At 32.2% G+C, this 48,132-nt stretch carries 41 protein-coding genes; 6 read left to right on the top strand and 35 right to left on the bottom strand.

The features are described from left to right. Positions 1 to 2,364 (bottom strand): Rib/alpha-like domain-containing protein (locus FC55_RS07160; RefSeq protein ID WP_162256095.1); only part of this gene is annotated, 2,364 nt, incomplete at its 3' end. 646 nt (positions 2,365 to 3,010) lie between these two features. Between FC55_RS07160 and FC55_RS07155 the strand changes: the two genes are divergently transcribed. The 4 genes from FC55_RS07155 (at position 3,011) to FC55_RS07140 (ending at position 6,682) form a co-directional block, all read left to right on the top strand. Next, on the top strand, positions 3,011 to 4,237 hold the full coding sequence (locus FC55_RS07155) for a ParM/StbA family protein (RefSeq protein ID WP_003699494.1): 1,227 nt from the start codon (positions 3,011 to 3,013) through the stop codon (positions 4,235 to 4,237). 20 nt (positions 4,238 to 4,257) lie between these two features. After that, the gene (locus FC55_RS07150; protein ID WP_003699492.1) at positions 4,258 to 4,647 is read left to right on the top strand and encodes a hypothetical protein; all 390 of its coding nucleotides are present in this window, start codon (positions 4,258 to 4,260) and stop codon (positions 4,645 to 4,647) included. A 596-nt stretch (positions 4,648 to 5,243) separates the two neighbouring features. After that, positions 5,244 to 5,546, top strand: coding sequence for a hypothetical protein (locus FC55_RS07145; RefSeq protein ID WP_003699490.1), 303 nt, complete (start codon positions 5,244 to 5,246; stop codon positions 5,544 to 5,546). A gap of 257 nt (positions 5,547 to 5,803) precedes the next feature. Beyond that, entirely contained in the window at positions 5,804 to 6,682 is an 879-nt protein-coding gene (locus FC55_RS07140; protein WP_003699488.1) for a patatin-like phospholipase family protein, read from the top strand. A gap of 85 nt (positions 6,683 to 6,767) precedes the next feature. On the opposite strand, the gene pflA is transcribed toward FC55_RS07140, so the two are convergent. The 14 genes from pflA to FC55_RS07070 all read right to left on the bottom strand — a co-directional run bounded on the left by pflA (position 6,768) and on the right by FC55_RS07070 (position 25,530). Further along, positions 6,768 to 7,604 (bottom strand): pyruvate formate-lyase-activating protein, encoded by an 837-nt coding sequence (gene pflA / locus FC55_RS07135; RefSeq protein ID WP_003699487.1) that lies wholly within the window; start codon positions 7,602 to 7,604, stop codon positions 6,768 to 6,770. Positions 7,605 to 7,630: 26 nt separating this feature from the next. Next, positions 7,631 to 9,898, bottom strand: coding sequence for a formate C-acetyltransferase (pflB, locus tag FC55_RS07130; protein ID WP_003699486.1), 2,268 nt, complete (start codon positions 9,896 to 9,898; stop codon positions 7,631 to 7,633). A gap of 318 nt (positions 9,899 to 10,216) precedes the next feature. Next, on the bottom strand, positions 10,217 to 10,801 hold the full coding sequence (locus FC55_RS07125) for a VIT1/CCC1 transporter family protein (protein WP_081036621.1): 585 nt from the start codon (positions 10,799 to 10,801) through the stop codon (positions 10,217 to 10,219). Between the two features lie 192 nt (positions 10,802 to 10,993). After that, on the bottom strand, positions 10,994 to 12,397 hold the full coding sequence (gene sufB, locus FC55_RS07120; RefSeq protein WP_003699483.1) for a Fe-S cluster assembly protein SufB: 1,404 nt from the start codon (positions 12,395 to 12,397) through the stop codon (positions 10,994 to 10,996). Next, the gene (gene sufU, locus FC55_RS07115) at positions 12,390 to 12,839 is read right to left on the bottom strand and encodes a Fe-S cluster assembly sulfur transfer protein SufU (RefSeq protein ID WP_003699481.1); all 450 of its coding nucleotides are present in this window, start codon (positions 12,837 to 12,839) and stop codon (positions 12,390 to 12,392) included. Before sufU ends, sufB begins: the two co-directional genes overlap by 8 nt. Next, positions 12,836 to 14,062, bottom strand: a complete 1,227-nt coding sequence (locus tag FC55_RS07110) for an aminotransferase class V-fold PLP-dependent enzyme (protein WP_035149388.1) — start codon at positions 14,060 to 14,062, stop codon at positions 12,836 to 12,838. Before FC55_RS07110 ends, sufU begins: the two co-directional genes overlap by 4 nt. After that, complete coding sequence (gene sufD / locus FC55_RS07105) at positions 14,049 to 15,299, bottom strand: Fe-S cluster assembly protein SufD (RefSeq protein ID WP_003699479.1); 1,251 nt, start codon at positions 15,297 to 15,299, stop codon at positions 14,049 to 14,051. The genes FC55_RS07110 and sufD overlap by 14 nt, the downstream gene beginning before the upstream one ends. Before the next feature lie 12 nt (positions 15,300 to 15,311). Beyond that, a complete protein-coding gene (gene sufC, locus FC55_RS07100; protein WP_003699477.1) occupies positions 15,312 to 16,091 on the bottom strand; it encodes a Fe-S cluster assembly ATPase SufC in 780 nt (259 codons plus the stop codon). A 262-nt stretch (positions 16,092 to 16,353) separates the two neighbouring features. Next, positions 16,354 to 17,988, bottom strand: a complete 1,635-nt coding sequence (locus FC55_RS07095; protein ID WP_003699475.1) for a peptide ABC transporter substrate-binding protein — start codon at positions 17,986 to 17,988, stop codon at positions 16,354 to 16,356. Positions 17,989 to 18,445: 457 nt separating this feature from the next. After that, complete coding sequence (locus FC55_RS07090; RefSeq protein ID WP_003699473.1) at positions 18,446 to 19,603, bottom strand: chloride channel protein; 1,158 nt, start codon at positions 19,601 to 19,603, stop codon at positions 18,446 to 18,448. Positions 19,604 to 19,796: 193 nt separating this feature from the next. Then, entirely contained in the window at positions 19,797 to 20,069 is a 273-nt protein-coding gene (locus tag FC55_RS07085; protein WP_003699471.1) for a helix-turn-helix domain-containing protein, read from the bottom strand. Between the two features lie 707 nt (positions 20,070 to 20,776). After that, positions 20,777 to 23,902 carry a type I restriction endonuclease subunit R gene (locus FC55_RS07080; RefSeq protein ID WP_003699468.1) on the bottom strand — a complete coding sequence of 1,042 codons (3,126 nt, stop codon included), beginning with the start codon at positions 23,900 to 23,902 and terminating at the stop codon, positions 20,777 to 20,779. Positions 23,903 to 23,982: 80 nt separating this feature from the next. Further along, on the bottom strand, positions 23,983 to 24,564 hold the full coding sequence (locus tag FC55_RS07075; RefSeq protein ID WP_003699465.1) for a hypothetical protein: 582 nt from the start codon (positions 24,562 to 24,564) through the stop codon (positions 23,983 to 23,985). Between the two features lie 3 nt (positions 24,565 to 24,567). Beyond that, positions 24,568 to 25,530, bottom strand: coding sequence for a hypothetical protein (locus FC55_RS07070; protein ID WP_003699462.1), 963 nt, complete (start codon positions 25,528 to 25,530; stop codon positions 24,568 to 24,570). Positions 25,531 to 25,675: 145 nt separating this feature from the next. On the opposite strand from FC55_RS07070, the gene FC55_RS07065 reads away from it, so the two are divergent. Further along, entirely contained in the window at positions 25,676 to 26,173 is a 498-nt protein-coding gene (locus FC55_RS07065; RefSeq protein WP_099452484.1) for a restriction endonuclease subunit S domain-containing protein, read from the top strand. Here FC55_RS07065 and FC55_RS07060 read toward each other — a convergent pair. The 7 genes from FC55_RS07060 to FC55_RS07030 all read right to left on the bottom strand — a co-directional run bounded on the left by FC55_RS07060 (position 26,157) and on the right by FC55_RS07030 (position 33,702). Beyond that, a complete protein-coding gene (locus FC55_RS07060) occupies positions 26,157 to 26,615 on the bottom strand; it encodes a restriction endonuclease subunit S (RefSeq protein ID WP_003699459.1) in 459 nt (152 codons plus the stop codon). The two genes, FC55_RS07065 and FC55_RS07060, sit on opposite strands and share 17 nt — an antisense overlap. Further along, positions 26,612 to 27,580: a site-specific tyrosine recombinase/integron integrase gene (gene xerA, locus FC55_RS07055; protein ID WP_003699457.1), complete on the bottom strand. Its 969-nt coding sequence runs from the start codon at positions 27,578 to 27,580 to the stop codon at positions 26,612 to 26,614. The genes FC55_RS07060 and xerA overlap by 4 nt, the downstream gene beginning before the upstream one ends. A 72-nt stretch (positions 27,581 to 27,652) precedes the next feature. Continuing rightward, positions 27,653 to 28,795, bottom strand: a complete 1,143-nt coding sequence (locus FC55_RS07050; protein WP_003699456.1) for a restriction endonuclease subunit S — start codon at positions 28,793 to 28,795, stop codon at positions 27,653 to 27,655. Next, positions 28,785 to 30,305: a type I restriction-modification system subunit M gene (locus tag FC55_RS07045; RefSeq protein ID WP_003699454.1), complete on the bottom strand. Its 1,521-nt coding sequence runs from the start codon at positions 30,303 to 30,305 to the stop codon at positions 28,785 to 28,787. The genes FC55_RS07050 and FC55_RS07045 overlap by 11 nt, the downstream gene beginning before the upstream one ends. Before the next feature lie 180 nt (positions 30,306 to 30,485). Beyond that, the gene (locus FC55_RS07040; RefSeq protein ID WP_003699452.1) at positions 30,486 to 31,901 is read right to left on the bottom strand and encodes an N-6 DNA methylase; all 1,416 of its coding nucleotides are present in this window, start codon (positions 31,899 to 31,901) and stop codon (positions 30,486 to 30,488) included. Next, positions 31,894 to 32,460: a restriction endonuclease subunit S gene (locus FC55_RS07035; RefSeq protein WP_003699450.1), complete on the bottom strand. Its 567-nt coding sequence runs from the start codon at positions 32,458 to 32,460 to the stop codon at positions 31,894 to 31,896. Before FC55_RS07035 ends, FC55_RS07040 begins: the two co-directional genes overlap by 8 nt. A 192-nt stretch (positions 32,461 to 32,652) precedes the next feature. Further along, complete coding sequence (locus FC55_RS07030; RefSeq protein ID WP_014573619.1) at positions 32,653 to 33,702, bottom strand: PTS sugar transporter subunit IIC; 1,050 nt, start codon at positions 33,700 to 33,702, stop codon at positions 32,653 to 32,655. A 206-nt stretch (positions 33,703 to 33,908) separates the two neighbouring features. Between FC55_RS07030 and FC55_RS07025 the strand changes: the two genes are divergently transcribed. After that, positions 33,909 to 34,904 (top strand): D-2-hydroxyacid dehydrogenase, encoded by a 996-nt coding sequence (locus FC55_RS07025; RefSeq protein WP_003699447.1) that lies wholly within the window; start codon positions 33,909 to 33,911, stop codon positions 34,902 to 34,904. Between the two features lie 61 nt (positions 34,905 to 34,965). Here the strand turns inward: FC55_RS07025 and FC55_RS07020 are convergent, their stop codons facing one another. The 13 genes from FC55_RS07020 to adhE form a co-directional block, all read right to left on the bottom strand. Continuing rightward, a complete protein-coding gene (locus FC55_RS07020) occupies positions 34,966 to 35,646 on the bottom strand; it encodes a fructose-6-phosphate aldolase (RefSeq protein ID WP_003699446.1) in 681 nt (226 codons plus the stop codon). 66 nt (positions 35,647 to 35,712) lie between these two features. Continuing rightward, on the bottom strand, positions 35,713 to 36,093 hold the full coding sequence (locus FC55_RS07015) for a PTS glucitol/sorbitol transporter subunit IIA (RefSeq protein ID WP_003699445.1): 381 nt from the start codon (positions 36,091 to 36,093) through the stop codon (positions 35,713 to 35,715). A 36-nt stretch (positions 36,094 to 36,129) separates the two neighbouring features. Further along, a complete protein-coding gene (gene srlE / locus FC55_RS07010; RefSeq protein WP_003699444.1) occupies positions 36,130 to 37,155 on the bottom strand; it encodes a PTS glucitol/sorbitol transporter subunit IIB in 1,026 nt (341 codons plus the stop codon). A 16-nt stretch (positions 37,156 to 37,171) separates the two neighbouring features. Further along, the gene (gene srlA, locus FC55_RS07005; RefSeq protein WP_003699442.1) at positions 37,172 to 37,714 is read right to left on the bottom strand and encodes a PTS glucitol/sorbitol transporter subunit IIC; all 543 of its coding nucleotides are present in this window, start codon (positions 37,712 to 37,714) and stop codon (positions 37,172 to 37,174) included. An 11-nt stretch (positions 37,715 to 37,725) separates the two neighbouring features. Next, complete coding sequence (locus FC55_RS07000) at positions 37,726 to 38,223, bottom strand: transcriptional regulator GutM (protein ID WP_003699440.1); 498 nt, start codon at positions 38,221 to 38,223, stop codon at positions 37,726 to 37,728. After that, positions 38,224 to 40,083: a BglG family transcription antiterminator gene (locus tag FC55_RS06995; RefSeq protein ID WP_003699439.1), complete on the bottom strand. Its 1,860-nt coding sequence runs from the start codon at positions 40,081 to 40,083 to the stop codon at positions 38,224 to 38,226. Positions 40,084 to 40,098: 15 nt separating this feature from the next. Further along, complete coding sequence (locus FC55_RS06990) at positions 40,099 to 40,902, bottom strand: SDR family oxidoreductase (RefSeq protein ID WP_003699437.1); 804 nt, start codon at positions 40,900 to 40,902, stop codon at positions 40,099 to 40,101. A gap of 301 nt (positions 40,903 to 41,203) precedes the next feature. Beyond that, a complete protein-coding gene (locus FC55_RS10120) occupies positions 41,204 to 42,148 on the bottom strand; it encodes a hypothetical protein (protein WP_003699434.1) in 945 nt (314 codons plus the stop codon). Positions 42,149 to 42,463: 315 nt separating this feature from the next. Next, positions 42,464 to 42,856: a phage scaffolding protein gene (locus FC55_RS06980; protein WP_003699433.1), complete on the bottom strand. Its 393-nt coding sequence runs from the start codon at positions 42,854 to 42,856 to the stop codon at positions 42,464 to 42,466. 101 nt (positions 42,857 to 42,957) lie between these two features. Then, a complete protein-coding gene (locus FC55_RS06975; RefSeq protein ID WP_003699431.1) occupies positions 42,958 to 43,146 on the bottom strand; it encodes a hypothetical protein in 189 nt (62 codons plus the stop codon). A gap of 3 nt (positions 43,147 to 43,149) precedes the next feature. After that, the gene (locus tag FC55_RS06970; protein ID WP_003699429.1) at positions 43,150 to 43,998 is read right to left on the bottom strand and encodes a phage minor capsid protein; all 849 of its coding nucleotides are present in this window, start codon (positions 43,996 to 43,998) and stop codon (positions 43,150 to 43,152) included. A 100-nt stretch (positions 43,999 to 44,098) separates the two neighbouring features. Beyond that, on the bottom strand, positions 44,099 to 44,995 hold the full coding sequence (locus FC55_RS06965; protein ID WP_003699428.1) for an NAD(P)H-dependent flavin oxidoreductase: 897 nt from the start codon (positions 44,993 to 44,995) through the stop codon (positions 44,099 to 44,101). 104 nt (positions 44,996 to 45,099) lie between these two features. Further along, complete coding sequence (gene adhE / locus FC55_RS06960; protein ID WP_003699427.1) at positions 45,100 to 47,757, bottom strand: bifunctional acetaldehyde-CoA/alcohol dehydrogenase; 2,658 nt, start codon at positions 47,755 to 47,757, stop codon at positions 45,100 to 45,102. Between the last annotated feature and the right edge of the window lie 375 nt (positions 47,758 to 48,132).

The raw sequence follows: 48,132 nt of genomic DNA, 5'->3' as shown, positions 1-48,132 counted from the left end.
ATCTTGACCTTTAGGGTCATTCTTGTCGGCATCTGTACGTGGATCTGTTACGTGAACCTTCACCGGTACTTCATCTTTTGTCCCATCTGGGTACGTTACTTCTACTGTACCTTCGGTTTCTCCTGGGGTTGATGTGTCTACCGGTGTTTTCCATTCATATGTTGTTCCTTTAGGTAAATCCTTTTCATTAGCAATTCCTTGTTTTGCTTCTGGCGTCTTACCTTTTTCTACTGTTACATCTTTTCCTTGTGGAGCTAATCGAACCAAATCACTTCCTGGAATAGTTTGTGTCGATTTATCAGGATATGTGATTGTAGCTGTTCCATCATTTTCAACCGTAACAGCTGTATTATCAGGATCTGGGAATACATCCTTATTCGCTTCTTTTACCTTGTTTTCAACTTCTCGCTTTTCTTTATCTGTTAATTCAGATACATTTGCAACTGGAGTCTTTTCAGGAATGACTACAACTGGAACATCAGCTGTAAATTCTCCTGTCTTAACCCCGTCTACATTAGTAATCATCGAAGGATCAGATACTGTAACTTTAATAGGACCCTTTGCTCCTTTAGTTGAAACATAGACTTCACCAGTCTTTTCATCCTTTTCAACCGGAACATCATTTCCATTAGCATCAGTAGCTGTAATAGTTGTTTTGTCTGTTGCATATTCAACTTTGATTCCAGTGTCTTGTTTATCACCTGTTGGTAAAACAGGTTTTACATTTGCATCAACATTTGTTGGTAACTCTTGTGCTAAAAGTCCACCCGTTGTATAAGTAGTTGGGAACATCCCACCATTATTGTCACTAAAGTAAAGTTCAACTGGTAAAATTGCTGAGTCTTTTGGAATTAAAAAGACTGGTTCACCGCTAGCATCTGTTGTCATTAAATCATATGCCGATTGTTTTAATTTCAAAACAGTTCTAACAATAATCGGGTTTTGTGCCCCATTAACATTCAAATATTCTTTTTTAGACGTTGTATTCCCTAATGAAGCAGTTGCATCTGGAATATCAAAGTACGCTTGTCCCTGATCATTAAATGATGTAGTGGCACGATAGTCTTCTTCAAAATAAGTTGGAATAAATCCAGGTCCACCAAAATCATAACGACCAATATAGTACTCTGGATTTTCAAATTTATCTACAAGTTCTGGGTCAATATTAATATGATATTGTGTATCATCTAAGTTATATTGCATAACTAGGGCTAAAGTACCATTTTTCAAAATAGTTTCATCTACAATAAATGCCCCATATTCACCCACTGTTGGGTCAAAGCGAACTTGACTTGATGCACTCAATTTTTTAAATTTGTTTAATCGAGTTGTATCATTTGAAATTTGAGGTTCAGGAAGTGTATTAAAATAGCCTTCTGTTATTGATGAACTAATTGGTGCTTGATTATGCTGATCATAGACATATGCACGATATGGAATATTATTATTATCGTTAGCAATGACATTTCCAACTGTATCCTTTAATTCAATTACACCATCTACTGTATATGCCCCTAAATCGGCACCACCAAAGATACCACCATTAGCACGAATGTATGGAGCTGCCCAAATATTTGTTCCCGCTTGTCTTTCAAAGTATACCCATTTATCAGGTCTATTAACTGGATGTGCCTTAATACTAGATACTTGCTCGGCAATTGTTGAATCAAGTTGTAAACGAATTTGCCAATTTGATCCTGAATTTGCACCCTTTTGATAAATGGAAATTCTAAAATTAATATCATTGCCAGCTTTTACACTTGCATCCGATAAATTATCAAAGTTAAAAGCTAAATTATCAAAAGTATAGTTTTTAACTGCACCTGTATCTGTTGTCCCCATTGAACGATTACCTGTAGCAACTAATGTTGGTGTAGTTGCTAATAAACTTGCACTCAATTGGTTTGTTGCAACTTCATCAGTAGCCGAAGTATCTACAGAAGTTGATAATTGTTTAGTGTTCAATTGAGTAAATGTAGATTCTTCGCTTGCATTTTGACTTGAAACTTCCTTGGTTGTAACCGAAGTTTCAGTATCTTGTGATACACTGTCAACAGATGTTTCCTCTTGAGTACTATTAACACTAGGTGTTTCTTTGGTTACTGTCGATGTTTCAGTCGAGGTTGCTTCTGGATTACCGGTTTCCGAACCACTATTTATCTGGTTATTGTCTTGAGTAACCACTGAAGATGCTTCGCCAGATTTTAGCGATGAAACTTGGTCAGCCGAAGCAGACCCATACATCATAAAAGCGGTTCCGATCAAAACAGACGCTACCCCTACACTAAAACGTTTGATTGTAAAGCGTTGCTTACGGTCACTATATTTTTGTAACCGTAACCCCCTATTATTTTTAGATAGCATAAAAATCATACCTTTCTACGAACTTATTCCTATAAAGAATATTTTCCTTTATGTATAGATGTAACTCCCTAGTTACAACTTTATAATACCCGTTTCAATAGTTTATTTCAACAACAAAGATTTCAAAAGTTTTTGTTATCCCCCCTAATATCCTCACTAAATTTTATGAATACCTCTCTATATTTTATATCCACAAAAGTTGTATGTACAAATAAAATTATGTTAGCAAAGTATAATAAAAGCCACTGGAAAATTTCACGACATGTTTTCTAGTGGTTATTAGGTCTTATACAATAATATCTTCCGATTTTCGGTTCTGTACCAACATTTCTTTTATAGAATATTAAAAAAAGTGCTGAACAATTATCCAGCACTCAAAAGTAATTTCTATGTCTACTTGATTATAACAAAACCAATATATTTTTTCTACTCTCCTATTTTTTTCTTTATAATTCCAAAACCACATAGATACGTTTGAAAACATTAAATAATATTATAACACGCTTTATAACATCAAATTGTTAATTACAAAATCAATTAATAACATTTAAAAACAGTTATATACATTTAACAAACATTTATTATTGATTTTAAATTTATTTTATGTATAATTAAAGGTGGATTGATATAGAAAGAGGTAATTTCTATGTCAAAAAATAATGTTGTAAAGATGAATGTCGCAAATGATTTAGGTTACGGTAGTGTAAAAGCTAAGGTTAATGATACTAAAATCCATTTTCCTTCAGTGCTAGCACTACAACGTGAACAAGATATAGCAAAGCCTGTTGAGTTTGATTCAGAGAAGGAAAAATTAAGTTATCTATCTGATATGATTAATCACATGGATATAACTGTTTCTAGTTCAGCTGTTAAAACTCAAGGCCGTTTCTTACTGGGAACTGCTGCTGTCAAAAGCTCATTACCTATGAGAGCTTTTGACGTTAATGATTTTACAGGCAAATCAGATAATGATTTATCTATTATTCTAACTTTAGGTATGATTGCAGCTCAACGTGTTGCTTTAGCTGTTGAAAATGGTGAAGATTTATCTGAACAACTTAATGCTGAAGTTAATATGACTACTGCTCTACCTGTATCTGAGGGTAAAAAGAATGGTATTGTTGATAGTTATATTAACAAATACGTTAATAGCAAGCATACTGTAGTCTTCCATAATCTAAAAGATCCTATCACTGTATCTCTAACCTTTAATAAAGTTTATGTTGCTCTAGAAGGCGAAGTAGCACAACTTTATATTCAAAACAGTGATATCAAACTAAAGGGATTAATTAAGAAAGATTTTGCTAAAAATTATCCCGAATTAGCTACAGAGATTGAAGTAACTGATTTAGTCAAAATCAAAAACTTATTAGGTATAGATATTGGCGAAGGAACAACAGACCTAGTTGTTATTAAAGATGGTAAAGCTAATGCTGTCTCATCAACTAGCTTACCTACTGGTTATGGAAATGCTCTACAAGATGCAATTGACGTCTTACAAACGCAAAATATGAATTTTGAGGCCCGTTCACAGTTACAGGATTACTTATCCCAAGACGTATCCCCTTTAGCTAAGAGAATGCAAAATAAGGTACGTCAGACTGTGTTTGAACAATTAGCACCCTTTGCAGATAAGATTGTTGAAGCCGCAAGTAAAACTATGAGAAAAGCTGGAGCAAATGTTGAAGTTCTATATGTTTATGGCGGAGGATCAATTCCTATGTTAGAACAGACTGAACTTCGTCAAAAATTGGCTCAGAAAATGAAAGACTTCTCTGGAGGTATTGACGTACCTGTAATTTGGATTGATAAGTCTTATGCACAAATTTTAAATGAAAAAGGACTAGAATTAGTCTTAAATGTACTTAAATAAAGATTAGGAAGTGATAATTTATGGCTAGACCAACAAAGGATCCTTCAACCAAATCATACACTATCACTGTTGATGGTATATATCGTGAATGGATGGATGCGCAAGATAATAAAAGTGTTTCAATTAGAAATTTGATTAAGCTAGCGCTTGAATTAGTTGGTGATGGTGATTTTACAGAAGCTTTGATTAAGAAAGCTGCTAGCACCTCTGCATATTCAGAGAAAGCCTCACAAGTAATATCCAACTTCAATGAAGAGAAAGTTGCTGATACTGCACATCAACAAAAGCTTGATGATGTGAATCAAAAATTAGCTGATCTACAAGCTGAACGTGAAGCGTTATTGAATGAAAAAGCAGATAATACTACTGGTATAGATTTATCTATGCTATCTACAAAATTTGATAAATAAGTAAGTCCTAGAGCCGTCTAGGGCTTTTTTATTGCAAAAAAATAACCTAGCTACTGCTAGGCTTTACCGAATTGAAAGGTTCCTATGTTTTTTTATCTAATTAATTGTTGTTTTTTTGTTAAATTCTGAGAATTTTGAGTTCTGATTAAGTTCTGAGTCAATAGTTATTAATTACTATTTTTTGAATTTACTATATACTGTTAAATCCTATCTTTTCCTTATTTGACAGTATTTGATCATTTTTGAGTTTAAATAATTAAAATCATATTTTTCCAGAAAGTTAAAATAACTTTTTATTTTATTGGGAATTAATTTCCTAATTTTGATTTTAATAATCTGTCTACGATCTGTTGTTTTTAAAGACAAATTTGTATACCATTAATTTATATAACTGATTCCATTCAATAATCCTTTATCAAAACAATTATATTAACATACCAATCCTTATATTATATGGATATTCAACTTTTTAAATAAGTAAAAACAATTATTTACTTATATTTTCAATTTTACCCTTGCTTTTATTCGTAAATAAGAGTAAAGTTATACTTGTAAGTTAGGGAAAGCATTTACATTTATTAAGGTGGTAATTATATATGAATAAAATTATTATTAGCAAGTTAAACAATGACGAAAATAAGATTGAATGGCGTATTTCTAACAGTGAAACTGGACATTACTTAAATATTTCAATTTCCCGTGCATTAGAAGATGCTATGAAGAAAAAGCGTAATTTATCCTTTAACCGCTTTGAATCTGAACAAATTAACAATTTGTCTCACTTAGTTACAAATATTCAAGAAGACTATGTTCTTAATATTGATGAATCCAATATTAGCTCTAGTTATTTACCATTAAGGGGTATCGACGCATTATCATATATGAAAACCGTCGAATAAGTGATTATAAGCATTAAATTAAGTTGTTATTTTAATACTTATCTTGGATATATTTAAGTATTCTTAATTGATTAAAGATTTGTCTGTCAACAACCTCTATCATTAAAATAGAGGTTGTTTTTTTGTTAAATATTTTACAGTTGCATTGTTTTTGACTAATTAAATATTTAAATTCTCTTATTATTCCTTTGTATTCTTGCTATCTCTACTTTTTAGGTTTATATTAATTCTAGTTATTTTTCGAAAGGAATGGTTACATGTATTACAATGCAGCTCTAGTTTTAGAAGGTGGTGCAATGCGTGGCCTCTATACTTCTGGCGTTCTAGATACCTTTTTGGAACATGATATTCAATTTGATTGTGTTATTGGAGTTTCTGCAGGGTCCCTAAATGGTGCTAATTTCGTTTCAAAACAATATCAAAGAACTTATAATGTAAATGTTAAATACCGTAAAGATCATGACTATATCTCTTTAGCACGCCCTTTTAAGCATGAAAGTATTATTAACTTAGATTTCTTATTTGATGATCATGGATTAGATTGGCATAATTTCGATAATAAAGCTTATTTAAAGTCTGAAACTGATTTTATTGTTGTAGCTACTTCTCTAGAAAGCGGAAAAGCTGTGACGCTACGTAATCCCCAACCTGGCCAAGACTTAATTGATGCTTTAGAAGCTTCTTCATCTATGCCTTTCATCTCAAAGCCACATAATACTTCTAAAGGACTTTGTCTAGATGGTGGTATTGCTAACTCTATCCCTTTTGATATCGCTCAAAAAATGGGTTTTCAAAAAATTGTAGTTGTTCGTACTCGCCCACGTGATTATCGCAAAAAGCCTACTAGTTTTGCTTTAAAACGCCTCTACAGTAATAGCTTCAAGGAATACCCAGAATTCGTTAAAACGGCTATCAGACGTCCTGAAATGTATAACCATTCTGTTGAAGTTTTAAATAAACTTGAACACAACGACGAAATTTTTTGTTTATCACCCAAGGATCCAGTTAAAGTTGGTAGGCTTGAACACAATACTAAAAAGATGACTGAACTCTATAATATAGGTAGAAATGATGCTGAAAGTAATCTTGAAGCAATGCTTAACTATCTTCAAAAAAGTGAACCCCTATATGACTAAAAATACATTTTAAAACCAAAAAACATGGTATCTACTTAGCAAAACTAAGCGATACCATGTTTTTATTTTATATTTGCCAATTTAGCTAGCTTGGTTGTTGATCCAAAGTATTAATGCCTGGATACCAATCTTTATATCCTTGATATCTATCTACTTCTAGCAGTTTTTCAGCATTTTTTACTCTTTCTGGCGTAGGAGGCTCAACACCTTCAAGACGATATCTGATACCCATTTCCTGATACTTATGAACGCCCATTGTATGATAAGGTAATACTTCAAATTTTTCGACATTATGAAGATTTTCCTTAACATACTCGCCCAATTGTTTCAAGTATTCATCATTATCCGTGATGCCTGGGATAAGGACATGACGAATCCAAACAGGTTTCCCTATGCTAGAAAGATATTCGCACATATCCAAAATATTATCATTTGGGAATCCGGTTAATCTCTTATGTTCGTCCGAATTAATATGCTTGATATCAACTAATAGAATATCGGTATAGTCCATTAACTCATTGAACTTACTAAACCAAGGTTCTCTTCTTGTAAATGGCTGTCCACAAGTGTCCAAACAAGTGCTAATACCTTCTTCCTTGCACATCTTGAATAACTCTAGTGCAAAATCTATTTGCAATAGAATTTCACCACCTGATAAAGTTATTCCACCTTTGTCGCCCCAAAAGCTACGATAAGGAAGTGCCTTATTTAGAACTTCTTCAGTCGTCATTTGTGAACCTACCCTTGTTTTCCAAGTGTCCGGATTGTGACAGAACTTACACCTCATATGGCAACCTTGCATAAAAACGACAAAACGTATACCTGGTCCATCGACAGCCCCAAAAGTTTCCAAAGAATGTACATAGCCTACGACATGACCGTCTTTAGTTGGAACTGGATTCAATAAAGGATTAGCACTCATTCTCTCCACCTACTCTCTTCTAAATATTACATTGAAGTATGGAAGGTTCTTGCAATAACGTCATCTTGTTGTTCTTTAGTTAGATCAGCAAAGTATACACAGTAACCTGAAACACGAATTGTTAATGTTGGATACTTCTCTGGATGTGCTTGAGCATCTAATAAAGTATCTCTATTGAATACATTAATATTCAAATGATGACCATCTTTTCTCATATAGCCTCCGATCATGTTTACTAATGTATCTTCTTGCATCTTTTCATCATGACCCAATGTTGTTGGTGTTACAGCAAATGTATTAGAAATACCATCTGTAGCATACTTGTATGGTAATTTAGCAACAGATAATAATGATGCTAAAGCACCTGTTGTATCTGCTCCGTATGCTGGGTTAGCACCTGGTGCAAATGGTTCACCCTTTTGACGACCATTTGGAGTAGTACCTGTGTTCTTACCATAAACAACATTTGAAGTAATTGTAAGAACGGATGTTGTTAACTTAGCTCCACGATATAGATGATGCTTGCTCATCTTAGTAAATAGTTCCTTAACAAGCCATGCAGCAATATCGTCAGCACGATCATCATCGTTACCATAACGAGGGAAGTCATGATCTGCTTTAAAGTCAACAGCAATACCATCTTCGTCACGAATTACTTTAACATGTCCGTACTTGATAGCTGAAATTGAGTCAGCAGCAACAGACAATCCAGAAATACCTGTAGCAAAGCTACGATCTACTAATGTATCTTTCAATGCCATTTGTGCTGATTCATAGTAATACTTGTCATGCATGTAATGAATTGTGTTCAAAGCATTTACATAAATATCAGCAATCCATTCCATCATGTCATCGAATTTCTTCATGAATTCATCGTAGTCAATGTATTCTGAGCTAATTGGTTCGTATGCAGGACCTACTTGTTGTTTTGTAAGTTCATCCTTACCACCATTGATAGCATACAATACAGCCTTAGCTAGATTTGCACGAGCTCCGAAGAATTGCATACCATTTGCAATTGGTTGTGCAGATACACAGCAAGCAATGCCATAGTAGTCTGTTCCCCATGTCTTCATCATTAAGTCATCGTTTTCGTATTGAATTGTAGAACTTGCAATAGATACACTTGCAGCATAGTGCTTAAATGATTCAGGCAAACGATCAGACCAAAGTAATGTGATATTTGGTTCTGGTGCGGCACCCATATTATGCAATGTATTTAAGAAACGATATGATGTCTTAGTTACATGGTGACGTCCATCTAAGCCCATACCAGCAATTGATAATGTTGCCCAGATAGGGTTACCTGAGAATAGTGAGTTGTAAGCTGGTGTACGAATGAAGCATACCATTCTCAATTTCATTGTGAATTGGTCAATTAATTCTTGTGCTTCTTTTTCAGTTAAAATACCACGCTTCATATCACGTTCAATGTAAATATCGATGAATGAATCGATACGACCAATAGACATAGCAGCACCATTTTGTTGTTTAATAGATGCTAAATATCCAAAGTATAACCATTGAATTGCTTCTTTAGCTGTTGTAGCTGGTTTGGAAATGTCATAGCCATAAGACTCAGCCATAATCTTCATATCATTTAAGGCTTTGATTTGGTCAGAAATCTCTTCACGCATTTGGATTATGTCGTTAGTCATCTCACCATCGCCACAATTTTCCAAATCTTTTTTCTTTTCTTCGATTAAACGATCAATACCATACAATGCAACACGTGGGAAGTCACCAATCAAACGGCCACGACCATATGCATCTGGTAGTCCAGTGATAATCTTGTTGTGGCGAGCTTTCATGATTTCGCTTGTGTATGCATCAAATACACCTTGGTTATGTGTCTTAGATAGATTTTCAAATACAAAGTCTGTTTCTGGATCAATCTTAAATCCATAAGCTTCCAAAGCACCTTTAGCCATTCTGATACCACCATATGGCATAAGTGCACGTTTCATAGGTTTATCTGTTTGTAAACCAACAATCTTTTCTAATGACTTGTCTAAATAACCTGGTTTATGAGATGTAATTGTTGATACTACTTTTGTATCAGCTTCAAGAGGTCCACCATGTGCACGTTCTTTTAATTTTAAGTCGATTAATTTATCGTTTAACTTCGTTGTAGCTTCGGTTGGTCCTTCAAGGAAAGATTGATCTCCATCATATGGAGTGAAGTTATCTTGAATAAATTCACGAATATCAATTTCTTCTTTCCATTCTTTTCCTCTAAATCCTTCCCAAGCATCTTTTACATCAACGTTTTGCATTTGAGTCTTTTCAACCATACTCAAAGCCTCCTTTGTGATTTTTAAGAAAACGTTTTCTACACTGTTAATACTACACCTTAGTTAAATTAAATTCAATGAAAAATCGTTCACAATGTTTTTTATTTTCAAAAAATCTTATAAACGCTATCATTTATTTTAATCATTAGAAATGTTAATATGACAACACTTTTGACAACAGTTTATAAACTTTAAAAATGTGATTTATGTATCAAAATATAAATTTCATTAATTTTATTTTAGAATTTCTTAAAATTACAAAAAAAGACCCTATACCCCAAAAAGTTTAGGCATAGAGTCTTTAGTCTTTAAAAGAATTTATACTGACGCTCCTAAAATAAAGGTAACTAACGTCGTCAACAATCCGGTTATAACATTTCGTAAAATTGTTTTGCCAGTTGAAACCTCAGAGTTGTGTGTACAAACTACTGCATTAATTGATAATGAGGCAATCATCGCAATTAATGTAAATACCACGCGATGTTCTGGTCTTGCTAGAATCATCGTCAATAATGGAATCATTGCCCCAATTATAAATGAGCAGAAAGAACTGGCTGCAGCATGAAACGGCATTAAGATATCATTCTTTTGCAATTTTATCGGACAATTTTCACAGTCTTCATTTTCCAACTGACTTTGTCTTTCCATTGTCTTTTCTTGAATATCTCTTTGGGTACTTACAGATATCCATTCTCCACCAGCCATTGAACAAGCTCCAGCTAGCATGCCAGACAAACCACTGATTAAAAGGGTCTTACTATCAAGATTAGCCCCTGCAGCACCTAACACGATTCCAGATACTGAAATAATCCCATCATTGGCCCCTAAAATACTAGCCCTTATAACATTTAAACTATCCCAAAAAAAATTAGTCTTAACTTTCAATACATGCGTAACTTTCAATTTGTACACTTCCTCACGAAATATAAAAATAATACCGTTTTTATATATATATTTAAATTATATAAATCGCTTTTATCCCGATTAAATTATACATCATATGAGTAATTAGTACTAATTTAGCAAAATTTATAATTATATACATATTTCACAATAATATAAAAAAGCATACTTAAAAAGCATGCTTTTTTATAATTAACCTACACTACCATCCATTTGATACTCAATCAATCTATTCAATTCGACTGCATATTCCATTGGTAGTTCTTTAGTAAATGGTTCAACAAATCCCATAATAATCATTTCAGTAGCCTTTTCTTCAGAAATACCTCTACTCATCAAATAGTAAAGCTGATCTTCTGAAATTTTTGAAACCTTAGCTTCATGTTCCATTGAGACATTACTATTTAATACTTCATTAAATGGAATTGTATCACTTGAAGACTCGTCGTCCATAATGATAGTGTCACATTCAACGTGTGCAAATGAGCCATCGCTATCTCTGTTAAATCTTACATATCCACGATAATCAGCAATTCCTCCATCTTTGCAGAGAGATTTAGATACAGTTGATGAATATGTATTTTTAGCATTATGAATCATTCTTGCTCCAGTATCAGAGTCAATACCTTTACCTGCAAATGCAATAGATAACATATTTCCATGTGCACCTTCACCATCTAAATAGATACTTGGATATTTCATAGTTACTTTAGAACCAAGGTTACCGTCTACCCATTCCATAGTAGCATTTTCCAAAGCTCTGGCACGTTTTGTTTCCAAACTATATACATTGTTGGACCAGTTTTGGATTGTTGTATAACGGCAATAAGCATCCTTCAAAACATTTACTTCAACAACTGCCGCATGTAAGGAATCTTGTGAATAATTAGGAGCAGTACAACCTTCTACATAGTTAACACTAGCACCTTCATCGACAATGATTAGTGTTCTTTCAAATTGTCCTGAATTTCCGGCATTAATTCGGAAGTAACTTTGAATAGGTGTTTCAACTTTCACTCCCTTAGGCACATAAATAAATGTTCCTCCAGACCAAACAGCAGTATTAAGCGCGGCCATCTTATTATCATCTGCTGGTATTAACTTTCCAAAATATTCTTTTACTAATTCCGGATATTCTTGAACTGCAGAATCTGTATCCATAAATATGATACCTTTTTTGGCAAAATCTTCTTTCATATTATGGTAAACAACTTCTGATTCATATTGAGCAGAAGAACCAGCTAAATATTTACGTTCAGCTTCTGGTACACCCAAACGATCAAATGTATCTTTAATTTCTTGTGGTACATCTTCCCACTTTCTAGCTACTGTATCAGTATCACGTCTAAAATAATTAATATGATCTAAATCCAATTCTGACAAATCTGGTCCAAAATTAGCCATCTTCAAAGTCTTGTACTTTTCATAAGCAGCCAATCTAATATCCAACATCCATTCAGGTTCATTTTTAGCTTTAGAAATATTTCTTACAACTTCTTCACTAAGACCTTCACCAGTTGTATATATTGGTTCAATATCATCTTTAAAGCCATATTTATATTGGCCACCAATGTCTTTTATATCTTCACTAATCATTCTTTTCACCCTTTCCTTCATACTTTTCAATAAGTTGATAAATTGCCTTCCATGATAACATTGCGCATTTAATTCGAGCTGGGAATTGTTTAACCCCTTCTAAAATTATTGCCTCACCTAAAACTTTTCTATCAGGTTTTACTTCTTTTGTAATCATATCGGAAAATGACAATACCATATTTTTTATTGTATCGAAGTCTTTATTTAATACTTCATTTGTCATAATACTTGCGGATGATTGAGAAATTGTGCAGCCGTAGCCATCAAAAGCAATATCCTTTATTTTATTATCCTCAATTAATGCAGTTAAGGTAATAACATCGCCACAAGTCGGATTTCTCAATTCAACTTCAACACTTTCATTTTCTAACTTACCTTTATGTCGTGGATGGTTAGCTTCTTCTAAAATTGCTTGTCGATATAAATTATTTAAATTACTCATATTTGGAAAAATTCCTCTACTTTCTTTAGAGAATCTACTAATTTGTCGATTTCTTCATAAGTATTATAAAAATAGAAACTTGCTCTCAACGTAGCACTAACACCTAACCAATCCATAAGTGGTTGTGCACAATGGTGACCAGCTCTAACTGCAATTCCATCAGCATCTAAAAAAGTTGCTACATCGTGGGGATGAATACCTTTCAAATTAAAGGATACTACTCCACATCTTTGATCAGGATCTTTGGGACCATAAATTTCAATAGTCTTAATATTAGCTAACTTTTCAAGTGCATACTTTTGTAAGTCTTCATCATTTTGAGCTACATTTCCCATTCCAACTTCTTCTAAATAATCAATCGCAGCACCAAGGCCTAGTACACCTTCAATATTTTGCGTTCCACCTTCAAAGTTCCAAGGAATCTCTTTGAATGTTGATTTTTCAGTTGTTACACTGTCAATCATTTCTCCACCATATTCTAAAGGATGCATTTTTTCTAAGAGTTCATACTTTCCCCATAGAACACCAATTCCAGTAGGTCCTAACATCTTATGTCCCGAAAATACATAGAAGTCTGCCTCTAAATCTTGCATGTCTACCGGCAAATGTGGTACAGATTGAGCACCATCAACTACTAAAATTGCATTACTTTGATGAACAATAGCTGCAATTTCTTTAATTGGATTAATTGTTCCTAAAACGTTAGAAACATGAGTAACTGCTACAATCTTTGTTTTATCAGTAACCTTTTGCTTTAAATCGTCTAAATCAAGTTTACCTTCTTCAGTTAAAGTTACATACTTTACCTTTAGATTCTTTTCTTGTGCAATTGCTTGCCATGGAACAATGTTACTGTGATGCTCCATATAGGTGGTAACAATTTCATCGCCTTCATGTAAGTTATATCTAACATAACCTTGTGCTATCCAGTTCAAACTTTGAGTTGTTCCCTTGGTAAAAAGTACTTCCTCATCGCGATAAGCATTAATAAAATTTGCCACTTTATGTCTTACATTTTCATATTTATCAGTTGTTTCGACTGCTAAATTGTAGACACCACGATGAATATTACTATTGTATTTATTATAGTAGTCAGCAATTTCGTTAATTACTTGCTTAGGCTTTTGCGAAGTAGCTGCACTATCTAAGTAAGTTAAAGGCTGATTGTTCATTTTAGTTTCTAAAAGAGGAAAATCTTTTCTTAAATCACTAGTTTTCTTCATCATAACTTACCTTTCTTTCAATCAATTCACTAAACTCATTGCGAATTTCTTTCAAAGGTATTTCATCTAAAACAGGAGCTAGGAAACCTCTAATTACTAATTTTTCAGCTAAACGTTTTTGTAAGCCACGACTCATTAAGTAATATAATTGTTCAGGATTTACACGACCAATACTTGCCGCATGTCCTGCAGTAACATCATTATCATCAATTAGCAAAATTGGATTAGCATCCCCTCTAGCTTGTGGAGATAACATTAAAATACGACTTTCTTGTTGTGCATCAGAGCCTTTACTTCTCTTCATTACATGTCCGATGCCGTTGAAAGTTAATTCGGATGCATCTAAAGCAACACCATGTTGTAAGATATGACCGATTGTATTCTTTCCAATATTTGTAACTCGTGTATCAATTCCTTGAATTTGATCACTTGTTGAAATACCTACGACTTTTAATTCAGCATGAGAGCCATCGCCAACTAAATCAGAATCAAAATCACCGATTGTTAAACCAGAATTCATCATACCCATTGCCCAGTCAATCTTGGAATCTCTTTGTAAGTATCCACGACGATTCATATAAGCAGTTGTGTTCTTACTTAAATTATCGACACTAGCAAAGTGAATTCGACTTCCATCACCAGCGATAACTTCAACTACGATGTTAGCTGTATTTTTCTTATCACCATCTGTTTTTAAACGTTCTACATAAGATAGTGAACTATTTGCTTCTGTAACAATTAGTACATGATGAACATAATCTTCCTCAACTCGTGAATTTTGAATATATTCGCATGTTAATGGTGTTTCTAAGTCTACATTTTTAGGTACATAAACTAAAACTCCACTTTGAAGATTTGCTACATGTTCTGCTAACAGGCGATTATCGTCCATTTTTAATCCTTTTTCCATAAAGTATTTCTTCATAATGTCTTCATGATTAATCAAAGCATCTTCAAAGTCTTCGACAATTACACCCTTATCAAGAAATTCTGATGGTAACTTAATTTGTGCCTTATTACTAGCATATTGATAGACATCAGCGTTAGTATCAAATTTAGGTTGATCATCAATTACACTCGTCCCATCAACATTTATATCCCAGTCATGATACTTAATTTTTTGGAAACTAGGCAATTTAGTAGTTTCAATTAATTGTTTAGCTTCATTTCGCTTAGCTCTAAACCATTCGGGCTCTTTTCGAAGTTCAATCAATTCATCTATGGATAATTGTTTCATTGTACAAGCCCCCTAAGCATTTTCATCAACTAATTTAATATCTAGTCCAAGTTCATCACGAAGTTTTGCGTATCCTTCTTTTTCCAAACGGATTGCCAAATCTGGGCCACCAGTTTTGACAAGTTGGCCATCCATCATAACATGTACATAATCTGGAACGATGTAGTTCAAGAGTCTTTGATAGTGAGTAATAATCAAAGATCCAAAATTATCGCCACGCATTTGGTTGACACCACGAGAAACGACTTTAAGTGCATCAATATCTAGTCCAGAGTCAATTTCATCTAATATTGCGAATTCGGGTCTGATCATCATCATCTGCATAATTTCATTACGTTTCTTTTCACCACCAGAAAAGCCTTCGTTTAAATATCTATCAGACATTTCTTCAGACATATCCAATGTTTCTAATGTTTCATCTAAACGTTTGATGAAATCCATTAAAGGAATCGGATCATCTTTGGGACGACGAGCATTGATCGCACTCTTAACAAATTCTGCATTAGTTACTCCTGGAATTTCTTGTGGATATTGCATCGCTAAAAATAGTCCCATTCTAGCACGTTCATCAACTGGTAAATCAATGATACTTTTGCCATTCAATAAAATATCTCCCTTTGTAATCTTGTAAGCAGGATCTCCCATAATAGTTGAAGAAAGTGTTGATTTCCCAGTACCATTCGGACCCATAATTGCATGAATCTCACCAGTTGACATCTTCAAATTAACACCCTTCAAAATTTCCTTTCCTTCAACAGTTACATGTAAATCTTTAACTTCTAATACTGACATTTAAATCACCACTATAAAATAGTTACCTTTCCTGGAATTTTCTTATCAATAACATTATAAGACAAATTACCTAACTTAACGATTGGATTTAAGTATTTTTACAATATATTCCCTTAAATTTATTTGTAATTAAGTAATAATCTTTATAATAAGTTTACAAATATAGAATAACGCTTACATACAACATAATCAATACTCTTATACAAATTATTTAGCACAACTTAAAAACTCGCCTAGAAATTCATTCTAGACGAGTTCTTACCTATTTAATATAAGCGTATTTGTAATTCCATTGTGTACCTGCAGTATTTTGAATAATACCCTTCACTTTTGTATTTTGCATATAAGATGTTGTTTGTTGATATAGAGGCGTTACACCTTGATCAGCATTAAAGATTCGAGCTGCTTTTACTAAATCTTCCCAACGCTTATTAACATCATTGGCATCTTCATTTTGCGCTTTTTCAATTAAAGCATCATATTCTTTATTAGAATATCTTCCATAATTGTACGAAGTTCCTGTAACTGGAATCTGCATGAATGTGATTGGATCTTTGAAGTCTCCACCCCAACCTGATACATAAATATCATAGTTACCTTTGCGAGCTTTAGATAACGCACTATTTCCAGGAATGTTTTGCACAGAAATCTTAATTCCCGGTAGTACCTTTGTATATTGTGATTGTAAATATTGAGTTAAGGCATCATTATTAGCCATTTCATTAGAAGCTAGAATTGTGAAATTTAAATTCTTTTCACCAATTTCTTGTAATCCCTTCTTCCAATATTTCTTAGCTAATCTTTCATTATAATCAACCGTATTATCTACTTTTTGTTCTTCTGCGAAATCTTTACCTGTGCTTGGATTAGAAGCTAAATCGGATGCTACAAATCCAGTTGGTACATTAGAGCCATCACCAAAAACTTTCTTTGTAAGTGTCTTTCTATCGATTGCTAATGATAGAGCTAACCTAATATTTTTATTATTTAGTGCTTTACGATTTACTTCATTAGAATCATTAAAGTTGTAGTCTAGATACGCAACGTAAGAATAAGAGTATTGTTTGAATTCTGGCTTGTTATGTAAATTCTTAACTTGTTCACTAGATAATGGTGTTAAATCTAACTTGCCTTGTTGGAATAATTGATAGCCTGTATTGGTATTCTTAACTACTTGATAATTAATCTTTTGTAGTTTCACTACTTTTTTATCCCAGTATTGATCGTTCTTTACAAATGACCACTTATCTGAGGTACCATTCCAATCTTTGACTTTAAATGGTCCTGAATACACCATATATTTAGAATTAGTTCCATATTTTTTACCGTATTTTTGTACCACTTTTTCATTTTGCGGTCCAAACAATGGATATGTCATTAAGACTTTAAAATATGATACAGGTCTATCTAATGTAATGACAACCTTATTATCCCCTTCGGCCTCTATCCCTAACTTATCAGTTGACATTTTACCCTCATTAATAGCTTGAGCATTCTTTACATCATAGAACAAATAAGCATATGGCGAAGCTGTCTTGGGATCAATTGTTCTTCTCCAGGAATATACAAAATCTTGAGCAGTAATCTTATCACCGTTACTCCACTTTGCATCTCTCAAAGTAAAAGTCCATGTTTTGCCATCTTGTGAAACCTGACCACTCTTAGCTAGTCCAGGGGTTACCTTACCATCTTTACCTAGTCGATAAAAGCTTTCAAAAACATTTCCTGTTTGACCATAGCCAGTAGACTTAGAAATATCAATAGTATCTAATGGTCCAGTTGTACTTAAATTTAAAACTTGTTTAGAATTTTCACTAGTAGATTTTCCACATGCAACTAACAAAACTGCGGTTAAACTTATAAATATTCCAGTAATAATTGCTTTAATTCTTTTCATCTTTATTTTCTCCTTTATGTAAGATGTGTTTTTAATCTATAAACAGTTCATCATCCATCCTTCCAGATAAACAAAAAGGACTTGCAACTCCTAAAAATTAGAATCACAAGTCCAGTTCAGTTATCTTCATCTTCTATAAACTAACTGATTAGATTAATTTGTATCGGTACCGATAATAAATATATACAGATTAATCCAATCTTGGAAGTGTGAGTCTAATTTTTTGCATGTCAAATTCCATGTTGCCTACTGGACAACATGTTACTAAACAACAACATTGTGTATTAATAAATTTTGACATAATATTCACACTCCTCTCATTTCATTAACCAAATCATATAACTTTACTATACTTTTGTCAATAAAATTTAATCATACTTGCAAAATATTCTTTTAGTAAAAAATAACATTCCCGTTAACAACGCGAATGTCTACATTTTTAATAATTGATAAATAGTTATATTCTACTAAATTTCATTTTTATTTTTCTCCCCAGAATTGTCAATCCAATTACAAGTAACGAAACTGGGAAAAGAGTAATTGGGAAAAATAAACTTATAAAGATACCTGCTAACCATTCTTTTTCAAGGAGAGTGATAGCTATAGACACACTAACAACTAAGACAACAAATAAACTATCTATTTGTGGAAAAAGTTGTGCCATTCCAAATCCTTGTAGAAAAGCTGCAAATGTTACTGGAAAAATGTCCCCTCCAGTCCATCCTGTCCATAAACATAAATCTAAGAACAATAACTTTATAAGAGATAAAATAAATAATATTACAACAGGTGTACTCATACCGAGTTTAGCAACAGTATGTAAACTATGTTGACCCGAAAATAGTAACGTTGGAATAAATAGTTTCATTAAGAAAATAACCATTGCACCTATACAAATTTTAAATGGTAAAGAGATCTTCAAATGATCTAAATTTATAAAAATTACTTTTTTTAACCAACTATAGCTTTTACCAAAAACAAATCCATACAAACAAAGAGGTAAAAATACTAATAAATCTACCATAGACCAATTAGTTTTTCCTAACTTAGTCACAAATGATGGCTGATCAGTTAATCTCATCATTAACCAAAAGGCAAGTAAGCCATTCGCAATTAATAAGTTTCGCCAAGTTTTTCCAATCTTCTTTTGATTAATTGAATAAGATAACAAATAATGACTAGGATGAAAAATATACTTTATCCACTTTATAGGATTAGATTTTTCCAACTGGTTCCAATTTGCTTCTAAATATCTAAGTTTATCTGCCTGCCAAATAGAGTAAGCAATAACTGCTCCCAATAAAGGAGCCTCAGGACCAACTCCAGCTCCTGAAATTAAAATCACTAAAGCTAGCAGCAAACTATGCCATGTCTTTCTATATGATGCTGTTCCTTTAGCTTTAAATTCGTGTAATAATTCATGACTAGTCTTAGGTAAATTACCCCATTTAATCTTTAAAAAAATAACCACACTACATAAAATGGTTAATACTAGTAACGAATACACAAAATTTACATGCAACCATTGAGAAACTGATTCCCACAAAATATGACTTAGTATCTTTTCAGTCATAATAAATGCATAGGAAATCAAAGCAAGCACACTACTATACATTAAACCTAGCAAAACTAAAAAAATTTTTTTCTTTCAAACATCCTTACCAACAATCACCCACTTGATACAATTTTTAAGAAATTTTTATTTCAATTTTAAATTTAAGTCTCTTTACCTATATTATCTTTTAAAAGATTACCATATTAAATGCTTCTAGGCTAGAACTATTGTAGAGTATGTATGAAATTCTTAATTATCGTAAATTATTTCTTATAAAAAATAAAAAAACAACATCCCCGTCAATAACGAGGATGTCTTCGATTGTGGTATGTAGAACCTTACTGAGAATGACTAAATTATCCAAACTAGGTAGTGATCTACCAGATAACCATTTATAAATGGATTGTGGGTTCTCAAATCCCATAACTAATTGAATATCACGTACACTGTACCCATTATTTTTGAATAAACTTTTTAGATTAGCACCAGTTTTTTCTGAATTTATCGAAACATACATTGGCTTCATGAAATCACCTCAATTTAATTATACATACCTCGAACATTTAATACCAAAAATAGCCAACGCAAAATTTGCATTGACTAAAAATTATGTAAACCGACGCGTATTGGCTTACGTGGGATACTCTTGTATCTGGACTTATTAGACTACTGAATCAGACTAGCACATCATGGCTAGCAACTTCCATGACCTAGTCCGCATTTCAAGTTCAGGGCATAGACCTTTTCCTATCCAATTTTCACCAAACATGTGTAATGTCCATATTTCTGTTAATATAAGATTGTCGATTTTGGCTACTCAAACCTTACTCGTCAGTTATAGTTGCATCACCACAACTTCACGACACGAATTCTTAATTGATATTCTTCGTTGGTTCCTAAGGTAATCAGCCTTAATTAACTAAAGATGGTATATTGCGAATCCCTGACGGCAAGTGTCTTAGTTTCAGATATGAGTCCCCTTGCTTCTCTCTACACAACTTTTTTTCGTTGCTCCCAATTAGTACTACCCAAGTGGAAATTAGAAAAAATAAACGTATCCGTATATTTCGTCATAGTAGTTATTAAGAGACGTATGGCTAGGCGGCTTGTCACACCTTATCCACTAGCTTCATCGGTACACTTATATACTAACAAAGCTTAGGTCATTAAACTATAAACTACTAGGTTAATTTGGGCGATTTCGCTACAATTACTAAAATAGAGATTCGTATTCTAACTATTATTTGAAGCCATTAATTCTGCTTGCTCTATTACAGTTTCTACTGCTTGCTTTTGAAAATCAGGTGGATAGCCGTATTTTCTAAGTAATCTTCGTACTTCTCTTCGCATCTTAGCTTGGACACTTTCTCGTTTTTCCCAATCTATTCCAGCTTCTCTCTGCACGACTTTTACTAGTTCTTTAGCAATAAGTTGTAGTGTTTCTTCACCTAACATTTCCACTGCTTTCTTATGGTCAGCTAGAGCATCATAAAAAGCTACTTCTTCTTGAGTTAATCCAAGGTCTTCACCTTTATTTTGTTGTTCTCTAATTTTCTTAGCAATTTCTATAAGTTGACGAATAACCAGTTCACTTGTTATACCACGATTATTGTAATCATCAATGGATTTCTTTAACATTTCAGTAAACTGTTTGGATGCAGTTTGATTAACTTTCAACATTGCTTTTACTTTACCTTTTAAAACATTTTCCAGTACAACAATTGCTAAATCTTTTTCAGGCTCTTTCTTCATAGCATCCAAGAATTCATCTGAAATTAATTCAATGCTTTCCTTATTTATTCCAAATTGTTCATAAATATCAACGTCTTTTTCAGAAATAACAGATTGATCTATAAATTGCTTAAGTCTATAGTCAACTTCTTTAGGATCTTTACCATTTCCCCCACCTGTAATTGGTTTTCTCTTTAACTTAACTATTAAGGCTTTTACAGACTTGAAAAATGCAATCTCTTCTCCATATACTTGAGCTTCTTCCTGAGTAGCAGTTATAGCATATACTTTTTGCAATTCAGTAACTACATCTATAAATTTTCTCCAACTATCATCTTTTTGTTTAAGAATTTCATTAGCTACACGATTAGTAACGCTAATTCGTACACTACTTTTTTCTGACTTAAAGTCTGAGTAATCTATACCATACAAGAAATCATTCGTAATAATATCGTATTTTTCCTTTAAAACTGCTATAGCTTTTTTCATGTTGATGCCAACTTGACTCTGATCTTTCTTTGAATATATATTCAAGGCTGATTTTAAGCTTTCAGCAATTCCAATATAGTCTACAATTAAACCACTGTCTTTATCTTTAAATACTCGATTTACACGTGCGATTGCTTGGATTAAATTATGGCCTTTCATCGGCTTATCAATATACATTGTATTCATAGATGGAACATCAAATCCAGTCAACCACATATCAACAACGATCACTATCTGAAGTTCATCATTGTTATCTTTCATCCTTTTTTGCAAGATTCTACGATCAGCTTTGCTTGTCTGATGTTTAGCTAATTCTGGTCCATCAGCTGCTGAAGATGTCATTACAATCTTAATTTTGCCCTTTTCTAAATCATCACTTGCCCAATTTGGACGCAATTTAATAATCTCATTATATAAATTAACAGCATTTCTTCTAGACATTTCAACAATCATTGATTTACCAAATGTCTCTTTTTGTCTTTTTTCAAAATGATTAACAAAATGCTTAGCAATGCTTTGTAATCTTGATTTTGCTCCAGCTAATGTTTCTAATCTTGAAAATTCACGATTTCGGCGTTTATTTTCTTCCAAATTAGGATCATCATCTAAATTAGCTTCCTTAATTAACTTTTGATACTCTTTTTCTGTTCCCTCTTTTAATTTTAGTGGGAAAACATTACTTTCGTAGTAAATTCTAACAGTAGCATCGTCATCTACAGCTTGAGTAATATCATAAATATCAATATAGTTACCAAAGACGTTGATTGTTGACTTATCTTCCGTTGAAATCGGTGTTCCTGTAAAGCCAATGAAAGAAGCATTAGGTAAAGCATCGCGTAAATACTTAGCATAACCATATCTAATACCATTTTTAGTTTGTTTAGCTGTTAATCCATATTGAGTACGGTGTGCTTCGTCAGCAATAACAATAATGTCACTTCTTTCAGATAGCACTGGCATTTCTTTTTCACCTTTTTCAAACTCTGGATAGAATTTATGAATCGTAGAAAATACAATTCCACCTGAATTTTTATCCATTGCAATTCTCAAATCATCTCTAGTTTCAACGTGCTCTGGTGTCTGTCGTAGAAACTCATGTGCTGCTGAAAAAGTATCAAACAACTGATCATCTAGATCATTGCGATCATTAATTACCAACATAGTTGGATTATTCAATTTACGAGCAGCTATACTTGCAAAAAATACCATTGATAAACTCTTACCAGAACCAGTAGTATGCCATACTACCCCTATACGCTTATCTTCTGAACTTTTAATTGCTCTTTTAGCAGCTTTTATTGCCTTATTCACCATGTAATATTGATGATAAGCACCTAGTATTTTAACCGTAGAATCTCCATTAGTTTCAAAAATAATGAAGTTTTCGATCAAATTCAATAAAACACTTGGTTCGAGCATATATTTGATTAATGTAACTAATTCTAATTCTGCAGTATCTGTTACATTTTTAGGTGCTCTCCACCTCATAAAACGATCAAATCCAGCTGTTATTGAACCAGCTCTAGCATTTATACCGTCAGAAATGATCAGAATCTCATTATATTTCATATAATCTGAAATTTCTTCTTTGTATGTTTCAAATTGATTATATGCATCACGAATACTTACATTAGGGTTTGAAATATCCTTAAACTCAAAAGTAATAAGTGGTAATCCATTAATAAATAGAGTTACATCTGGTCTACGCTCATGTCGCCCCTCAAATGTAAACTGATTAGTAGCAATAAATTCATTATTATTTACGTTATTAAAATCAATTGCATACAAAGTCACTGTACGACTTTCCCCGTTTACACTTGTTTTGATTCTTATTCCTTCAACCAATAACTTATGAAGATAATGATTATTAATCATCATATTAGGGTTATCAGCTAATCTAATAAAATTACGTACTGCTTCTTTGTATATTTCATCCTCATATCCTGGATTAAGTCTACGCAAAGCTTTATCTAAGTTAGTTAATAAAATAGCAACTGTATGATCTTTATTCCTAGCTGCATCTATTTGCTTATTAGGCGATGTATAACTTTCACTTTTAAATATTGAATACCCTAATTTTTCTAGTTCATCTAATGCTAAATCTTCTACTGCTTCTTCTGTTAGATAACCTTTTGGCATATGAGTCTCACTCCTTTTTTTGTGAAAACAGTATCTTATATTAAAATTATATCTCAAAAAAATTACTTTTTTAAATCACCTTATTTTTTAGATTTTATAATACAAATACCATCTCCTAAATGATAACTAATCACTTCATCTCCTCTATTTTTTATTGTTTCTAAATAGTCATATGAAAATTTTGAAATAATATGGTGAACTTGTGGAAAGCCAGAAACTTCGAAAATTTTAAACCCAAATATACCTAGTACCGGATTTAAATATGTTGCACTACTGCCTACATACATTAAGCCTATCAACAAAAATAAAGCTATATTCATAATAACAGATTTTATATCACTCAAGTCAAATGATACAAGAGGAGTTATATAAGTTACTATGTAATTCATTAAACCATCGCTTTCAGGAGTTGCCTCCATTTCTTTCGGTATTTTTTTTATCTCAGATCCACTACTTTTAAATAATTGGATTAACTCAACGATAGAAATAATAATAAATACTACCAGAACAAAATAAAATAATTTTTTAGTAGATATTTCTAAATCTTTTTTATTTAGTTTCAATAGTTCGACATAATTAATGTTACTTAGTAATAGCCATATATATAGTGGTAGATACGATGTAATAAACAAAAACCATTTTGAAATATAGTCATTTTTCATTTTTTACATCCTCGTTTCATCTACATTCTCTGTTTCTGAAATAACAGCTTGATAGAATGCATCCGATATTGCATCTAATAATTGAACTTCCTTCCCATCTGGTACAGATAATTTTCCATTTCTATAGTTTACATCTTTCACTTTTTCATGAAATTTGTGATTATTATTATCAATAATATCCTTTATTTTATCAATATTATCGATTGTCTTATTAAATCTATCAGTATCACTGACAATTTTTATAAGTCTCGTTGCCATTCTTTTACCAAGTTCTACCTTTTTACTTAACTTATCACATGTTTCAATATCAAAAATTTCTTTTATCCTATCATTTTCTCTTAAAATTTGGGTCGCTTGATTAGAAAATAAAATATTCATTTTAAATAATGATTCAAATTTCGATTCAGCTTGATTTATTAATATATATTTGTCATCTATGACAAATAATTCTATCTTCTTATTGAAACCAATAATATCATTTCTTTGATTTAATTTAATCTTTGAATCAGAAAAATTTCCAATTAAAAATTTTTTCTTAAGTGCAAAAGTATTTGTGAAACTTCCAATTATTTTATAATTATGCTTATTCGTTTTCAAGGTCATTGCATATAATCGAAATTTATCTTCTTTAAGACCTTTAGTACTAGATAAACTATTGTTAAACTCTTTCAATTTCTCATTAATATTTGGATAATCGTCAACTTTTACTAATTCATGAGTATTCTTTTTATTAGTGACTGCATCGTAATATACTACTTCTCTTTTTTTAAATCTTGATTCGTTTAATTTTTCTATCAAAGCGTCTAATAGTAATTTTTTACTATCATCACCGCTGTCTTGTTTATATATTTCGCTTACCTTCTTATCCAATTTAATTAAAAAGATTTCTGTTCTTTTAATAAATTCTTCTGTTTCATATACAGCATTTATGTCGTTTATGTATTCATCTAACCTAAAATCTTTCATACAAATTCATCTCCTTAAATTTGATAAATTAAATACTAATTTAGAAAAGATATCAACCGAATTTTTTCTAAATTGGTTAAGTAATACTCATAACGATAAGAAAAAATCTCTTGATAGTATCGCAAATTACAAAAATGGATTGGCAATGCAAAAATTTAGACCAGTTAATATTAAAGAATCTTTACCTGTAGTAAAAATCAGAGAATTAAATCAAGGGCATACAGATTCTAATTCAGATTTATGTAGAAAAGATATAGATGAATCTGTGCAAATCAATACTGGTGACATTATTTTTTCTTGGTCAGGTACTCTATTATTGGATTTATGGGCAGGAAATGAAGCTGGACTTAATCAGCATCTATTTAAAGTTACTTCTAACGATTACCCTAGTTGGTTTATTTATGAGTGGACTAAATATTATTTACAAGAATTTCAATTGATTGCAAAATCTAAAGCAACTACTATGGGTCATATAAAGCGTAGTAATCTAAAAGAATCATTTGCCATAATTCCTGATGATGATGAGTTGACCAAATTGAACAACTTATTAGGCCCAATATTTGATAATAAAATTAAGATTCGCAAACAAAATTTGATATTAAGACAAATAAAAAAACAATTACTAGCTAAGCTACTAAATTAGTATTTATTTTATTATTTAAATTGATTTTTCTTTCAAATACACTTATTTTATCTATTATATCTTTTTGTTTTTCTATACTTGGTACGTCTATTTGGATTTCATTTAATATTTTCTGTGTTAAACTTGGTACTGCACTACCTACATTTAATTTTTCAAAGTCTATTCTTTTCAAAAAGTAGAACAAGTATTTAGGGAGAACAATATTTTTATTAATTATAGTCCAGAAAATAGTATCAACAGTCCAAAATTTTCCAACAACATAATAAATATTATTCAATGATCCTTTTCTTGGTATTAATACACTCTCCCCATCATATAAGTAATTATCTACGTACCGCATTATTCCTCCAGTCCCATATACTGGAACTCTACCTGCATTTAATTTTTTATGATCTTTCCCATACTTTATGTCTACAATTTCTCCTAACTTATATCTCGTCACCCTACATACCTCCTATGTGCTATTTTTACATTTGTTTGTTTCACCATTGCATAATGCAAGGTTGTATCTATTCTTTCATGTCCTAATAATTTCTGTAATTGCTCAATTGGCATTCCCTTATCAATTGCATTAGTAGCTAATGTTCTTCTAAACTTATGTGGATGCGCCTTAGTGATACCTATCTCTCTACCTAATTGTCTAATTCTATTTTCAATTCCACCTATTGACATTCTTTTTTGAGGTTTTTTTAAAGACACAAACAGTGCGTTATTATCATCACTTCTACTTAATAAATAGTTTTTCAGGTGCAATTTACTTCTAGCATCAAAATATACTATTCGTTCCTTATTTCCTTTACCCAATACTACACATTCTCGTTCTTCAAAATCTATATCATCTCTATTTAATCGTACTAACTCCCCTACACGCATACCTGTGGAAGCTAGTAAATCAATTAGTGCTAAGTCTCTAATTTCTGTACAATTATCTCTAAGTTTTTCCAACTCTTCATCTGAGTATGTTTCTTTAATATTATTTGGTGTTTTTACTTTGTGTATACGTCTCACAGGACTTTTAATAATAATATCTTCATCTTCGAGCCACGAGAAGAAACTTGAAAATATTCGCCTAATATTATCAATTGTTACCTTACTTGAATTTCTTTTTTTCTGATAATCAGTTAGATATTTACGCAGGTCTTCTGTCGTAACTTGTTGAATATTTTTTTGAATCTCATTCATAAATGTATCAAGTGTCATTCTATAATACTTCTCTGTCCTATCAGAACAGCCCTCTACACGCTTCGCAGCTAGAAAATCTTGTAAATATTCCTCATTACTTTTTTGTCTGGTTTGCTTACTATTACTTGATAGCTTTTCTTTCAATACTTCCTTTAATTTAATTAATTGTTCATTTGTTAAATCCTTTAGCATCGCTTGTATAATTTCCTTAATTACTGTAGTCATACAATTGCACCTCGTTTTTAGTGAAATTATACATTACAAGTAGATTCTTTCAACAAATACTAATTTAGCAAGTTAAAAATATTTTTCTAAAAGAACATTTTTTATTGAATTCAAAGTATTATTCTCGTTTGAGTTATGTTCTATTTGTAAAACTATAGTATTTAGCTTTTCAATTAATTTAGCTGGAATATCTGATGATATTGGTATAGGCATTTTTCGTAAATTGGTTAAGGAAATAAACTGTTGTGTACTCCCAGAAAGATGTTTTCTTATATATGTTTGTCCATAATAACTTAATAAATAAAGATATAAAAATGGTGATAATAACTTTTTATCTGAAGATTTTATTAGTCCCACATTTTTTATTGCATATTTTACTGGATTTTCAGTAACTAAATGTACTATTCCTACGGTACCGATCATGCTAATCAAAATATCGTGATATTCAACTAAACTTCTTTTATTAATTTCAGTGAAGTCAGCTTCACTAATATTTTTTGTTTGTGAAAAGTCCACAGATGTTCCTTTAATAGCTTTAGATGTTACTAATGGATATCCATTTAAAGTACTAGCTGGTGAAGAATGTGTTCCATCTTTTACTTCCACAATCTTATTAAGAGACTGATAGTTTTCAAAGTTAATATTTGATATTAGTTCTAAACCTAGTTCAAGTAAATTAGTATTTATTTTATTATTTAAATCAATTTTTTGTTGAATTGAATGTATCTTCTGTGAAATTTGTTTTTGTTGTTTTAAAGATAATTCTGGTATCATTAATTCTTCAAAATCTCTTTGGTATAAATGCGGTATCACACTACCTGAAGTTCTAGAATAGATGAACTCTTTAAATTTAAAAGATTGTAAATAATAGAATAAATATAATGTATCCCATTTTTTTAGATTTATATTACGTAATATAAATAACCCTGAAGCAACTGTACTAGGTTTATCTAACTTGTTAACCATAGCCACCTTTCCTATTGTTCCATCCTTAGTTATTAAAATATCTCCTTCTTTTAGCTTTATCTCTTCAGATTCGTCATATCTTTCCTTAGATATATAACCACAATTTGACCAATCAATTTTATTATCAACTATATTTGATCCATTAATTATCCTATAACTTCCCTCCTGTAAATATTCCTTCTTTTTCAAACCTTTCCATCCTATTCTTCCTTTTATATACAGTGATTCCGAAATTTTACTATATCTCATACCCTAACTCCTTTAATACTTCTTTGATTTCAGCTTGTAATTTATTACTTTCTTCAAATTGTTCTTTTAATTCATTAGTTAATCTTTCCATTTTTACTTCATATGGTTCACCATCATCTTCTTTTTCAGCTAAACCTACATAACGACCTGGAGTTAGGACATAGTCATTTTTAGCAATGTCTTCAATCTTAGCTACCTTACAAAAACCAGCTATATCCTTATATTCTTTATCATTTGTACCACGATAAGCATGATAAGTATCAGCAATTTTCTTTATATCTTCGTCAGAGAATCCACGGTGAGTTCTGTCTAACATTTCCCCTAATTCACGAGCATCAATAAATAAGGTTTCACCATTTCTTTTTCTTTCATCATCTGAAGATTTATCCATATCAATAAACCATAGAGAAGCTGGAATACCAGTTGTATAGAACATTTTGTCAGGAATTGCAACAATAGCATCAATCTTATCATCCTCAATAATTGCTTTACGAATTGCATATTCTTCCTTAGTAGATGTAGACAATGCACCATTAGCAAGGACAAATCCTGCTTTTCCATCTGGAGTTAACTTACTAATAATATGTTGAATCCAAGCATAATTAGCATTTCCTACAGGTGGAACACCATATTTCCAACGAGCATCTTCTCTTAACTTTTCACCACTCCAGTCTTTAATGTTGAATGGTGGATTAGCTAAAATAAAATCAAATCTTTCACCTTTATGTAAGTCATTAGTAAAAGTATCACCTTGATATTGTCCAAGATTGTTGTCTATTCTACGAATTGCTAAGTTCATCTTAGCTAATTTCCAAGTAGTAGGATTGGATTCTTCCCCATAAATTGATAAATCTCCAATCCTTCCTTGATGTTCTTGAACAAATTTTCCTGATTGAACAAACATTCCACCAGAACCACAACATGGATCGTAAATTCTTCCTCTGTATGGTTCGATCATTTCTACTAAAGTTTTAACAATAGATTGTGGAGTATAGAATTCACCGCCAGTTTTCCCAGAACCGAATTTATTCAAGAAATACTCATAAACTCGACCTAGTAAATCTAACTTTCCATCACCTTTTAAACTAATATTTGAAACTAAATCAACTACACCACCTAATCTAGTTTTATCTATATCTGGAGAAGCATAATTTTTATTCAATACCCCACGGAGTGAATTGTTATTTTTTTCAATAGCATCCATCGCATTATCAATAATTTCACCGACTTGTGGTGTTTTAGCTGCTTTTTGAATTACACTCCAACGAGCTTCTTTAGGTACCCAGAAAATATTTTCAGCTAAATATGCATCTGGTTCTTCAACTTCTTCTGGATAATCAGAGTTTAAAATCTCATCTCTTTTTTCTTCAAATGAATCTGATACATATTTCAAGAAGATTAATCCTAATACAACATTACGATATTCTGATTCATCCATACTTCCACGTAATTTATCAGCAGCCTGCCACAAATCACGTTCAATATTTAATTCTTTTGTTTTTTCTACCATTGTCTTACTCCTTTATATGACTATCATAATTATTTTATCAGTAACTTTTTCCTTGTAAAACCTAAATTCGCGATTTCGACACAGGACCAATTTTCTAATTTATGCAAAATTATCTTTGATATCGCTTTATTTGCATAAATTTTATAATTTCTCCTGTGTCTAATATTCAAAAATTGACTTTTACTTAATTAATTTTTCTATTTCCTTTAATTTATCGTCAGTTACTAGTTCCCTCATTATTTTATTTAGTTTCTCATCAACATTGCCTATCTTATTATCAATCTTTGTCAAATTTTCAAATTCTTTTTGTTGATTTAGCTTTTCTTGAAATTGATATTGATTAATATAGCGAGCCATTATTAAATTAAAATCATTTTTTTGTATTTCTTCAAAAGATATTTTACGAGAGAAATTCTTTATTTCTTTTTGATTGTTAAATACATCTACAATCTTTCCAATATTATCATCTGTTAAAACGTTATTTGATTTTACTTTCTGATATTCCTTACTTGCATTAATGAAGAATACATCTCTGTCTTTAGATGACTTTTTAAGTACTAATAAACAGGTTGCTACGCTTGTTCCATAATAAAGTTTTTCTGGTAATAGGATAACTGCTTTTATCATTCCATCTTCTAAAAGTTTTCGTCTAACCTTATATTCTTTAGCAGCTCTAAATAAAATTCCTTGAGCTGATAGTGCTATCATCGTACCATCAGCTGATAATTTATCTAAACCTTCTAGAATAAATGGCCATTCATTTTTATTAGGGAGTTTTCCATAATTTTTATAGCGATTATCTTGTTCTAAGTCTTTACTTGGTCTCCAACTCATCGCTAATGGCATATCAGCTACTACGACATCAGCCTTGCCAAAATTCCAATTACTATTTAATGAATCCCCTAATTTCAATTCAATGTTCTTACTATTTATATCTTGTAAGATAGCATTCATTTTAGCAATTTCTAACACAAATTTATTAATATCTTGTCCATAATATTTATTCTTTTCGAAATTTTCACTATCTACATTTAATAATAAATTTGCTGTTCCTACAGCTGGATCATATACTGTAATATTTTCTTTAAAAGAACCAACTAGTTTTACCATTAATTTATTGATACTTAATGGTGTAATACTAAATTCAGATCTTGATCCAGAACTTCTTGCAATCCAGTCTAATAGTTCTTCAAAACTCGGTTCCTTTTTCAGATACATCATAGCGAATATCAAATCAGCTACACGTCCTGCCATATTGCTTCCTTTAATATCTTTAAACATATTTTTTAAAACAGGATTTTTCTTTTCTATTTTATAAAGTGATTTTATAAGATCTTCATACTTAAATTTTCTATCCTTATATAATAGATAATGATGATAGTATGTATCTTTAGGATCAATCACTAATTGTGTATTTCCAACTGTACCATCGCTCATTTCATATTGTTTTTGAGTTTCTAAAATATCTTCCGTAGAATCAAAAGCTCTTAATGCCTTTTTAGAAATTTCTAGATAGAAAGCTATTTTAATCATATATTCTTCGTTACTTATTTCAAAATTATTAACTGATAATCTCTTTTCCAATTCTTTATCCATTTTCAACTACACTCCTATTATTAAGATCTTTTTCCCCTAACATTTGTAAATACAAATTCTTTTCTAATTCTGCTTTCTCAGTTATTAAAGTATATTTTCTTAAAGTCTCTTTATACGCTTCACCTATTTTTCTTTGTTCATCAATAGTTGGTAAATTAACCTCTAAATTTTCAAGATTTACTTTAGTCAGCTTTTTAATGACTGATCCACCCATAATACTTGCTTCTTGATATTTGATATATTCCGATTCATTTAATAAGTAGCATAAATACCATGGATCTAATATTTCTTTATTATTAATACTTAACTTCATAAAAATTTGATTAAGCAATTTACCAGAATTTTTAGTATGTACAATACTAGTCATATTTCCTACTGTATTGGTTACAATGTCTCCTCTTGCTACAATATTTTTTCTATAACTCACTTCATGCTTATAATCCTCTCCATGACCTAAGTCATAATTCACATCTTCAAGTGTATATAGTTCATACTCATTATCTTTTAAGCGAACGGTATTCACTCCACTTTCAATTTTTATCAGTTCTTTTAATTTCATATTCTTCACTCCTTTTAGTAATTTTTTTTAATTACATATCAACTTACAAATTTATAATATCACCGTGCGATATTATTTACAACACTTTTTTTGTAATTTTTTTTAATTACTATAAAAACAGGTGATTATCAAAAATAAAAAAGACACCAGATTTCTCTAGTGTCTTCATCAATTATTCAATTCTAATATTTTCTAACCTAAAAATTCAAAAACATCTTTGCGGTCATATAACTTAAATACTTTTTCAAATAAGAATTGACCGACAAGTGACGCAATAACTGGGATAACTAACCATGCTAGCAATGCTGCGACAACACCTAAGCCTTTTTCAATTGATGCCAATGGTCCTACTAAACCTACTAAACCAAAACCACCGGAAGCAGGAGAACCTGAAATTGACATCAAAGCTACAGGAACTGCAGAAATTATTGCTGTAAAGAAACATGGTACTAAGATAATTGGACGTCTAAATAAGTTAGGCATCATCATCTTCATCGCACCTAAGGCAATCGCGATTGTTACCCCTGGCTTGTTAACTTTCCATGAGTTTACTACAAGTACAAGTGTTGTTGCAGCAACTCCCATTGCAGCAGCACCAGCAGCTAAACCGTTAACTTGGATAGCCATCGCAATCGCTACTGTTGAAATTGGAGAGATAATTAACACTGCAAAAGAGCAGGCAATTAAAATACACATTAAAACTGGTTGTAATTCTGTAAATGTGTTAATCACATTACCAATTGCAGAAGTTATCGCTGTAACATATGGATACATATAGAACCCAATTAATCCAGCACCGGTTCCTACTACAATTGGTGTTAGAACGATCGCTACTGATCCAAATTTATCGCCTATCAACAGAATTAATCCAACTGCAATCGATGCTGTTAACATGGTATTAATAATATCCCCTGTTCCAGCACCTACATAGGCACCTGTTTTATTCAACGCTGGGAAGTATTTAATTACGCCAGAACCTACAAATGCGGCTCCACCAACTACGGTCATCTTCATGCCATCAAAGCCAAACTTTTGAGCAATCAATGTACCAATAATTAAAGGTGTTCCTAATTGGAAAATAATTGCTGCTTGTCCTAAATGTACGGCAAAAGGATTAGTGCCGAACATCTTGAGGATAGCGGCAAGAACAGCATTAGGAATTAAACCAACTATAATCCCGATGGCAGTACCACCTAAAACACGATCAATGAAAACTTTGGGTGTAATCTTTGTTGTTTCCAAATTCGTCACCTTCTTTATGTAAAATATACACACTATTATAAGTGATATTGTGAGCAATGTAAATATATTTTTCTTTAGTTTCTTTCTTTTATTAGAAAAAAACGTAAAAAATTAATTAAATTTAACACTTATATTTAAGTATTCTGTTATAATGATGATATAATATATATTGTAAAGGTTATCATTTATATGAGGAGGAATTTTTAATGGTTTCAATCAAAATGTTTGGTGTTCGTGATGAAGAACGTCCAATGGCTGAAAACTGGGCAAAAGAACACAACGTTAAAATTGATATGACTAGTGACATCCTTACATCCGATACTATTGATGAAGTTAAGGGTTTTGACGGTCTAACTTTAATGCAAGTAGCGGAAGTTACTGATGATTTATATCCTAAATTAAAAGAATTTGGTATCAAACAAATCGCACAACGTAGTGCTGGTTATGATATGTACAATTTAGATGCTGCTAAAGAAAATGGCATTATTATTACTAACGTGCCTAGCTACTCCCCAGAATCAATTGCTGAATACACTGTAACTACAGCATTGAACTTAGTACGTAAATTCCCATTAATTGAAAAACGTGTTAAGGAACATAATTTCTCATGGGAACCTGAAATCAGAGGTCGTGTTATCGGCGACATGACAGTTGCTGTTATCGGAACTGGCCGTATTGGTTACCATGTAGCTAAAATCTTCCATGGTTTTGGTGCTAAAGTTGTCGGATATGATTTATATCCTAGTGACAAATTAGACGGTATCTTGGAATATCGTGATTCCGTAGAAGATGCTATCCGCGATGCAGACATTATTTCCTTACATATGCCTGCTTTCAAGGAAAACCATCACATGTTTAACTACGAAATGTTCAAGAAATTCAAATCTGACGCTGTATTAGTTAACATGGCTCGTGGTGCTTTAATTGATACAGAAGATTTATTGAAAGCTTTAGACGATGGCCTTTTAGCTGGAGCTGGTCTTGACGTTTATGAACACGAAGGTCCATTAGTTCCTATTGACCTAACTGGAAAGGATATTGAAGACAAAACATTCAAGAAAGTACTTGAATCTGATAAGATTATCTACTCACCACACATAGCATACTACACTGATGAAGCTGTTAGAAACTTAGTTGAAGGTGGTTTAAATGCTACTTTGGAAGTATTGGAAACTGGCGATGCTTCAACACGTGTAAACTAATTAGTTTATTCTTAATAAAAACCTCTGAGAATCCATCTTAGAGGCTTTTTTGTTATACTTACTATAAGTTATTTATATTTTTATCACCATATAGACTTTCCCAGTCATTTCTAAAATCTGCCACAGCTTGAGAAATAGATGGCATCTTAAAAGCAGATGCCACAATATCAGGACCAACTGTTACAGCTTGAGCACCATTGCTTAATGCTTCATTTACTTGTGCTACATTATGGAAACTTGCAGCTAAAATTTTAGTATTACTATTATCTAAGTTAATTCTTTTAGCTAGATTTCTAATAACCTCAGCTGAATCAATATTTTGATTTAACATTCTATTATAGTAAGGAGCCAAGTAGTCAACACCAACATTAATTGCTTGATAACCTTGAAATTCCGTATAAATTGCAGTTGCTGTTACTCTAATTCCTTCAGCCTTTAGTTTTTTCATGACTTCTAACCCATTTAAAGTAGTTGGAACTTTAATATATACATCCTTGCCTACTTCATCTACAATTTTGTGAGCTTCATCTATCATTCCAGATACAGAAGGTGCTACAACTTGTACGTGGAGTTCTCTTTCATCTCCAATAATTTCCTTTATTTTTTTTAGATGTGCGAATAAATTATCGCCTACTCCATCTTTTTTTAGAATCGTTGGATTAGAAGTTACTCCTTTAACATTTAATTTATCACAGTAATATTTAATCTTTTTCAAATCAACTGTATCTAATAAAAATTCCATATCTATTTTGTCCTTTCATGCTAGAAAAGCATAGAGAAACCTCAACGCTCCCTATGCTTCCCTAATTTATTTTATAATAGCAATTTTTGTACCTTCATTAATTTCAGGATATTCCTTTTCTTCTACGTACATTGATCCTGGTAATGTAGCAGTTTTATCTCCTGTGAAATTAATAGCTATATGACCTAAGTTCTTCAAGTTAGTTTGAACTTCGTTACCTACTGCTGTTATTTTATATTTTTCATCGTCAATTTGTAAAGTCATGCCTGCCTTTATTTCGCCAGATAATTCATTTACTTTAATGATGTAGCAAGATGGTCTAAGCGCATCTGGAGCACCTTCACCAAATAAGATAACCATTTTAATTTCCTTGAAATTCTTAGCTTCTTCACCAATTTCTATAACTTCTGTTTCGTAAAGTTTAGTCTTTTTCTTTTGTAAGAACATAACAAATCACACCTCATCATCAATTCATTTTTACTTTTATTTTCCTGAATATAATCCGAAACTAGCTAACCATGCTACAAATACTCGAGGTAAACCGTTTAAGAAACGTGAGTACAATACAGATGTAACCCCAACTTCAACTGTTTCTGGCTTAGCTTCTTCAAGACCTAAACCAACAGGAATGAAGTCACAAGCATTTTGAGTATTGATAGCGAACAATGCTGGTAATGCATATTGTGGAGGAATATGACCTTTACCAATTTCAACACCAATTAGAGTACCGATAACTTGGGCAATTACAGCACCTGGTCCAAGTAATGGTGATAAGAATGGCAATGAACAAATGAAACCTAAAATCATCAATCCCCAAACGTTACCTGCAAGAGGTACCATGATTTTAGCAAACCAGTTACCAATACCGGAACCCATGATAATACCGATTAGCAAAGCAACGAATGCCATAAATGGAATAATTGTATTCAAAACTGTTTGTACTGATTCCTTAGCAGCTTGGTTAAATGTAGCAACAACTTTACCTACACCAATACCAATCTTAGCGATAAATCCACCACCATGACCTTGTTGTGTCAATGTTTTAGAAGTATCTATTCCATCTTCTTTATCAGCTGCAGTTTCTTCTTTGGTAGCCTTTTCATTTTGTTGTTTAACAATTGCTTCTGCATCTTCAGCATTTACTAATGAAATTTGTTTTGGAGTTACAGCAGATACATATAATTCTGGAGTAATGTATTTAGCTAACGGACCACTCTTACCTGTTGGAAGAACATTTACTGTCAAAATATTTTTACTTGGGTAAATACCACAACGTAAAGTACCACCACAGTCAACAATTGCTAATGCGATTTCTTCATCAGGAATTGCTGTCTTAAACCCATCAATAGCTTCCATACCTGTTAATTCAACAATTGTATCAACAATATCTGGTCTGTTACCACCTGTTACATAAACTACTTTATGTTTTTCTTCTGTTGGTGTTACAACGATTGGACCACCCCAACCACCTGAGCCTTTTACGATTTTAATACTGTTCCATTTACTCATAGTTCATTACCTCCAATTAATCCACTGTCTTAGATAACTTAATTCCAGTTGTGCGACATACATAAGCAGTTGTAAAGTCAGTTACCCAACCACCAATGAAGTTCATAACCAAACCTACTAATAAGTATCTAATAGCTAAGTCCATACTATTCAAACCTAATTTTTGTACACCTTGTGCGATACCCATCCATACAAACAATTCACCTGGATTGATGTGAGGGAATACCCCATTACTTGTATGACAGAATTGAGCTTGTGCAGCGTAGTAACTTGGCTTGTAGTATTCAGGTAAGAAACGAGCCATTGTAAAGGACATTGGATTACCTAACATAAATGCTGATAAGAATGGCAAAATTAGATAACGTGTAAAGATGTTCTTAGATGCTCCTCTAGCAATCTTATCCATCTTTTCTTCACCTAAGAATGCAATAATTGTATTCATTAAAACCAATAATAGCAATACAACTGGTACGATTGTCTTCATCCAACCAATGAATGTTTTTCCACCTGTTTCAAAGAGGTTCATAAAACCTGATGCAAGATTTACAACTATATCCATGAGATCATCTCCTAATTAAATTTCTTTGACATATTTGCCTTCAAATTGTTTGCCATTAAACCAATCTTCGTAAATAATGGCATGTTGAACACATTTACACTTGTATCGTAAGCACTTGCTGACAATTTTTGTGTCTTAAAATCAACAAAAGTTTTGTAAGCATTCAATAAACATTGTCTAGTCAATTTATTCATTCTCTTTAACTCTTGATAATCTGCGGCTAAAACCGCGATATTTTTGCCTTCGAGTTTCTTCAATGTTCTAAATTTAGCAAACACTGTAACCCCCTGCATTAAACGGGCTTCTTTTATATTTCCATCATTATCTATCGCTATCAACATCAATGAACCTGAAAAGAAACGTTTAGGATTTTTACCAATCAGAATGCGATAAGGTCCTAGTAATCTTAGTTCACGATAATTTCTGGAAAAATTTTTAATTTGAAAGATTCCAAACAATCCTTGTAAGAGAAACGCCCCTACAACAATCAATCCTATTAAAATAATCATCTATATTCCCTCCGTTATCTGCGTTAATGGTAAATCCATGTCATATTCCAACAAATTATTATAAATTTCATCATATCCTGAAATCATAAAGATTAAGTCGTATACGTGAGACAGAATCTTACTCAATTTAGAGTTTAGATTTTGCGGTATACCTATTAAGAAAATGATTCTTACTTCTTTTCCTTGATATTTTACAGCTTTTGATAAGATGCCAACCGTCAATAATATTCTAGAATGATTAGATTTATCAACCATATGCGGAATTGCAATCCCATTTTGGAAGACATTACTCATTTTTTCTTCTCTTTTCTTCCAATCTAGCTTAAATCCTGGTAATAATTCACCTGTTGAAATTTCTGTATCAATTAAATTCTCAACAGCTTTCAAATAGGAAATTCTTTCTTCAAATCTTTGAATTCTAAATTTTACTTGTTGGCTACTAATTCCCGCCATAACTTGCGATAGAGTTACTTTGCTAACTAATTCGTCATTCTTAAAGATACTCTGAATTCTAACAATTGGAGTTGTAACATCTTTACTTTCAAGTGGTAAAGTTGAAAATACAATCAAGTAACGTTCAGATGATTTCTTGAAACTTTCACTACTCTTGAAAATATCCGCTTCAGTTGTTCCTTGAAAAGTTTCATTTAACCTACTAATAATCAAATTTTGAATACTTTTACTTACTTCACCAACAATCGCAACTTTATGATATTGAGGATTCCCTCTTTTTTCATCTTCTATTTCCATTTGATAATACAGTGCTAAATAACCCAATTCTTTATCTGAAATCTTAATATGCAGTTTACTTTCTAATAAATTAACTGTCATAATAGCTAAATCTACTGCCACTGGATATTTTTCAACAATTTCTCGACTAAATAGATCATCATTTCTCATATATGTGGCACTTCTATTTATCATGAAAATTGAATGATATTTTATCTGTTCAAAGACTCGATTGTAATCAATATCTAGACTGATATTTTCCTTAACTTGACTAAAAATTTCTGCAAATAATTCATCTATCCACATCAAGCGTTTATTTATTCGTTCAGTATTTCTATTACTATAATTGATATTCAGTGGTATTAATAGGAAGCTTTTTTCTGCTTCTGTTATTTCCTTTGAATGTAAATACTTCTTTAATATAGATAGAATTTCGTCATTTACTTCAGAACTAGTCAATTCATAATAACAATCTGGCGTCGTTGAAATTTTTCTACCATGCTCATGTAAGAAGTTAAGTATTTTCAAATGTCTTATTATTAAATTACGTACTGTTTTACTTTTATCGTACTTTCTAACTAATTTGGTTATTTCCTGCTTTTCTTCAATTGCTAGTTTCTCACCCAAATCATAGTAGTCACAAACAAAGTTACGTAGAATGAAAGCAATTTGACAATCTGCCTTACTTTCTAACATTACCCCGTTGTTACTTACCGATCGAATAGTAGTATCGTAATCTTTTAATAGAAGTTTTATTTCTTTAATATCACGATTGATTGTACCTTTACTTACCATCAAATATTCAGATAAATCATCAAGTAACATATATCCTTTAGATTTAATCAGCATCAATAATATGTACGCTTGACGTTTTAAAGGATTATTGAAATCCAAAGTTGTCTTTAAATAATGTGTCTGAAATTTAGCTAATCTAGCATAATCTTCGACTTTCAAATAATATTTTTGATTTTTTTCTTGAATCTCAGCTATTTCGCCTAATTCTTCATTCAAACTCGTTATATACTTTTGTAAAGTTTTTTTAGATACCTGTAACTCACTAACTAACCTATCTACTGTAATCGAATCATTTGTCGTAAGAATCTTAAACAATTGATAGTTTAATACATTCATAACCTATCCCACTTTCTATCCGCGAGATTTTCCTCCGGCAACGTTTGTTGTAACACCTGTTATATAACTTGATCTGTCTGATAAGTAGTAGGCAACTAAATCAGCAACTTCTGATAATTTACCACTTCTTCCTAGTGGTGTAGTACTCTTACTCTTGTATCCTGCACGGACATCTTCAACCGTTTTGTGTCTTGTATATGCTAAAGCTTCTTCATAAGCTAGTGTTCTTAAACCTGTTGCTTCCATAATTCCAGGAGCTACACCTACTACACGAACATTGAATTCACCTAATTCTTTTGCCCATGAACGTGTTAAACCTACAATCGCTGCTTTAGTTCCTGAATAGATGCTTTGTCCTTGTGAACCTTCCAAACCAGCTTCAGAAGCCATATTAACAATTACACCTGATTTTTGTTTTACTAATTGACGAGCAACAGCTTGTGACATTAAAAATACACTCTTTACATTGACATTGAACATCTTGTCAAAATCATTTTCAGTTAATTCATATTTACTATTACTTTCCTTAGCATCTACTAATAACCTAGGCAAGTTAATACCTGCATTATTTACAACCCCATCAATATGTCCATGTTCTTCAACAACTCTAGCAACTAATGCATCAACTTGTTCTTTATTTGTTACATCTGTCTCTACAAATGTTAAATGATCATGTTCTTCCTTAGCTGGTTGCAAATCTGCATCATATACATATGCGCCGTCATTTAATAATTCTTTTACAATTGCTTCCCCAATACCAGAAGAACCACCTGTTACAATGTACACCTTTTCATTTAAGTTCAACCAGTTCTCGCTCATAAGAATTCCTCCAATAACTTTATATCTTTATTACAATTCTTATTTTAGTGTTAACGGTTACAACAATTAATACAAAGAATTTCTAAAATCTGAGAAAAATATTGCACGAATTAAATATTTAAATAAAATTATATAGATAATATAAATTCAAATCAATACTGTGTATGAATTTATTTAAATGAAATACTTCATTAATATATTTAGTATTTGTCGCCATCTTCTTTGTTATATCTACTTTCTCCAAAAACTTCTAATGCCGCAGTAGAATTATGTACAACGTCATTAAAATCTTCACTTGACGCTACACTGGCTGTAGCATTGTTTTCATTGAACCGAGTGCTTGTGAAGATGAATAACCACCGTCAGCAATCTTTTGTTGACTGACACCATACTGTACAGACATTTCTTTGCCTTCTGCCTGCATTTTAGCTACATTTTTAGTAGCCTCTGCAGCCTTTTCGCCACCAGTAGTTAGCAAATTAAAAGTCTTAACATAAGCATTTTGTAAATCACTAGCTTTTTGAACTCCGTCAACTGCAGCAGCTCCTATACCTTTGATAATAGGCGTTACTCCTGATAAAACAGTAGAGAATTTAACTGTATAATCAATTAACTTTTTTCTACTAGATTTTATTTTCTCACTCAACTTATTATTAAATGACACTATTCTCTGTATTCCTCTAGGATTTAATTTATCCATTTCATCTTGGAGTTTTTTAGTTTCTGATTTAGCTTTAGCAATTGCTGTGGCAGTTTCATTTAATCTAATTTGCTGTTTCTTGTAGGCTTCACTAGCTTTAATAGTTTTTTCGGTAGTTTCATTAGTTTTATCAACTAATTCATCTAATTCTTTCTTTTGTTTCTCATACTGCTTATTCAAGTTCTTTAGCGAATCTTCAAGCCCTTTTTGTTGTGCTTCATAACTAGCTAATTGACGTGTAGCATTTTGAATATCTTTCTCTAACTTTAACCAAGTATTAGCTTGATCTTTATTAGTTCTATCAAGTCCTTCTTGTCTATTTTTCAACTCGTCAATTTTTTGTTTCTGAAGTTCAATAACATTACCAATACCTTCATATCTTGACTTTAAAGCATTCAAACTATCGCCAGCTGTTCGATATGCCATTTCGTTGGCTTTCCATGAGTTAGTTAAGACTGTAATACCGTTTCTGAATGCCGAAACACTCTCAGCAGCCTGGACTGTATCCACAGTAATCTTTATCGTCATCTCATTTTGAACTTTCACTTAAATTTAACCTCCTTTCTTCCAAAATAAAAAAGCAACCTTTTTCAGTTGACTTTTAATAATCTAAAAATATAGTTTACTTATCTTCGCCAATATGGTCTCACATTACCTATTATACTTAGGCTAATATAAAGAAAAATCCAAATATAAATATGCTTCCACATCCAGTCCCAGAAGAACATCGTGCCAATAATTATAGCTAGTGTTACTGTAATTATTAGTATCTACCAAAAACGATCGTCTTTTTTTAACCAGTTATACATTTTCTTCATATCTCACCTCCGGGACTTTCTCATATGGTTATTATACCATATTTTACTTTCCCCATAAGCATCTTAATGCTTCTCTTGATGAGACTGGTCTATCTTCTTTAACCTTAGCGGACATTACTTCGACCAATGTTTCAAATTCTTCTTCATCTGCTTCACGTAATGCTGTTTCGATTTTAAAATTCTTGGTTTGAGTAGCTAATTTATTTTGCCATTCTTCATTAGCTTTCTTATTGTCAGATTGTAATTGTTTGATTTGCTCGTTTAAATCATCAACGTCTTTGGATGATTTTTGTAATCTATCTAATTGCTTATCACGTTCATTAGTTAAACTACTTACTTTTTCTTGTAAATTAGTTATATCTTTATCGTGTTCAGCCATCACTTTTTCAATCTGTTCATCAGTCAAACCTAAATTTTTCAAATCTTCACGTTTCATGTCAATCTCTCCTATCGTTTTTATTTTACGTGGAACGCTCCACGCTGATTGATTGCATACAAAAAAAGCAGTTTAACGACTTACTCAGGTCGGATGATATGTTATACAACTTCTATTTTCTTTATTTCACTTTCTGAGATGATAAGACCCGTCTCAAAACCAGGTTTATTCACATTAACTACGTCTAACCACCATTGATTATCTTCAGAATCTGCTGGTGTTTCAACACTTCTTACAAAGCCTTTCCATTCAACACCTTCATCATCAATAATTCTAACATTTTTCCCCAAAATTTACCTAGCATTATTATCATCTCCATCTTTAGGCTTGATTAGAACAATATGTGTACGTTTCTTTGAATGATGAATTTTAATCCATCTTGTTTTCATACCTGAATTATAATCTACACCTACAATATGATCAATTTCAATAACCTCTCCATTATCCCAAAGACCTTTTTTATTTTTATTAATATGTCCCTTACCGGCATACTTATCTAATAATTCTTGTGGATCTTCGCTATCGTATAAATAACTCTTGCCTTCTAATTTTGTAGATTCCATATGCGACGCTTGTTTTTCTGGATTAATTTTAGTTCCCCATTGACCACTCTTTATTTTAGCTTCTACATGTTTTTGAGATTCTGTTTTATTACTTTGATCAAGATTTTTCTTTTTATAAGTTATTTGCTCCCTATCATAATCCCTAATCAAAATATCATGATTTTTACCGTACAGCTTATTAGTTTCCTTGATGTACTCTCTTAACTTCTTTTGACGTGCTGCAATTAGTGTTTTGGTGCGAGTTATCATTTGCTCGTCTTCTAATTCTTCAGCAATTTTTAAGCGTTTCTTAGCGTCTCTGATTGAGCGTTCATAGTAGCGTTGTTTTTGACGTAAATTACCATTCCTAATTGCTTCTTTAGGATTATACTGGGTCATGTTATTCACGTTGACGCCTGGAGTAAATGGAAATAATTTGTGTCTGCAATTAATTCCTAATGTTCCAGCAGGTTCACCGTAACCATGATTATAGATTGAATCGTACTTGTCATTGTAATTGGGATCATTAGTTGGAACTATATTGACTACCTTGCCTTGAATATAAGCACACGCTTCACGGCTGTTAGGGTAGCTAGACATTAAACTATTCTTGTAACAAATAATCTCTATAAAAAAATTGTTAAGGACAAAATTTATCCTTAACAATTCTTCAATTTCAATATTATTTTTAGCTTACCTACTACCTCATTAAATCAGAAATAATTTCTGCAGCACTCTTGCTCTCATGAATCATTCCAGCGACTGAACCAGCAAATATTATTCCATCTTCTACATCATCTTGATAAACAGCTTTCCGATATGCCTCATCTAATAATTGATTGAATTTTAACTTATCAGTCATTTTGTCTTCTAACCCATATAGCTCTTTAGCTTTCTTATTTACAACTGTTCGGCTAGCTACTCCCATTTTTGTACCAATTACACCAATAGAAGTGTCCTTTGATTCAATAATCACTTTCTTCCAATTGCCACCAACGGGACTTTCCTTAGAAATTGAGAAAATTGTACCACATTGTACACCTTCAGCTCCCATCGCCATCGCTGCTTTCACTCCACGATTATCAGCAATTCCCCCAGCTGCAATAACCGGAATTTTTACAGCGTCAACAACTTGAGGCCAGAGTGTTTGTGATGTCATAGTTCCAATATGACCTCCACTCTCCATACCTTCAGCAATAACAGCATCTACACCTAGCTCTTCCATCTTTTTAGCAATTTTTACGTTTGGAATTACAGGCATTACTTTTATTCCTGCTTCCTTTAGTTTAGGCATGTACAATTTAGGTGTACCAGCACCAGTTGTTACAATTTTTACTCCTTCTTCAATGACAACATCAACGATTTCTGGAACTTTCTTATTTAAAAACATCAAGTTGACAGCAAATGGCTTATCAGTTAATTCTTTTACTTTATGGATTTCTTCGCGTACCTGTTCAGGTGTATCTTGACCTGAAGCTAATACACCTAGCCCACCAGCATTAGAAACAGCTGCCACCAATCTGGCTTTGGCTACATCTTGCATCGCTCCTTGAATAATTGGATATTTAATTCCTAACATTTCTGTAATTCGATTCATGATTTCTCACCTCAATTATTTAAAATATAAAAAGGATATCTTACAACCATATAGTTATAAGATATCCCAATTGATATTAATGGTAATTACAATTTACTAAATAATTAGAATTGATCGATCAACAATTGACGAATTTCTTCCAAGTATGGTTGACGAGGATTTGCAGTTGTGCATTGATCATCGTAAACACGATCAACCATCTTATCAAGAGCTTTTTCAAATTGTTCTTTAGTTACACCATTTGCAGATAACTTAGGTTCAACGTCTAATTTCTTCATTAAATTGTTAATCTTGTTGCATAATGCATCTACTAATTCAGCATCTGAGTTACCTTTCAAGCCTAATGCACGAGCAATATCTGCATAGTCTTTTTGAGCACGATATACTTCATAACGTGGGAATGGTGTACGTTTTACACGACCAGAAGCACCGTTAAATTTAATTACGTGTTGCATAGCAATGGAAATTGCCAAGCCATGTGGTAATCCAAATTCCCCACCAGTCTTGTGAGCGATTGAGTGGTTAATACCCAAGAATGCGTTAGCAAATGCCATACCAGCTAATGTTGCAGCATAGTGCATGTTTTCACGAGCCTTTTCCCCTTCCAATGTAGGATGTTTTGGATCGTAGTTGTATGAAGCTTCCAAGTTTTCAAATACTAACTTGATAGCTTGCATTGACCATGGACGTGTGAAGTCAGACGCCATAACTGATACATATGATTCAAGAGCATGTGATAAACTATCTAATCCAGATAATGCTACAGTTCTCTTAGGAACAGTCATAACAAATTCTGGGTCTACGATTGATACTTGTGGTGTCAATTCGTAGTCTGTTAATGGGTACTTAACATGTGTATTGTCATCTGTAATAACAGCATATGGTGTTACTTCAGAACCTGTACCAGATGTTGTTGGAATTGCAAACATTCTTGTCTTCTTAGCGTGATGGAACTTAACAATTCTCTTACGGATATCAACGAATTTTTGTTGTAATTCTTTAAATACTTCACTAACTTTTTCGTAGCTATCTAAGAATCCTGGTTCTTGATCTAAGGAGTATTCATAGATGTAACGAGCAATCTTTGTAGCATCCAATGCGGAACCACCACCGATAGCAATAACTGTATCTGGTTCGAATTGTGCCATTTGTTGAGCAATTTCAATTGTTTGTCCTAACATTGGGTCAGGTCTTACAGTTCCATAAAGAGCTGTCTTAACTTCATTTTCTCTTGCTGCTAATTGATCGTAAACTTTGTCTACAAATCCAAACTTAACCATTCCTGGGTCAGCTACGATGAATGCACGGTTGATATCTTCAGTTTCATCTTGTAGATAGCTGATAGCATTCTTTTCGTAGTAGATCTTTTCTGGTAAACGAACCCATTGAGGTCTGTTACGTCTCTTAGCAACTGTCTTAACATTTAATAGGTCTGATGTTGATAAATTATGTGACAATGAATTCTTCCCCCATGATCCTGTTCCAAGTGTCAAACTTGCACGTAAGCCATCTGTGTAAATATCACCAATACCACCAATGGAATCAGGTTGATTTACCAAGATACGAGCTGCTTTAGTTCTATCACCAAATTCTTTTACAAATGGATCGGATTGAGAACCAATTTGGATAGCAGCGTTATGGCCTGCACCTTGATAATCTAACAATGCAGCAACGGTCTTAATACCATCTTCACGATCTTTTGCTTTATATACTGACAATAATGGAGAAAGTTTTTCAGATGATAACTTTTCACCGATGTTCTTAGCAGAAAGTTCAAATAACATTACATCTTTACCTTCTGGAAGTTCTACACCAGCTTGTTCAGCAATCCAGCGAGCTGGCTTACCAGCAACTGGACCATTTACACCATGTCTATCATTGAATACGAAATCTTCAATCTTCTTATAGTCTTTCTTAGGAACAACGTATGCTCCTTTTTCTTCCATCTTCTTTAGCCATTCATCATAGATAGGAGCTTCAACAACTGCAGAGTTTTCAGTAGCACAAATCATACCGTTATCAAATCTCTTAGATAGAAGTAAATCTTCAACAGCTCTGTCAAGGTGTGCTGTATGATCAACGTAGATAGCACCATTACCAGCACCTACACCCATTGATGGATTACCAGACTTCAAAGCTGCATTAACCATTCCTGGACCACCAGTAGCCAAAATAGAAGCAATCTTTGGATTTTGAATAAGAGCTGTTGTCTTTTCTAGACTTGGTTCTTCAATCCATTGAATAATGTTCTTTGGAGCACCAGCTTTTACAGCTGCATCATAAACGATCTTTGCAGCATGTGCTGAACTCTTTTGAGCTTGTGGGTGGAAAGCGAATACAATTGCGTTTCTAGTCTTCAATGCTAATAATGACTTAAACATTGCTGTTGATGTTGGGTTTGTTGTAGGTACAATACCTGCTAAAACACCAAGTGGAGCTGCAATTTTTACTTCGCCTTTAATCTTATCTTCTTCAATTACACCAACTGTTTTATCATTCTTAATAGTATTATAGACATTTTCAGTTGCGAAACGGTTCTTTGTATCCTTATCTTCTACAACCCCACGTCCAGTTTCATCTACTGCTTCATGAGCTAAAATCAAAGCAGCCTCTGAGCCAGCCAAAGCAGCTGCTGCAACAATCTTATCTACTTGTTCTTGTGAGAAAGTAGAATATTCTTGTTCAGCTTTTAATGCTTTTTCTACTAAACCATCAGTGTATACACGAGCATCTTCTTCTTTGTTGTTTGTCTTGTTAACCATTACTTTAGCCTCCTACTATAGCTAAATAAACTATAAGTTAATATTTAACCATTAATAAACGATATAAATATAATTGTGTTATCGTGAATTAATTCACAAATATTACACTTATAAAATAACATCATATCTACAATAAATCAATACTATTTTTAAATTTAATTTTATTTTTTCTCAGATTTTGTTAAATAAGTCACTTATATCAATCGATCAAAAATACAAAATAAAGCGTAAAAAAAAACTTAAAAAATATTTTTTGTAAACGTTTTCTATTATAATTTAATCATATCTCATATGGTACACTTTTACAATATATTCCGAGAATTTTATCAACAAAAAAATAACTTAATATTGATTAGAAAACGGGCGCAAACCTCT

This window comes from Ligilactobacillus salivarius DSM 20555 = ATCC 11741, from assembly GCF_001435955.1.
In the GTDB taxonomy this organism is placed as follows: domain Bacteria; phylum Bacillota; class Bacilli; order Lactobacillales; family Lactobacillaceae; genus Ligilactobacillus; species Ligilactobacillus salivarius.
The sequence above is the reverse complement of the archived record's forward strand: the minus strand, read 5'-3'. Positions and strand labels throughout refer to the sequence as shown.

Excerpts from the sequence above, each read along its gene's own strand:
- FC55_RS07155 (WP_003699494.1), top strand. The coding sequence starts at position 3,011 with ATGTCAAAAAATAATGTTGTAAAGATGAATGTCGCAAATGATTTAGGT.
- FC55_RS07150 (WP_003699492.1), top strand. The coding sequence starts at position 4,258 with ATGGCTAGACCAACAAAGGATCCTTCAACCAAATCATACACTATCACT.
- FC55_RS07145 (WP_003699490.1), top strand. The coding sequence starts at position 5,244 with ATGAATAAAATTATTATTAGCAAGTTAAACAATGACGAAAATAAGATT.
- FC55_RS07140 (WP_003699488.1), top strand. The coding sequence starts at position 5,804 with ATGTATTACAATGCAGCTCTAGTTTTAGAAGGTGGTGCAATGCGTGGC.
- pflA (WP_003699487.1), bottom strand. The coding sequence starts at position 7,604 with ATGAGTGCTAATCCTTTATTGAATCCAGTTCCAACTAAAGACGGTCAT.
- pflB (WP_003699486.1), bottom strand. The coding sequence starts at position 9,898 with ATGGTTGAAAAGACTCAAATGCAAAACGTTGATGTAAAAGATGCTTGG.
- sufB (WP_003699483.1), bottom strand. The coding sequence starts at position 12,397 with ATGATTAGTGAAGATATAAAAGACATTGGTGGCCAATATAAATATGGC.
- sufU (WP_003699481.1), bottom strand. The coding sequence starts at position 12,839 with ATGAGTAATTTAAATAATTTATATCGACAAGCAATTTTAGAAGAAGCT.
- FC55_RS07110 (WP_035149388.1), bottom strand. The coding sequence starts at position 14,062 with ATGAAGAAAACTAGTGATTTAAGAAAAGATTTTCCTCTTTTAGAAACT.
- sufD (WP_003699479.1), bottom strand. The coding sequence starts at position 15,299 with ATGAAACAATTATCCATAGATGAATTGATTGAACTTCGAAAAGAGCCC.
- sufC (WP_003699477.1), bottom strand. The coding sequence starts at position 16,091 with ATGTCAGTATTAGAAGTTAAAGATTTACATGTAACTGTTGAAGGAAAG.
- FC55_RS07095 (WP_003699475.1), bottom strand. The coding sequence starts at position 17,988 with ATGAAAAGAATTAAAGCAATTATTACTGGAATATTTATAAGTTTAACC.
- FC55_RS07090 (WP_003699473.1), bottom strand. The coding sequence starts at position 19,603 with ATGTATAGTAGTGTGCTTGCTTTGATTTCCTATGCATTTATTATGACT.
- FC55_RS07085 (WP_003699471.1), bottom strand. The coding sequence starts at position 20,069 with ATGAAGCCAATGTATGTTTCGATAAATTCAGAAAAAACTGGTGCTAAT.
- FC55_RS07080 (WP_003699468.1), bottom strand. The coding sequence starts at position 23,902 with ATGCCAAAAGGTTATCTAACAGAAGAAGCAGTAGAAGATTTAGCATTA.
- FC55_RS07075 (WP_003699465.1), bottom strand. The coding sequence starts at position 24,564 with ATGAAAAATGACTATATTTCAAAATGGTTTTTGTTTATTACATCGTAT.
- FC55_RS07070 (WP_003699462.1), bottom strand. The coding sequence starts at position 25,530 with ATGAAAGATTTTAGGTTAGATGAATACATAAACGACATAAATGCTGTA.
- FC55_RS07065 (WP_099452484.1), top strand. The coding sequence starts at position 25,676 with ATGCAAAAATTTAGACCAGTTAATATTAAAGAATCTTTACCTGTAGTA.
- xerA (WP_003699457.1), bottom strand. The coding sequence starts at position 27,580 with ATGACTACAGTAATTAAGGAAATTATACAAGCGATGCTAAAGGATTTA.
- FC55_RS07050 (WP_003699456.1), bottom strand. The coding sequence starts at position 28,795 with ATGAGATATAGTAAAATTTCGGAATCACTGTATATAAAAGGAAGAATA.
- FC55_RS07045 (WP_003699454.1), bottom strand. The coding sequence starts at position 30,305 with ATGGTAGAAAAAACAAAAGAATTAAATATTGAACGTGATTTGTGGCAG.
- FC55_RS07040 (WP_003699452.1), bottom strand. The coding sequence starts at position 31,901 with ATGGATAAAGAATTGGAAAAGAGATTATCAGTTAATAATTTTGAAATA.
- FC55_RS07035 (WP_003699450.1), bottom strand. The coding sequence starts at position 32,460 with ATGAAATTAAAAGAACTGATAAAAATTGAAAGTGGAGTGAATACCGTT.
- FC55_RS07025 (WP_003699447.1), top strand. The coding sequence starts at position 33,909 with ATGGTTTCAATCAAAATGTTTGGTGTTCGTGATGAAGAACGTCCAATG.
- FC55_RS07020 (WP_003699446.1), bottom strand. The coding sequence starts at position 35,646 with ATGGAATTTTTATTAGATACAGTTGATTTGAAAAAGATTAAATATTAC.
- FC55_RS07015 (WP_003699445.1), bottom strand. The coding sequence starts at position 36,093 with ATGTTCTTACAAAAGAAAAAGACTAAACTTTACGAAACAGAAGTTATA.
- srlE (WP_003699444.1), bottom strand. The coding sequence starts at position 37,155 with ATGAGTAAATGGAACAGTATTAAAATCGTAAAAGGCTCAGGTGGTTGG.
- srlA (WP_003699442.1), bottom strand. The coding sequence starts at position 37,714 with ATGGATATAGTTGTAAATCTTGCATCAGGTTTTATGAACCTCTTTGAA.
- FC55_RS07000 (WP_003699440.1), bottom strand. The coding sequence starts at position 38,223 with ATGATTATTTTAATAGGATTGATTGTTGTAGGGGCGTTTCTCTTACAA.
- FC55_RS06995 (WP_003699439.1), bottom strand. The coding sequence starts at position 40,083 with ATGAATGTATTAAACTATCAATTGTTTAAGATTCTTACGACAAATGAT.
- FC55_RS06990 (WP_003699437.1), bottom strand. The coding sequence starts at position 40,902 with ATGAGCGAGAACTGGTTGAACTTAAATGAAAAGGTGTACATTGTAACA.
- FC55_RS06980 (WP_003699433.1), bottom strand. The coding sequence starts at position 42,856 with ATGAAACGTGAAGATTTGAAAAATTTAGGTTTGACTGATGAACAGATT.
- FC55_RS06970 (WP_003699429.1), bottom strand. The coding sequence starts at position 43,998 with ATGTCTAGCTACCCTAACAGCCGTGAAGCGTGTGCTTATATTCAAGGC.
- FC55_RS06965 (WP_003699428.1), bottom strand. The coding sequence starts at position 44,995 with ATGAATCGAATTACAGAAATGTTAGGAATTAAATATCCAATTATTCAA.
- adhE (WP_003699427.1), bottom strand. The coding sequence starts at position 47,757 with ATGGTTAACAAGACAAACAACAAAGAAGAAGATGCTCGTGTATACACT.